A 57,671-nucleotide genomic window follows, 5' to 3' on the forward strand; every position below is an offset into this window, starting at 1 on the left:
AACGGAGGGCCTTTTAGCATTAGTTTTGCTCGTCCTGTTTTTGGCGCTGGTACTCAAATAGCTGTAGATATTAGTAATTTAGAAGTAGAAACTTTTATCACCGCTTTTGATAACACCAATAACCTGTTGGGTAGTTTCTCAGTTTTAAGTACTTCGTCGCTAGCATTAGATAATTCGGCAGTTTTCTTAGGGATTCGCAGTGACACTCCAAACATCTCACGAGTCGTTTTTAGCAGTTCTTATCCACAGTACGGCTTGGCTATTAATCAGGTAAGCATTGTTGCAGTTTCCGAACCAAATTATACCTTAGTGCTGTTAGCTTTTGGTGTTTCAGGTGTTGTTTTGAAACTACGCCAAGGCACGTGATACTCATACGGCGTTGAAATAGCTTTCATTTAACAAGTTAAAGGTTTTGGACATACTCAAACTTATGTTAAGTATGTAAGTTCCACATAATTCTTGTCTTTAGCAAAATTAAACTCAATGTCATACAAAGAATTAGAAGAAATTATAGACGCTAAGATACAAAAAGCTATACGGAAGCACGAAATTATAGTTGCTTTTATTAGTAGTATTATTGGCTTAATTTTTATAGTGGGTTTGTTTCACGCTATTTGGCTTAACCACGTTCAAATTAAAGAACTTTGGTTGAACTGATTACTGGTTGCGTTAATTGGGTCTTTATGGTCAGCGTTCCCTGATGTCCATAAAACTAATCCAAGTTACACATACTTTTTATAAAAGGGAATTTTACCTATGGAGAGTAAAAATAATAGCAGGGCTATATTCGTCTTATTTTTGACTGTATTTATCGACTTGCTCGACTTCGGAATTATCCTGCCGATCCTACCTTTGTATGCTGAACAATTTGGCGCAAAACCCAATGAAGCGACTCTACTTGTAGCTATTTATTCTTTAATGCAGTTCTTATTTGTACCATTATGGGGCAGTTTTAGCGATCGCTACGGTCGCCGTCCGATTTTATTACTCACTTTATTAGGTTCTGTAATTGCATACGCAGGGTTAGGCTTTGCAAACTCATTATGGATTTTGTTTATTGCTCGTAGCCTTGCCGGGATTATGGCAGGAAATATTGCCACTGCTCAGGCGTACATAGCAGATATTACCACGCCAACTAATCGAGCTCGTGGCATGGACATAATCGGGGCAGCTTTTGGTCTTGGCTTTATTCTCGGCCCAGCTATTGGAGGTCTTCTGATCGGGCCTGATCCGGACAACGCTAACTTTCATTTACCGTCGTTGTTCGCAGCCGGATTATCTTTATTGGCGTTGCTTTGTGCTTTGATGTTACTCCCAGAATCCCTAAATTCTGAGACTAAAGCCAAAATTCAAGCTCATCGCTACCGTCAGCAACGGCTGAACTTGCTACAACTGTTACAGCGTCCACAGTTCTGTATGCTTGTTAGCATCTACTTTTTTGTTATTTTTTGAGTGGATCTTTAGTAATGCTAATAGCTTTAACTCTTAGTTTGCGAGTGACTAAAAGCGCATCTGAACCAAAGACAGAACGTGTCACGTAAAAATCCTAGTTTCGTAGTTAATTTTCTTCTGGTTATGGGATTGTAAACCCGCTGTACCAAGCCTTTTTTCTTTACGCCTTAATTAATTACGAATTACGAATTACGAATTACCAATTAATATGACAGGTCGCCGAGTATTGTTTCTAGGCATTGTTGTAAGCATCCTCCTCACCTACGCAATTTGGCTAGGTGGAAGCATTCCTGCAAGCATTATCAAACTTCCTGACCAAGGATTAAACTGGTACTACTGGAAGCTTCCCAACCCGACTTTTTGGAGTCGAGCAACGGCTTGGAGTATGTACCTTGGGCATCAGTTTAGCATCTGGGCGTGTATCTGGTGGGCGCAGCGATCGCAGCTGAAATACAAAACAGCGTTGCACCCCATTAATTACCTCATGCTTGCCATCAATAGTGCATTCATCGCCTTACACTTTATCCAGACTTATATTTGGTACGATGCTCTGGCTCAAGATACTTCAATTTGGGCTTCCCAAGGTGCAGTTGTGCTCTTACTGGTATTCGTACTGATTTTGGAAACGCCTCGGCGCGGTTTGTTTTTTGGTAATTCTGTTCCATTCCATCAACAGTTTTTGCGAATTATCAAGCTGTACCACGGCTACTTTTTCTCCTTCGCCGCTATTTACACCTTCTGGTATCACCCAATGGAAGCGACTTTGGGGCACTTAATTGGTTTTCTCTATATGTTCTTGCTTCTGCTCCAATCGTCGTTAATATTTAACCGCACCCATGTAAACCGTTGGTGGACATTCACTTTGGAAATCACAGTACTTTTACATAGTGTAGTTGTATCCTGGATGCTAGGACAAAGCAAGTGGCCAACATTTCTCTTTGGTTTCCTTGGCATTCTGGTGCTTACCCAGCTCCACGGTTTACCTGTGGGTATCTCAACTAAACGTACTATCTACGGAGCCTTTTTAGTGAGTGTACTGGCCGTTTATGGACTGACTGAACGCGGTTTGGGCAGAATTTACGAAGTAACCTACATCCCTCTGATTGAGTTTGGGCTAGTTGGCGCGATTTACTTAATTTTCCTGCTCATTTTATGGACAATTTCCCGTTTGCCTGTCAAGACGTAATATCATGTTCAGATCAAATTAGACGATCGCATTATGCTAAGTTGCAATCAATGCGAACTGACAAGTCAGCGCTTCGCTATCGCACCTGCATTCACTGCATATCCAAAATGCTAGAATCGCCCTAGTACAGATGCTTTCAGAGGAGGCAGCATGGTAAAAATAGAACTGGAACTAGACGAAAAAACTCTTGAGAAAGCACTTGCTTTGGCAAAGTCTCGCCATTGTGACTTGTCGAAACTGATTGTACACGCAATTGATCAACTGGCAGTGGTAGAACCACCAAAAGACCGATTACTGGGATTATTTGCAGATGATCCTGAGTCAGTAGATGAGATGCTAGAAGAAGTAATGAAGGATCGGGCAGCACACCCATTAAATCAACGCTTTGGACAAAGTACTCATTGACACCGATATTTTTTCTGAGATTCTCAAGGGTATTAATCAACGAGTTGCAGTTAGAGCTTCCAGCTATCGTAGTATTTTTGGTTACTATACCATCTGTACCATTACAGTCTTAGAGATATGTCAAAGGCTGGCATAAGCGTTGACAAGAAGATAAGATTCGGCAGTTTTTTATTGAAATTATTGAGGCAGAAGTGTTAACACTACAACTCAGTGATGCTGAGTTAGCGGGACGCATTTATGCAGATTTAGAACGAACGGGGCAACCGATAGGACTTGCTGATGCTATGATTGCTGCCATTGCAATCCAACAAGACTTAACCTTAGTAAGTGGCAATTTATCACACTATCAGCGAATTAAAGTATTGGGTTACAGCCTGAAGCTGGATAATTGGCGAATATAAAAGTTAACTAGATCCATTAATAAACTACCTTTGGTCTGGGACAGGGCAAAATAAAGACATATAAGAGCGATTGCCTGTATGAGCTACTGCCTTAATCCCCGTTGTCCAAAACCGGAAAATCCTCATGATGTCAAGTTTTGCTTAACTTGTGGTGCTAAGTTACTGCTCAAAGAACGCTACCGTGCCATCAAACCGATAGGACAAGGCGGTTTTGGCAGAACCTTCTTAGCTGTGGATGAGGATAAACCCTCTAAACCCCGCTGTGTGATTAAGCAATTTTATCCCCAAGCCCAAGGCACTAACACAGTGCAAAAAGCTGTGGAGTTATTCACCCAAGAAGCGGTACAGTTAGATGAATTGGGCAAACATCCCCAAATTCCTGAACTGCTGGCATATTTCACTCACGAAGACCGCCAGTATCTTGTACAAGAATTTATAGATGGGCAAAACTTAGCTCAGGAATTGGTGCAAAAAGGGGCTTTCAATGAAACGCAGATTCGGCAACTATTGAATGATTTATTGCCAGTGCTGCAATTTTGTCATGCCAGACAAGTGATTCACCGCGATATTAAGCCAGAAAATATTATTTTACGCCAGAGCGATCGCAAACTAGTTGTAGTAGATTTTGGTGCTTCTAAATCTGCCACCAGCACCGCTTTAAATAGAACTGGTACTAGTATAGGTAGTCCCGAATATGTCGCCCCTGAGCAAATTAGAGGTAGGGCTGTTTTTGCTAGTGATATCTACAGCTTGGGTGCGACTTGTATTAATCTATTAACTGGGCGATCGCCATTCGACTCGTATGATACTAACAACGATAAATGGGTTTGGCAGCAATACTTGCAAACTCCCGTCAACAATCAGTTGAGTCGCATTCTCGACAAAATGCTGGAAAGTATCCCAATTCGGCGTTATCAAACAGCAGATGAAGTCCTCCAAGATTTAAATGGACATTCACCAGTGGCTACTACAGCAACGATACCCGTTAAGCCTATCACTCAATCCCCACCTTCTGCACCACCCTTTGTCACGAAATCTCCGAGTCAAATTGAGCAAGAATTAGAAGAGATGAAAACTCAATTTATGGGTGGTGCAAAACCCCAACAAAATAAAATAAAACCGCCAAATCCAACACCTCAGCCTTCTAGCCCAAGCAAATTAGATGAAGAATTAGAGGAATTAAAAGCTAAATATCTTGGTAATAACAACTCCTAGTACCAATTCGTAATTCTTAATGAGCTACGCTAATAGCAATTCTTTACCCAACACTCTTAAAAAAAAGTGACTCTGAGTTTCAGAGTCACTAGTAAATCTAAATTTTGAAGCTTTCTAAACTTTTACAATCTACGGATGTTGAGACATGAAAGTTTACTTTTCGGATTCAGCAATAGGAACCCATTCAGTGTGGAAGCTTCCGGGCTTATCAAGACGTAGGTAAGTATGTGCGCCAAAGTAGTCACGTTGTGCTTGAGTCAGATTTTGAGGTAAGCGATCGCGGCGATAGCTGTCAAAATAATCCAATGATGCACTAAATGCTGGCACTGGAATTCCCAATTGTGCTGCTGTCATTATCACTTCTCGCCAAGCTGTTTGTCTGTCGAGAATAGTCTGCTTAAATTCAGGAGCTAATAACAGATTAGGTAATGCTGGATTTTCGCTAAAAGCCTTCTTAATCTTATTCAAGAAGCCAGCGCGAATAATACAGCCACCCTTCCAAATCCGCGCCAATTCACCCAGATTCAAATTCCAGTTATATGTCTTTGAAGCTGTAGATAGCAGTGCCATCCCTTGAGCGTAAGAACAGATTTTTGAGCAGTAGAGGGCATCCCGCACTTTGTTGACAAAATCCTTAATTTGTCCATCATACTTGCCATTTGGGCCTGTAAGGACTTTGGATGCTGCCACCCGTTCTTCTTTAATGGAAGATATAATCCGGGCATTCACCGCTGCTGTAATTGTTGGAATAGAAACTCCCAATTCCAGCGCAGTCTGGACAGTCCAGCGTCCAGTTCCCTTTTGACCTGCTGCATCAACAATCAAATCAACCAACGGTAGATTGGTTTCAGGGTCAATGTAAGGGAAGATATTTGAGGTAATCTCAATCAAAAATGAATTGAGTTCATCGGTGGTGTTCCACTCAGTAAACACCTCATGTAGCTGAATATGGTCAAGTCCAGCAGCATTTTTCAGCAAGTCGTAGGCTTCAGCAATCAACTGCATATCGCCATACTCAATGCCGTTGTGTACCATTTTGACGTAGTGACCAGAACCACCAGGGCCAATATACGTTACGCAAGGGCCATCATCGACTTGAGCAGCAATTTTGTTGAAAATTGGCGATAGATACTCGTAGGAGCTTTTTGTACCTCCAGGCATTAGAGAAGGGCCATTTAACGCCCCTTCTTCACCGCCACTGACACCCATACCAAGATACCGAAGCCCAGCGGGTTCTAATTCCTGAGTGCGTCGTTCCGTATCTTCAAACCAAGAGTTGCCACCGTCAATAATGATATCGCCTTCATCTAGTAAGGGTCTGAGTTGAGAAATCACCGCATCTACTGGCTTACCAGCTTGCACCATCACAAGGATTTTGCGGGGACGTTCCAATGAGGCGACAAATTCTTCTAGTGTAAAGGCGGCTTTGACGTTCCGTCCTGGCGCACGCTGCGCCATAAAAGCATCCGTTTTTTCTCGGGAGCGGTTGTAAACTGCAATTGGGAAGCCATTACGCTCGACGTTTAGAGCGATATTCTCGCCCATTACAGCTAAACCAATCACACCAAAGCTTTGTAGTGTCATAAACTATGTTTGGCTAACTCTTGCAGATCCTTTTATCTTTAAGGGTAGTCCGAGATTTTCGCTTCTCTCCTAAAGAAGACCTTAAGAGTTGATATAAACGACAAAAATCCACAACTAACATAGATAATTAATTTTAATTTGTATCTAAATCAACAATTGACTTGCAAAATTGGCAAAATTGTTTAGTTAAGGGATTGGGGGCTGGTAACTAAGTACTAGGGACTAGGAAATTCTCTCTTAATTCCCCATATCTGAATCCCCAATATCTCATCCCTAGTCAAAGGACGCAATAAGGAGTAACCAAATAATGCTGGCATATGTCCTAGCTTTAGTGGTCGGTCTTGGTAGTTTAGCCATTTACATAGCAGCTTTCTTTTTCCCAGAAATCCACCGTAAGAATGACTTTATCTGGAGCGGTGTAGGACTTTTTTACGCTCTAGTATTATGGGTGTTTGCACCACGCATTTCTGGAGGGTTGTTGCTGGGTCATGTGGCTAGTGTGGCTCTTTTGGTTTGGTTTGGCTGGCAAACTCTTTCATTACGTCGGCAACTAACCCCACTGCTACAACAAACCCAAGTACCGAGTCCTGAGACAGTAAAAACTAGCATTCAGGAACAGGTCAATAAGTTGTCTGTTCAGGGACGACTTGCTCAGCTGCAACAGGGAATTAGTAATACCTTCGGTGGCGTGAAAGGCAAGGTGCAACAGACTGTAAGTAAAAAAATACCCACTTCCAAACCTGAAGATATTACCTCTGTACTAACAGAGCACCCTGTTGTTGAGATTGTAGACAAAACTACTCCCATACCAGAACAACCAGCAGAGGACGCGGCTGCTACTACAGACACCGAAGCAAAAATCGAGAGTATACCGGAAGCAATTCCACCCAATCCCCCATCTCCAGAATTGGTGCAAGCAGCTCAAGCAGATGCCGAAACTGAGGACAAACAACCAATTCCTGTAGAGGAAATTGCTCCAGATGCGGTACTTGCGCCGCCAGCGGAAACGTCACCTGAGGTAATACCGCCTGATAATCAGGCTAGTTGAATTTAGTGAAACCCAACGTTAACTAAACATGATGTTGGGTTTCACTCAACTTGTTTTAATGTTCTGCCACAAATCGGCTGACACAAACCTAGATAAGTGACCAACATTAGTTGTTGCAATTACTACATCTAAAACAGCAAGAGTTACAGCTTGAGCTACTAAAATTATGTCACCGTCAATCGTCTTATCACTAGCTAGTGGTGAAAATCTGAGTTTTTCAGGACAGATTAAAAAGTATTCGCAGTAGTAAAATGAAGAAGCAACGTTTTTCAAAAAAATAACAACTTCCTAAAAGAGAGGCAAAAACTCTATACGGTCTTGATACTCGTTATCAAACGAACCTTCAGCTATCAAAAGTAACTGTTCAAGATTTTCACCAAAGCTTAATTTCGGATTCAGGATGAATATTCCCGGCACATGATGCTTTTGAGCTACATGATCTGCCAAGTGAACTGGCATAGATTTACGGTTGTTAGTGACTAGAATACAATCATTTTCTTCATACCAAACCCAAATTTCTGGGTCTAGAGTTCCCTTCTGTGGAGTAGTCAAGTCACCAACTGCTACTACAAATAGATCAGGCTTTAGGCGGCGGAGTTGAATTGTGTAAATTGGATCAACATTCTCATCTATGAGATACTTGAGCGCCATGAGTTTAAATGGCCATTTTTTCAGCTTTTAATTTTCGTAGTCTCTCTACAACTGGGTTTGGGTTGCGACGTTGCTCTTCTCTCATGCGATCGCCCCACTCTAACCAATCGGTCATGTATGCATCCACTGATTGCTTATTGTGTAAGTAATAGAGAATAGTTGCATAGACTTGTTCTAAAGTCAATGAGGTGTAAGTCTTGGCAATCTCTTCTGGAGTTTTGGCATGGAAGAGGTAGTCAAAGAGAATCGTCTCAATTCCTACCCGTGTACTCTTAAGTCGAATATCATCGGGAGCTAGAAAGTTAAAGTAGTCTTCAAGTTGCATAGTTAGCTGAGGTTAATGATATATGTATTCTATGATCCTAGCATTCAGGCAATTTGAGCGATCGCTCAAATTGTCTTAAATGGGCTTAACGTTAATGACGATGAATAATATAGCGAATTTTGGTTTTGATGCCATCTTCTATAATTAATAGAACCTGCACAACTAATCTTAGGCATGAGACTGTGACCGAATCAGGAAGCTATAAAGATACTGTAAACTTACCCAAAACTAACTTTGATATGCGGGCAAACGCCATCAAGCGTGAGCCTGAAATCCAAAAATTTTGGGAAGAAAATAAAATTTACGATCGCCTCTCCAAAGAAAACCCAGGCGAATTATTTATACTGCATGATGGGCCTCCCTACGCTAATGGCTCACTTCATAGTGGTCATGCTTTAGGTCAAATTCTTAAAGATATTGTTAATCGCTACCAACTACTACAAGGACGTAAAATTCGTTATGTGCCTGGTTGGGATTGCCACGGCTTGCCAATTGAACTGAAAGTTTTGCAGAATATGAAGCCAGCAGAGCGGCAAAACTTAACACCTTTACAACTGCGGCAAAAAGCGAAAGCATTTGCTCTAGAAGCAGTGGAAGATCAAAGTAAAACCTGTAAGCGCTTCGGAATGTGGGGTGATTTTGAACACCCTTATCTCACTCTCCAGCCGGAATACGAAGCAGCGCAAATTGGTGTATTAGGTCAGATGTTCTTAAAAGGATACATCTATCGTGGTTTGAAGCCTGTTCACTGGAGTCCCAGTTCTAAAACTGCTTTGGCAGAAGCCGAGTTAGAATATCCAGAAGGCCACACTTCCCGCAGTATCTATGCAGCTTTTCCAATTACAGGTTTGGCGGAGGGTATTAAACCGCTGTTGGGAGAATATCTGTCGGAATTAGGTGTGGCTATTTGGACAACTACGCCTTGGACAATTCCGGGGAATTTGGCTGTGGCGGTGAATGCAGATTTAAACTACGCGGTGGTGGAAGTCTCACGCCAAGACGCAGAGACGCAAGGTAATCTTAGCGCCTTTGCGCCTTTGCGCGAGATAAATTTCAAATATCTAATCGTTGCGGCAGATTTGGTGGAGAGTTTATCTTCGACGTTGGGAGTTGAGTTAACTGTAAAAACCATATTCAAAGGGAAAGATTTAGAACATACTACCTACCGTCATCCGCTATTTGACCGTGAAAGTCCGATTGTTATAGGTGGTGATTATATCACTACTGAGTCGGGTACTGGGTTGGTACACACTGCCCCCGGTCATGGTCAAGAAGATTACATAGTCGGTCAGCGTTATGGTTTGCCTATCCTCGCGCCAGTGGATGATAATGGTAACTTTACCCAAGAAGCGGGAGAGTTTGCTGGGTTGAATGTACTGGGTGATGGTAATCAGGCGGTAATTGATGCACTGACAGCGGCGGGTTGTTTGTTGAAAGAAGAACCTTACCAACACAAATATCCCTATGATTGGCGGACGAAAAAGCCGACGATTTTCCGCGCTACTGAACAATGGTTTGCTTCGGTGGAGGGATTTAGGGAAGAAGCATTAAAGGCGATCGCTTCGGTAAAATGGATTCCAGCCCAAGGTGAAAATCGCATCACGCCAATGGTGGCAGAGCGTTCTGATTGGTGTATCTCCCGTCAGCGTTCTTGGGGTGTACCCATTCCCGTTTTCTACGATGAAGAAACAGGAGAACCACTGCTAAATGCAGAAACCATCGCTCACGTCCAAGCAATCATTGCCGAAAAAGGTTCTGACGCTTGGTGGGAACTGTCGGTAGAGAAATTGTTACCAGAATCTTATCGTCATAATGGTCGGTCTTACCGCAAAGGTATGGACACGATGGATGTATGGTTTGATTCTGGCTCATCTTGGGCAGCTGTTACCAAGCAGCGTCCAGAGTTACACTACCCAGCCGATATGTACTTAGAAGGTTCAGACCAACATCGCGGCTGGTTTCAGTCAAGTTTGCTTACTAGTGTAGCTGTGAATGACTGTGCGCCTTACAAAACTGTGCTAACTCACGGCTTTGTACTCGATGAACAAGGGCGGAAGATGAGTAAGTCAGAAGGGAATGTGGTTGACCCGAATACAATCATTGAAGGCGGGAAAAATCAAAAACAAGAACCGCCTTATGGTGCAGATGTCTTGCGGTTGTGGGTATCATCGGTGGATTACTCTGCTGATGTACGCATTGGTAAAAACATCATCAAGCAACTGAATGATGTGAGAGGCAAGATTCGCAATACAGCGCGGTTTTTGTTGGGTAGCTTGCATGATTTCAACCCCGAAACAGACTCAGTACCCTTTGAGGAATTGCCAGAACTTGACCGCTACATGCTACACCGCATCACCGAGGTGTTTCAGGAAGTGACAGAAGCGTTTGATAGTTTCCAATTCTTCCGCTTTTTCCAAACAGTGCAGAATTTCTGCGTTGTGGATTTATCTAACTTTTATTTAGATGTTGCCAAAGATAGACTGTACATCAGTGCTCCTAATACATTTCGCCGTCGCAGCTGTCAAACAGTGCTGAAGATAGCTTTAGAAAATTTAGCACGAGCGATCGCCCCAGTACTATGCCACACAGCTGAAGATATCTGGCAATATTTCCCCTACAAAACACCCTACAAATCGGTGTTTGAATCAGGCTGGGTGCAGATAGACCAAAAATGGCTTAATCCTGAATTAGCAGAATTTTGGCAACAAGTCCGGCAAATCCGCACTGAGGTCAATAAGGTGCTAGAACAAGCCAGGATAGAAAAGCTAATTGGTTCTTCTTTAGAAGCCAAAGCATTGCTGTATATAGCTGACGAACAATTACGCTCCTCAGTAAAAACATTGAATACAGCCATTGGTAACGGTATCAATGAACTCCGCTATCTGTTCCTTACTTCCCAAGTAGAATTGTTAGATTCTCCTGACAAACTGCGAGACGTGAAATACAACTTGCAGACTGACACCTGGGGAATTGGTGTAGTGAATGCAGATGGGGAAAAGTGCGATCGCTGCTGGAACTACTCCACCCATGTGGGAGAATCAGCAGAACATCCCCTAATTTGCGAACGTTGCGTTGCAGCCTTAGCCGGAGAGTTCTAAAAAAAGAAATTTCTCTGTGTCTTTGTGTCTCTGTGGTTAACAAAATAGTTTTTTACCATAAAGGCACTAAGACACAAAACTAGCTACTATTTACAACTTTAGCAACAACTCCTGAGTTAACTGAAAGAACGCTTTAGAACCAGATGACTGGGGAGCATTTAAAACAACTGGCATAAAACTATCAACAGCTTTAGCAACGTTAACATCAACTGGTATTTGAGTCTTACAAATTTTTTCTACACCAAAATCTTCAACCACACGGTGCATCACTTGTTTGTAATATCTGCCAGTTAGAAGGTTAGCGTTGGACATGCTAAATACAATTCCTAGCATTTTTATATCTATCTTTGTTTCATGTCCATGACTGTCTTTTAATTGGGCAATGCGTCTTTCGAGTAGTTGAATACCTACTACAGATAAAGGTTCTGGCTTAGCAGGAAGTATATAGAAATCACTACCAGCTAAAGCGCTACGAGTCAATAGATTATAGCCAGGAGCACAATCCAAGAGGATAAAATCATAGTCTTGGCGAACTGATTTTAAAATGTTATTAATCAAGACTCTTTCAAAGCGATTCCAAATCGTTTCAAAATCCTGTTCACCCAAAGCAACTGCTTGTTGATGCAGCATTTCTGAAACGACAAATTCATCATATAAGTCGATATCTCCCGGTAATAAATCTAGTCCGGGTAGATTACAAACTTGAGATTGAATGATTTCCTGAATCGTCAGTTTTGCGTTTGGTTCTGGATTGATAACTTCATCTATTAAATATCTAAATGTCAGTCTTTGTTTGCGACGCTTGGCAAAGTCCAAAGGCGACATCAGACTGAGTGTGGCACTAATTTGGCTATCTAAATCAAGGACAAGCACCCGCTTACCATGATTTTTCGCTAAACAAGTAGCTAAGTTGACGGTGAGAGTGGTTTTCCCTACACCACCTTTCATATTTGCAGTAGCAATTACATATCCCATTGGTTAATTCCTCTGATGACGCCTTCCCATCTAGGTAGCGTACACCCCTGCTGAACAATTGAAACTTCCGTTAAATTTAATATTTTCGGGGACTCAAAAGAGTCGTTTCAGTCATGTTTCCTCAATTGAGGCAGTCAGATTATATAGCAACCCGGACTTAATTATGCAACGCTGGCAAAGAAAAAACCTGTTCCTCTGAAGTATACGTCTACACTTATCTAACCTGTGAACTTAAGTTGGGAACTTATACTAAAGCTCACATGTCGTTGGTAGAGACACACAGATGATGTGTGCTCTTACAGCATTTTGCTTTTACTTAGTCTAATAATTTTGAACATGGCTAGCTCTCAGAAATAGCTAAATTTCCAGTGGAAACATTAGTTATATTATGATTTATTATATTTTTCTTAGTATATTTTATTACTCAAGACAATTAACGCTATGCCATAATCGAACAGAAATCCAGTTATTGACAATAATTGTAATTTTTTAGAGGTAGAAAAAGATTGCCTTTTAATCCTGATCTGTGTCGTAACGAAAGCGAAGTTGAAAGCAAACTCATAGTGCAATATTTGCTACCACAGCTAGGGTATACTCCTGATACTTGGCATCAAGAAGTTGCCCTTGGTAGCATCCGCTTAGACTTCTTAGCATTTGCAGCGCAAGTGATTCCTTTTGTCTTAGATGTCAACTCGCCGCTGAGCGTCGTCATGGAGGCAAAGCACCCTAAACAAAACTTAAATAATCACGTCCTCCGACTCAGGCATTATTTAACAAGCTTGAATGTGCGATATGGGTTGTTAACTAATGGCAAAGAGATCAGAATTTATCAAACATTACAGGATGATATTCGGCTAGTCTTTCAGTGTTTTGGCAAAGAAGTTGATACTAAGATAGATAGAATTAAAATTTTAATTGGCCGAGAAAGTCTAGGAGAAAAACCGTTAATAGATAAGTCAGAGATTCAAATTGCTGAGAACAATTCAATTTTGGAAACTAAGAGGCAAAATTCAATGAAAACAATTGCAGTTTACCACAATAAAGGCGGTGTAGGAAAGACAACTACTGTAGTTAATCTAGCTGCTGCTATTAGTAAAAAGGGTAAAAGAGTTTTAGTTATTGATCTAGATAGCCAAGCTAACACGACATTTGCCACTGGTTTGGTCAAATTTGATGATGAAGATTTTGATGATATAAAAGACTCTAATATTTTTCATGTATTGCACTCAGAAGAGTTTTATCCTATTTCGGAGGTAGCTAGAAAGTCTAATTTTAGTAATCCAGAAATTTATGTAGTCCCTGCACACATTGATTTGATAAGATTAGAAACAGAACTGAATGCACTTGATTATAGCAGACTAATACTGATTGAAAAATTAGAGGAAGTGAAAGAACAATACGATGTTGTTTTGATTGATACTCCACCTTCTTTAAATCTGTATGCCAAAATTGCTTTGATAGCTACAGATTATCTTATCGTCCCATCTGATTTAAAACCTTTCGCAAACCAAGGATTAACGAATGTTAAAGAGTTTATAAAAACTATTAATGGATTTAGAAAGCAAATTAGAAAACCACCAATTGAAATAATAGGAGTTTTAGCTAGTAAAATATCAACAAATGCTAAGTTTGTACAATCAACTTTAAAAAATCGTATAGAAAAGGTTTCTAGCCGATATGGTATTAACGTCATGGATGCTGTGATTTATGAAAGAGAAGACTTGGCAAAGTGCGCTGAAAAAATTCAGATCGTTGGAGATATGGAGATAGCTGATCCAATATCAGTATTAGATTTTAAACCAGAATCAACATCAGCACAAGAATTTGAGTTGCTAGCAATAGAAGTTTTACAAAAGATAGGTTTGGCTTAATGAAATTATCTACATCACTTGTGGCCGTAAAGAAAATTACATCCATCAAGCCTCGTTCAACTTTTCCAGATGATGAATTAGAACAAGCTGCTAACTTTATTTTAGAATCTGAAGGGGTTATTAACCCCATAGTAGTTCGCAGAACAAGTCTGCAATCATACGAGGTAGTAGATGGAGACTTTGAGTATCATGCTGCTGCTAGAGCTAGAGAAATAGATCCTCGTAAAGGCGAGATGATTGGAGCATTTATTATTGAGCCTGAAAATGAGGAGTCTATTACAAAGCAAGTTGAATTATTTAGAAAATCAAAACCTGCTATTTACAGCAATGTATCAACTGGTTCAGATAGCAAAGAATCCATCTCAACAAATATCGAATTAAGAGTTACTAATACAGAAAGTCGCATGACAAACTTAGAATCACGTTTTGAAAATCGCACTATTGAATTGCAGACAGAGCTTAGACGTGAAATAAAAAATATTAATGACAGACTGAAAGAAATTGAAGATCTAATTCCAAAGCAAATTGAACCATTAGAGGCACTTAATACCTTGAGCTTATCCGAGCTTGCTCCTAAGTTAAGACGAGTTGGTATTAATGTTAAAATAATTGAACAAATATTCAACGAACGAGAGAATGGTAAATTTAAATCTTTTAGCAATGTAGTTGAGCGTATTAAGGGCTTAGGCGATAAAACAATGCTAAAGGTTATCGATAGCTTTTCTAATGCTATTAGCTGAATTGACCTAGTTAATTATACAAAATTTATAAGCTATGGATAAACTAGAATCCAAAATACTTGAAATATTGAAGCGTGGTACTCCATTAAGAGCAGCAAAAATCGCTGAAATGCTGGGAGTTGAAAGACGAGAAATAAATCACTACCTATATTCTTCATTGAAGAATGTGATTATCCAAGATAGTGAGTATAAATGGTCATTTAAGACAAATAAAATAGGTAATAATCAACGGATCCCAACTCAACCCCGAAAATCTCAAACTCAATCACCAATATCTATACAGCAAGATACCCCGTATAGATTTAATAAAGAAGAGATTCAACGAGATACTCCAATTCAACCGCCAATTTCTCCAACTCCATCCTCACAACCTATAAGGCAAACTAATCCGTATGAAGTTGTTAAGGAAAAACTTGCTCAACTATCTTCAGAGGAAAAGATAAAAATTCTAGAACAAGCTTTTAGGCAAGATAGATTTTCAGAATTAGAAGATGAGCAGATAAATGCTCTCCAATCAATATTGGAAGAAGCTAAACGGGAAGTCAATATAGCTAATACTGCATATACACAAGGGAAACTAAGCTCTTGGAAGGCTAATCGTTTAGCGATCGCAGTCGTATCTATTACCTTAGCTGTTGGTACCTTCTTTGTGATCAGTCAACTTAGATCCAGTACAACTTACCAACCTACTCCAACTATCCCACAAAATAGGTAGATTCTCCAACCCTTAACTGAGTATTTGTATTACATAATTGTGGGGCATTGCTTACCGTTTGCAGTCTTTCTTTGCGCCTCTGCGCCTCTGCGTGAGGAATTCTTATAATCGTCTACGCATTCCCACATAACTTGTAATCATTGGAGACATACTTAAGTGACGACTTCCTCAATTCGCACTTTATTTATCACAAAAGAAGTACCTTATCCACCCGTGGGTGGAGCAAGTTTACGTACCTGGCAAAACATCAATATTATGATGAAGTTTGGCCCTGTTGGTGTTTTTTCAGCCTCAAACTGGACTCCTAAAAGCACATCTCTACCAGGGGTTACACTATGGAAGCATTCCAACTTTTCCACACATCGGTCAAACTGGGAAAACTTAGAAAGTCGGTTGTGGTGGCTACATCCCCGCAGACATCCAGATGCAGATTGGGCTTATACAAAAACTGCTGCTCAAGAATTAGACGAAACTCTCATAAAATTTCAGCCTGATATTGTAGTTCTTGAAGAGGTATGGCTATATCCTTACTTGAGTGTGGTCGAGAAACATAAATGTCGCATTATCTTCGATAACCATAACGTGGAAGCATCTCTATGGCAGCAGAGATACCGTATAGTTAAAGGTATAAAGTCAAAGTTAAAAGCCAAAATTCAGCTAGACCATCTCAAGTCAATTGAGGGCGACTTTACTAAGCAAGTTAGCCAAGTATGGGTATGCAGCGAAGATGATGTGAGCTTGATAAACAAGTTTTATGGAGAAGTATCGCCCACTTACGTTGTACCTAACGGCATTAATGTAGCGCACTACGACTGTGTACGCTCCGGCGAATACAGCCCGAAGACTGGATTAGAGGATACAAGCCGAAATGTCCTTTTTCTTGGTCAACTTTCATACTCACCCAATACAGTGGCGGCTGAGTTATTAATTAACCAAATCTACCCACGACTACAGGAACTTTACCCAGATAGCCGTTTGCTGCTAGTGGGGCGCAGTCCGACTCAATTTATGCTGGATGCTGCTAAGCGATCGCCTGGAATTATCGTTACTGGTAGTGTACCAGATGTTCGACCCTATTTGGCTGCTGCCAGTGTCATGGTTGTACCATTACTTCAGGGTGGAGGTACACGCCTGAAAATCGTAGAAGCCTTTGCTGCTGGTTGTCCTGTTGTTAGTACAGTTAAAGGTGCTGAAGGAATCAACGCTAGAGATGGGGAACATCTGCTGATTAGAGAGGTAGAAGAGTTAGTTGCAGGAGTGTCCCAAATCTGGTCAGACTCTTCTTTGGGGGAGAAACTAGCTAGTTCTGCTTATGAATTAGTACAAGCAGAATACTCCTGGGAAGCGGTTAGTCGCAAGGTGGAAAAGGCTATCCACAAACTGTTTTGAGGAAGTTGTCTAAAATTAGACTGTTTTTTCTAGCACAATGCACTGTGTAAGAACATTATCAATAACTAAAAATTCATCCAAATGCTGACGAATATTCTCTGGTTCAAACTCAGAATAGCCGTACAATTCTTCAGGATTACCTATTTTAAGTTTTAATCCTGAGTGTTTAATTAGAGAACTAACTGAGATATTAGAACCATATTTATTGCAAGGTTTATTGGTAAATGGATAACAATCTAAGAACAAATCTATTGTTGCTATAAAATAGCCACCAGGTTTCATCAGTCGTTCAATTTCTTTTGCCAATGATGGTAATTCTTCTGGTGGAATATGTTCAATTGCAGAGATAGAAAAAATGCGATCATAATAATTATTCTTCAAATTAGCGTTTTGTAAAAAATCCTGAATAAATCTAACTTTACCACCAAAAACATTATTCAATTTATGAAACTGCTCAATAGTAAATATCCAATCAACTTTTTCGCTAGGATTAATAAGAGGGTCAACTGAGGTAACATCCAAACCAGATTGAGCTAATACAAATTGAAAACCAGAAGCTCCAGTTCCAACTTCAACTACACGCATACCTGCTTCTAACGGTGTGGCGAAAAAACACCAGGGATATTCAAAGATGCGTGTAAGGCTATTGATTTGAAAACCAAAGGGCCCAATCTGTTTAATTAACTCACTAGGTAGGTTATAGCGATTACGCCAAGCAAAATTGTTTCCAGTAATTTTGGAATTGGTATATTGATACCACCATGAAGCTCCCACAGGTGCTTTGTACTTTTGGTTCCAGATAAAAAACTTAGAAGGTATAATCTTAGGTGCTAGCATAATTCAGTTATTTACTTTTAAATTGAGAGTAAGTAAACTTGACTTTTTAATCAACTGGATACTTCTCATATTTTGTTTTGTTAGGTAATTTTAACCTCGTGTTTGTCGCAGTATACTAAACGCCTTACTCCGTAACCCAACTGGTAATAGCGATAAACCTAAACCAGTCCATGCTTTGGTAGTTGAAAAAGACTGTCCTGCAAAAATTAGTTCTCTGCCTTTTGGCGTTTCACCTTTTTCAATTAAACGCAAACCTAATAATAATTGTGTTTCAGCAAGACGATTTTTTCGGATTAACTCCAGTTTTTCTGAATCAAAGTGATAACTTTCTAAATATTGAATTTTATCAAATAAATAAGGAATAGCTCGATTAATACCTTGTTGTTCTGCGTGATAGCGATATTCCATCAATAACTCTGGTAAGTAATAGCCGTTTTTCCCAGCTAAAGCCAACCGCACGAACAAATCGTTATCCTCACAATTTTGCAAATTAGGTAACATAAATCCTAATTCTTGCAAGGTTTGACGGCGAAATAATGTTGCTCCAATTTGAAAGCTTTGGTGAATAAATACAACTTCTAGCAAATTATCTACGATACCTGCTGGTAAATTCATCCTACCCCAGCGACGAGAATTTTCCTGAGTTTTCTCTTGATTGCGGACATTATTAATGTCGATTATCCAATGGTCTGTACCAACAAAATCAATGCTAGAGTCTTGTTCAAAAATTGCAGCAGTACGTGCTAGAAAGTCGGTTGTTAGGCTATCATCGTCATCAAACTTCATAAAATACTTGCCGCTTGCAGCATTAAAACCAGAGCGCATATTATTGCTTTTACCAATATTTTGCGGATGACGAATGTATTTAATGCGGTTATCTGTATACTGTGACATTAACTCGGGTGTACCATCGTCAGAACCGTCATCGCACACAATTAATTCAAAGTCTTGTTCAGACTGCTTAAGTACACTGTCAATGGCATGAGGTAGCAGATAGGCACGATTAAAAGTAGGGATACAAACACTAATTTTAGGCATATTATATAAATTATTGTAATAATATCAATTACAAATTAAATGTATGGTGATGCTTGACCACCATACAGCTAAAAATTAGGTGATAGTTCTTTGAATTTTTTTGATAGTCTTTTTGATAAATCGATTAGTTTTTGATGCCATACTTGGTGGTTTTAGTTTTTGTGGTCTTTGTTCTGGTTGTTTAAGAAAACGATAGTATAAAAACTCATCTCTATAAAGAATATTGACATCTTCTCCCTGAGATAAACGGGCAAAATCACTAGAGGAATAGCTCATGTAGTGAATACGATGAATGGGTTTTAATCCATCTTGATTGTAAAGAACATGATTAATATTTACGAAGGGATCTGCATTGGCACAGTTGCCGGTTCTATCTTGACCATCGGGACTAAGTGTGAAGTTAAATAGTGGGCGATCGCACCGTAAAGTCATGTAATTAAACAAAAATGCATCATCCCACCATCCATGTCCATTAATCCATTCAATTTCTCTTTTGTCAATTAGTTGCTGCTTCATTACTTCAATTTCGTCAGCAGTAAATAATCCTCGTTTAGACCCAAAAAAACTAGAACAATGTAGCTTAGGACGAATATCAGCTTCCGTATATAGCCCAGTTTTCTCTATAACTGAAATATCTAAAGCTGCTACAGTTCTATTCTTAAGATGTTCCCAATCATCAAAAACAAAATCGTATTTATTGAGCTTTTCAATTACATCTGTGGGTGGCTTCATCGCCAAGCTATCACCGTCATAAAATACAAATTGCTCAAAAACACCCTCAAAAGCAACAAACTTTCTTTGTAAATGACTTTTGTACCAACTAGGACGCGATGTTTTTGTCTCTCTTTCTCTAGGATGAGCTGCCCAAACTTGGTGAGCAAATTCTTCCCAGCGTTGAATCACATCCCAATCCTCAAACAATATTACGTTCTTTCGAGAATTAATTTCTTGCTTAACTCGGTCTAGTCGTTCATCATAGGGAATAATACAAACTGGGATATCTGCACTTACATTTATTTCAATGCTATTTAGCAAAGCTACCAATTGGTCATAGACTACATCATTTGCAAGGGTGTAAATACCGAAAGATTCCATTTGACAAAATCCTTTTTTCCAGGTGATAAATAGTTTTAGCAATTATATAAACAGCTTGGGGATGACATGATTTAGTCTATATTCCTGTTACAATTCTAGGCTAACTAGCTTGAAGCATGAAATCCTCCCACAAATGAGTCTACAACCAAAAAACATCAAGTTTTTTGGTTGCTCTATTTGCTAGGGTTCCCAGATATTCAATTAAATAAACATTTTAATAGTATCTTTTTCGTTACCCTATCCGTCAAGGCTAAGGAATTCGCAAGATTACCGACTTTTTAAAATAGTTAGTAATCTGAAATTAATTACGCAAATTCTGAAATATTATCGATATTATATAAACTAAACTCTTCATGAGTTGATTGTGCCATCCATCTATAATCTAATAAAGCTTTTATTCTTAAAAGCCTTGATTTTAGCGGTAGTGCTTTATTTTTGTTTGCAACTCCAAAATAAACATTTTCACCATTTTTAATATAAACAGCGCCCGGAAAAGGTAGGGGTTCAAGCGGTGTTCCTTTTTTTGCTAGAGTGCTTGTTATGTCACGATGACGATAGGAATTAAAAATGTATTGTGTATATTCATTATCATATATAGCATTGACAATTTCAGGGACATTATATAAATCATATCTAATTATGTTGCTTGTTCCGCAGTATTGATCAAAGCCTTTCCTCATAATACGTATGAGTTTACTGCCTTCACTATAAATGTAGCCCTTTTTGATAAACCAACCATTAGCTTGAGGGTTGCTATTAACAAACTCTGCTAAATATTTGCTTACGCAGTCATCAGCATCAACACACATAACATGGGATGGGTTGAGTTGCCGCGCATAAATTAATCCCGTTGTAAATTTTGATAGTTTATCTAACTGTTTGCTTTTCCAGTCTTTGCCTTGTAATTCAAAGTTATGCTCAATATATGTGATGTGAGGATGGCTAAATTCTATCTCAGGCTTTTCATTGCAAACAACAATCACTCTAAAGTCGTTTACAGTTTGGTTACAGATTGATTTTACACACCTTCCAAATAATTTAGATACAGTTTCCCATGATGTAGAAACATATTTGCTTTTGACTGGAACTATAAAAACAAGCATATTGATCTTCCTATTTGGTCTGGTGATGGTTACATTTTGCCCTAAGCTCCTACGTAAAAACAACACTTTAGGTGGAACTATACAGTAAATTTACTGTTGTTGTCATTCAATAGCTAACCAGCTTTTTGTTTGCTTTAATTTATAAAAATTTTCCAAATAATATATAAGGGATATTTGTGATGACATCTAGCCTGTAATGAAGTCATGGTGTATGTACCACGTACCAGATATCACTTGTATGAACATCTTAATGCTATCTTCTACTTTTCCTTATCCGCCAACGCGGGGGGGAACCCAAGTGAGGACATTTAATTTACTTAAGTATCTGAGTCAACGCCATGCTATTACCCTTGTGACTCAACGCGATCGCAATGTTACAGACACCGAAATAGCAGGATTGCGCGATTGTGTGGATCATCTAGTAGTTTTTGATCGCCCCCTAAATTCTGGAACCACCGCAGGAATACTCAAGAAAATCCAGCGTTTTGGCGTATTTCTGCAACAGGGGACGCCACCAAGTGTACTCAACCGCTATTCAGTCGAGATGCAAGCCTGGGTTGATAACTTTGTGCAGCTAGGAAAATGTGATGTGATTACCTGCGAACATAGCGTTAACGAAATTTACGTACAATCGCATTTTCAAAAACAGCTAAAAACCATAGTCAATGTTCATAGTTCTGTTTACGGTAGTTGTCTTAATCAGCTAGCAACAGGCATTTCTGAAAATGCACTCAGAGATAAAATTAATCTACCGCTTCTGCGTCGTTATGAACAAAGCTACTGTTCTAAATTCTCGGAAATTGTAGTCACAACTGAAGAAGATAAAATTCAACTACAAGAATTCAACCCAAATAGTCAAATTACAGTCATTCCTAATGGCGTAGATTTGGTTTGTTTCCCTAACCGTACTGCCGATCCAGGAGGACATCGCTTAATTTTTATTGGCGCAATGGATAATTTGGCAAACATAGACGCTGTTAGCTTTTTCAGCAATGAAGTCTTGCCAAAAATCCAACAATATTATCCTGAAACAACCTTCGATATTGTCGGTTCTCATCCAACGCCAGAAGTTTTAGCGCTTCAAGAAAAACCGGGAATCAATGTGACTGGGCGTGTGCATTCGATGGTAGAGTATTTACACAAATCAACTATCTGCGTTGTGCCCATGCGAACTGGGTTTGGCATTAAAAATAAAACTTTAGAGGCAATGGCAGCAGGTATACCCGTAGTAGCAAGCGATCGCGGCTTAGAAGGACTATCTGTAGATGGCGCGAGCAAATCATTACGGGCATTACGAGCAAACAAGCCAGCCGAGTACGTCAACACTATTAGTCAACTATTTGATAATGCATATCTGCGCTCGGAATTATCTCGCAACGGTAGACAACTGGTAGAAACAGAGTTTACTTGGGATATCGCTGGTAAAAGTTATCAACAAGTTTGTCTTGGCGGAGGATGAGAATAATTCTTATATAATCCAATTTTCTGCTTGTTGAAGAGATAGGATTTACTAGAAGAGTAAGATTTAAGGAGCAAACCCCTGTCTTTGCAATTTATTACCGTTCCTCCCGCAACTTCTCAGCCACCCGCAGGCTTAATCGTCACTTTGCATGGTTGGGGTGCAAATGCCCAGGATGTGGCATCTTTATTGCCATTTTTCAACCTGCCAGATTATCAGTTTATGTTTCCTGATGCACCTTTTCCTCATCCCCATTCTCCTATAGGCAGGGCATGGTATGACCTGAGAACGGAAAATATGTATCAGGGCTTAGCAGAAAGTCGGCAACTGTTAGTAGATTGGTTGCAATCCTTAGAGACTAGTACTGGTGTGCCTCTATCGCGCACCATTTTGAGTGGATTTTCACAAGGTGGGGCGATGACTTTAGATATAGGATTAAATTTGCCCTTAGCTGGTTTAGTTGTGATGAGCGGATATTTACATCCTGGTGCAGGAACAGTAACTCAAAGTAGTATTCCGCCGATTTTAATCGCGCATGGAAGATATGATGAAGTTGTACCACTGCAAGCTGCCTTAAAAGCTAGAGAGACTGTGGAATCCCAAGGAGTGGCGGTAGAATACCACGAATTTGACATGGGGCATGAAATCAGTCCACAAATGTTAGAGGTGGTACGGAATTTTATCGGGAATACAATTAACTAGTCAAACGTTACAAATTTTTTATAAATTCTAGTATAAATCCTGAAAAATTTCACGAAATCCATGTCTTCTAATGAGTAATATATATTGGGTGGCTGCGTAATAGCGCAATTTCACCCATGCTGAAGGCGAGTGCTGCATAAGGGAGGGGCAAGCATTATGACAACTCTAAGCATTTCCAAGAAAGAAATTGCTGCCATGACTTCGGCAGAAGTAGAACAGTTGGCTACACGTTTGGAACTCGATAATTACAGTAATGCTTTTGAGGGTTTGAATGATTGGCATCTACTACGAGCGATCGCGTTTCAGCGTCCAGAGTTAGTTGAACCCTACATCTATCTCTTAGACTTGGAACCCTACGATGAAGCTTAAAGATTTGATAATTAGAAGTTAGCAGTTAATATTCCTAACCTCTAACTACTAATCCTAATCTTTTTGCTATGCCTAATCCCGAATCCCAAAGCGAAAACATCAACAAAAGGATTCTAATTGGCGTAGGCGGCGGTATCGCCGCCTACAAAGTTTGTGAACTGGTTTCGACGCTGTTTAAAACAGGTGTGGAAGTTCGAGTCATCCTCACTCGTTCGGCGCAAGAATTTATCAAGCCTCTGACTTTAGCAACCCTATCTCGTCATCCCGCTTACACAGATGATAATTTCTGGCAACCAACTCACTCTCGTCCATTGCATATTGAGTTAGGTGAATGGGCGGATGTGTTGGTAATTGCACCTTTAACAGCTAATACACTAGCAAAGCTAGCCTACGGTATGGCTGACAATTTACTCACAAATACTGTGTTGGCTTCTACTTGTCCCGTGCTGTTGGCTCCAGCGATGAATACGGATATGTGGGAACAAATAGCAGTGCAGCGGAATTGGCGACAGTTATTAACAGATAGTCGATATCATGGCGTCGATACAGCGTCGGGGTTATTGGCGTGCGATCGCGTCGGTGCTGGTAGGATGGCAGAACCCCCAGAAATTTTGGTTTACATCCAATCATTGTTGTACACTCAAGGCAAACGAGATTTAGCAGGTAAAAGAGTGTTGATTAGTGCCGGGGGAACGCGAGAGTATCTTGACCCAGTGAGATTTATTGGCAATCCTGCCACGGGTAAAATGGGATTGGCTTTAGCGCGAGCCGCACTCCACCGAGGCGCAAGTGTCACCCTCGTGCATGGCCCAGCTAGTTGGAATGTACCATTGGGAGTCCAAGCAATTCCCGTCGTTAGTGCCGACCAAATGCAGCACGCCATGCTAGAGTGTTTACCCAACGCTGATGTCATTGTGATGTCGGCAGCTGTAGCGGATGTGAAGCCAAAAGATTATAGTACAAAGAAATTGCCCAAGCGATCGCTTCCCCAAGCCCTACCCTTAGAACCTGTACCAGATATCGTCGCTCAATTAGCACAACTCAAACAACCGCATCAGCTGTTAATTGGGTTTGCTGCACAGACTGGAGATATTATCACACCTGCGTTAGAAAAGTTGCACAGTAAAAAATTGGATGCGATCATTGCTAATCCCATCGATCAACCCGAAACTGGTTTTGGCAGCGATCGTAATCAAGCAATCTTTTTAGACAAGCAAGGGCGTCAGGTAGAAATTGCACCCTGTTCTAAATTAAAAATGGCCCATCAATTGTTTGATTTTGTTAGAAGCTTTTAGTCAATAGATAGTTCCGGGTTCTACCAAAAGTGCGATCGCTTGTCTCTAATTTGGGCAGATTACAGGCGGCGTTATAAATTAATAAGTGTATCTGCAATACCGGACTTGTTCTGGCTTGATCTCAATAGCAAAGGTTTGGAGATGTCTACTTTATCAGAAACTTCTATCCTTGCAGCAATACTGCTGGTAGCTTTCGGCATTTTGGGCTGGGGCTTTTATCGCGCCAGACCTTTTGGGAAGCTGGGAATCTTAGCCTGGTTACAATCGGTGGTGTTGATGGCTCCCTGGCTGCTGTTTTTTGGATTGTTTGCAGCCGGGATTTACATCAATATAGTTGGTATATTGTTTTTGGTGGTCGGTTCCGCTGGGCTATACATATATTTGGGAAGACAGCTACGCGCAGCTGGTCAAGATGCCCTACTCAAGCAGCGAGCCACAGAAAGGCTCAATGCTGATTCCTCGTCTGAGACAAATCCTACAGAGTCAGCAGTAATTGCAGAATTAAAATCTGAAGTACCGCCAATACCGGATGATGACTTAAATGCAATTAGAGGTATTTTCGGTATTGATACGTTTTTTGCCACAGAAACCATCGCCTACCAGGATGGAGCCATTTTTAAAGGCAATTTGCGGGGAGAACCAGAAGAAGTTCACAATCGTTTAACTACAAGTTTACGGCAACGCCTTGGTGAGCAATATCGTCTGTTTTTAGTGGAAAACACAGACGGTAAACCTGTAGTCATTGTCCTGCCAAGCCGCAATGATCCCCGTCCGATGTTGTTATCGCAAAAAGCCTTTGCAGGTATCCTGTTGGTAGCAACCATTGCCACAAGTTTAGAAGCCGCGGGGTTAGTGCTGAATTTTGATTTCTTTGCCAATCCTGAGCGTTTCCAAGAAGCTCTACCTATAGGTGCTGGTATATTTGGAATTTTGGTAGCTCACGAAATCGGTCATTGGTTACTTGCTCAGCGTCACAAAATCCGCCTCAGCTGGCCTTTCTTTTTACCTGCTGTGCAGATAGGCTCTTTTGGTGCAATTACCCGTTTTGAATCTTTGTTGCCCAATCGCAAAGTTCTATTTGATATTGCTTTGGCAGGGCCAGCAGTCGGTGGTATTCTTTCTCTATTAATGTTGATAACTGGCTTGCTACTTTCTCACCCAGGCAGTTTATTTCAATTGCCTAATCAGTTTTTCCAAGGCTCGATTTTAGTGGGAAGCTTAGCGCGGGTTGTACTTGGTTCTGCTTTGCAGTCGCCCCTGGTGAGCGTTCATCCCCTAGTAATTATTGGTTGGTTGGGGTTAGTAATCACTGCTTTGAACTTAATGCCCGCAGGACAACTAGATGGTGGACGCATTGTCCAAGCAATTTATGGACGTAAAACCGCAAGACGGGCAACGATCGCAACTTTAATTTTACTGACCTTAGTATCTCTTGGTAATGTTCTAGCCATGTACTGGGCGATCGTGATTTTCTTTTTGCAACGAGATCCAGAACGTCCCAGTTTGAATGAAGTCACTGAACCCGACGATGCCAGAGCCGCTTTGGGACTTTTGGCTTTATTCTTGATGATTACCACGCTCTTGCCCTTGACTCCCGCCTTGGCTGGGCGTTTAGGAATAGGATAGTGCTTATAGAGCCAACACCCAAACAAGCAATATCTGCAATTCGGGTGTGCGCCCAACTTACCAGGGTTTATAAACGAATAGACCTTGTAAGATTGGACGAGTGCACCAGAAATATTTATATCTTGGCTAATAATTCAATAGAAGCTGAGGTAACACCAACTGGAGAAATTCTTTAGTTATAACTTGTCAAAAGTCAAGGACTACTAAACTTTTTTCGATAAATTTAAGGAGGATATGGAACCAACACCACAGCAGCTAAGAGCGGTGTATATAGTTTGCTACTGGCTAACAAAAATGTATTTACCCATCTATCTTGTAACGCTTGATTCTAGAGACGCGAGAATAGTAATCATCGCGGGTGAAGGTCAGTAATTGTTATTAATAAGCAAGGAGAATTGAGCTATGACCAGCCCGAATTATGAAGCAATGACCACAAAGGAGTTGCGGACTTATGTTTTAGCACACCGAGATGACCAAAATGCCATCAACGCTCTAGCAAGCCGAGTTGAAACAAATGGAGTAAAGTTAGATTCTCCAGAACAACTGCCAGATGTAATACGTAGGCAGCAAGAACAGCAAGAGTAAAACTAAATTAAAATCTTTGATAAAGCGTTGTACTACAAATACAACGCTTTTATTTTGCCTTAACAGCAGTATCTACTCAGACTTGACACGATTTTTACTCAGTAACAAATATCTGAGCAACGTAGTTATTTAAACTTAAGTGGATGGTTTCCAACCCGCTAGCAGATTCGGGTAAGCCGTTGGTGTGGGGAAGATTTTCTGGAAGCCAGTCTGACGCTCTTGAGGTTTTTCTTTGCTCATGTTCCAGAGGCTTTCATAGAAAAAGAATGATACCCCGGCAAAGTTGCGATCGCGTACTTTTTGTACTTGTGTTTGAATCTGTTGCATCGGCACAGACCTATTTTTCAAACCAGCTAAAATACCAATACTCACTGGAATATGGCTCTTTGCTGCCTTCACTTCTGGGTACTCTAATTCGCTGACAAAGACATTCAAGTCATCCCGATATATCTGCAAAACTAGTTCTTCGATAATTCCTAGACGTTCCCATCTCTGCCAGTCTGCTAAAAAGTATTCGTAGGAAAAACGCTGAGGATTAGGCGCAACAGAAACGAGACAATCTTTTTTAGTGGCTTTGATAGCTTTGAATACCCGCTTGGTAAAGTCGGTAATTTTGTTAGCTCTCCAGCGCACCCATTCTGGATCTTTAGAATTTTTGGAGGGTGCTCTACCACGGTGTTCTTTTTTGTAAAGTGCTACTGTATAGGCATCGTATCCCAATTCTGATGGCAAGCCAAAATGATCATCAAATTGAATTCCGTCGATATCGTAGTTTCTGACGATTTCAACAATTAGATCTTGGATGAACTGTTGTACTTCTGGGCGAAAAGGATTTAGCCAAACGCGGTTGTGTGTCCCTTCCTTGATAATCCGCGTACCGTTGCTGCGACTGGTGAGCCATTGAGGACGATTTTTCGCTAATAGGGAATCCGCTGGTGCCATGAAGCCAAATTCAAACCAGGGAATTATTGTTAAGCCTTTTTGATGTCCCACATCGACAATCTCTTTGAGTATATCTCGTCCTTGTAGTCCGGGTGTGGGATCAAGCGATCGCCCAATAACTTTGGCTGCAATTTTGCTGGGATACAGTGTATACCCCCAATTCCAAACCGCTGGATATATGGTATTAAAATTGAGTTCATCAAGGCGTTGTAATGATCCCTTGAGGCGATCGCTCGAAAACAGCACATTGCTATCAATATTTGTTAACCACACACCTCTTAACTCAGATGATGCTGCTCTCTGAGGAATAGTTTGAGCGTTTATCGGAAACGATAGCATCACTGTAGCCACCATACTCAAGGTCACTATGACGGTAAACAACCTTGGCTTTATGCTTTGGCGAATATTCCACCAATTATGAAGCTCAACACACCACTTTACAAACCTTTTCATCATTTGCTACAGAGATCATCAAATTATGAACAATGACTGACATGTGTAGATATAAGTTGCTTTATCGCTTTACATCAACCAATAGCCAGATAAGTTTTCTCTCACTTCCTGAAGTTTATTGTTAAGCCATTGTATAGCATTTATTTTGACATTGTTAAGATAATGGCTACTGTGTCGCCTTCATATGTGACAATCTAAAGAAGGATACGGTAATAAACTTACTGCTAATTTTTTCCTATCTTCTCTGAATCTATACTCAGTTGATATTACCTCCACATTAACCCTTAACTGTAAATGTGGAATAATACACAATATCTTCGCTTATTAGCTGATGCGTAAGATTATGCTAAGTATTGCAGAGAAAATCTCATGCAAATTACATAGATATTATTTGTAAACAAAAGTTAACATGTAGCGGATATTACTCAGCTATTTTTAAAATAAAAGCAGGATTTTTAATGATCAGCCTAAGTAATTCAGAAGATGGCAACGTTAGCACCACACCGGCCACTGAGCGTCTAGCAAGAGCAATGACAGTATCGGCTGGAGAGTTTTCATTGATACTAGTATGTTGTAACTGTGTCAAAATTCAGCAGCAAATACTGAATTCGTTAACAGAATTTTCACCAGCTAACATCCAAGACATTTTGCTTACACCTGAACTTGAGACGCTATATACGACTCTCGTAACTACAATTGGTGATACTCAACCCGAAGCTTTGATGGTGCGAGGTTTAGAATCTGTAGTAGCAATTAATCAACTAATCATTAGTACCAATCTCATCCGAAATGAGTTTCGGAAAAAGTTTCGGTTTCCCTTGGTATTGTGGGTCAATGATGAAATTCTTCGTAAGCTAGTTTGGCTAGCACCTGATTTCAAAGACTGGGCGGCCAGCACTATTAGATTTGATGTACCGAGCAACCAATTAATTGAATCTGAACAGCAAGCTATTAGCGCCTAAGCCTGACTTTATCCAAATCACAAGACAATATTAGTATCATTTAATATATATTACCTACGTAATTTATCATAATTTTTTTTGTAAATACTAAGAAACAAACAATCAGTACATCCACGTCTATCCATACATCAGTCGGTAAAAACAGATGCTAATTTAATCCCAACTAGTTCGGTTTTGGGAGCATATACTTTTTTGGGTATTACCGAATCAAGTAAATGATGCTAATAAAGATTTGTTGCATAGCTGCATAAATCCTAAAGTCACCTCCGATAAGTTAACAACGATTTAAATCGGGGAGGCCAGATTTTATACTCCATCCCAATACTTGTCGCGTTTTGCGGGAAAAGGGGAAAAAAACCTTGTACCTTTTCCTCAAACCAAATTCCGAGTTGAAAATGCAAAACTCCAAGTAGTATTGACTTCCATCCTGCAACGTTTTTTGCCGGTAGTTGCTAGTTATTAGTACTTTGGCTTTTGACTAAATATATGCTTATTACTGGCTAATCCCAAATCTGGATCATATTACTATGAAAAATCTCTTGAAAGGCAACCATACCAGCAATCAAGGACGAATTGTCACTGCTTGGTTTTTGACTGCCATTTTGTCTGTTGGTAGTGGATTAACTCTAATTAAAACTGCCTCAGCTGCTTCTGCAAATCTCTCGTTAGAAACTGGGAGTTCTTTGCGCTTAGCTTCTACAAAGAATCCTACTAGCAACCTGCCAGCAAATTTTCCTCAATCTGTCAAAAATGCCGTTTTACGAGCGGCATCTGTACGTTTGCAATTACCAATTTCTCAACTAACTATTATTGAAGCCCAAGAGCGAACTTGGAACAATGGCTGTTTAGAATTGGCTAATGCTGAGGAATTGTGTACCCAAGCTTTAGTACCAGGTTGGCGGATAGTTGTCGGGACTGCTAACCAAACTTTGGTTTATCATACCAATCAAAATGGTTCCGTAATCAAGCTAAATGAAAAGGCTAGCGAAACTAAACTGGCCCCTGTACCAATTCCCGCAAGTGAGTTACCACCACCATTAGACCAAGGTGTAGTGTTTCGGGAAATTTCTAGTGGAGGTATAGCTGGTAGAACCTACGAAACTGTTTTACTCAATGACGGGCGCTTGATTCGGGTACGGATTGGTGATGCTAATGATTCTGAGCGTAGTGTTCGCCGTGTTTCTGTGCAACAGGTAAAACGGTTTGAGCGACTATTAAAGAGAAGGGAATTTAGTGACTTCAAGAATCTGAGTTATCCAGCACCCAGCGGTTCTGCTGATTTCATCACCTACACCCTCACCAGTCAGGAGGGTACGGTTCAGTACAGCGATATTTCTCAAGAGCATCTACCAAGGAAGTTACGAGCAGTAGTCACAACCTGGAATCAGATTATAAGCAACGCACAATGATCATTTAGAGAGCGATACGCTCTATCTCATTAATTTTAATGGTTAGATGGGTTTTTAGTAAGGATTTTAGTCCTTAATTTTTTAAGCACTAAAGTGCTTACTACGAACCTCTCAAAACTTTTGCGACAGACCAGTAAGAACGTTAATTGTTGGGTTTCTACAAATATTTTTATTTATTCAGAGCAATAAAAAAGCGCTATTCAGTCTTTTTAAAAGCAAGACAAAACTAACTCCGTTTTATCTATCGGAATTTAGTTGTATTTTTTGATGTTTGATGGTAGTATTATACTTGTAGTAAATACTTCCGGCGATAGATGAGCCATCAAAGTGGATACTCACACCACCGTTGGGTACAATCTCATAATCCTGCCAAGTTAGAGCTGAAACTGCTACAAAAGCAACAAAAAGAACCAATGTTCTATTACTTTGCTTATGGCTCTTGTATGTGTCCGGTGGATTTGAAGCGATCGCTTGGCGAAAATACTCACCCTTATGTCATAGGGACTGGAATCCTCAAAGGCTACCGACTTGGGTTTTATCTATATTCTGATATGCGTAAATGTGGTGTTCTGGATGTAGTGAAAGACCCTAAAACCAGCGTCAAAGGTGTACTTTATCAGTTACCATGGCGACTGAGTGAATATTTGGATAAACGTGAAGGTGTTTCCCAAAATGTCTATAGTCACGAATCAGTAGATATTCACTGCCAAGATCGGAAATACAAAAATGTTCGCACTTATATAGTGGTTAACAAGCTTACAGAAGAAGCCGCACCCAACGACTGGTACTTTAATGTTGTTTTACGAGGTGCTATTACCTGCGGACTACCAGAAGAATATTGTTGGCATTTATTTAACCACATGCACCAATTACAACAGCGCTATCAAGACACGCAAATATTACGATTTGCATAAGAGTTTCAAAGGTGACGCTGAACTTATCAAGGGGATCTTTGTTTTTTGGCTCGGCTAAGAGTGAACTTCTGATAAGAGGAACAAGATGATGATATCTACAACTGTTAATTCCACGGTGAGTGACATCTGCATTCGTATTCCTCAGCACTACCATCGCCAACCAATTATCTCGCGATTAATTTCTAGCTACGATTTAACCGTCAATATTGCAGCAGCTCTTTTAAAAGTTGATAGCATAGACGATGGTTGGTTTAATCTAGAAATACAAGGTAGTTTTCAACAGGTAGAAGCAGGTATTGCCTATCTCCAAAAGCTGGATATAGAGATTGAGCAGCTAAATTTCAAAATCCTTGGGAAGGAAGGTATAGATATAAGCGATCGCTGTAGTCGCTTCCAGTCAAGTCCCCAAATCCAAGACAATCAAGCAAAATTTGATTGGAGCCTAATCCAAAAACAAACAAATCGGGCGAAGTTTCATGTCTGCATCTCCAAACACTACCGTTATTCTCCGGTAATTGCTGGGCTGGTTTCATTTGGATTAACTGTAAATATAGTTGGAGCTTCATTAAATACAAATACTAAAGATGATGGTTGGTTTGATTTAGAAATTTGGGGTAATCCGCAGCAGATTGTTTTTGGCTTGAGGTATTTAAAACAGCTAGGCTTGCAAATTTGGTTATAAGTTAATCGCCCAACCTGCCAAAATTCAAAATAATTACAATTCATAGTGTATTAGAGGTATAAAACTATGACTCATGCTTGCTGTGGTCCTGGCTATGCTTCTCCAGAAGCAGCCATGAATGCAGAAAGGGAAAAAGTGCTTTATGCGATCGCTCTCTATACGAATACAGGTATCGAACAGCCAGATTATCTTGCTACCGTAGACGTTGATCCCAATTCCCCAACCTACTCCCAAGTGATTCATCGCCTATCTGTACCTTATATTGGCGATGAGTTACATCACTTTGGCTGGAATGCTTGCAGTTCTTGTCATGGCGACGCTAATAAATCCCGGCGGTTCAGTGTGATTCCTGGACAACGCTCTAGCCGCATCTATGTTGTTGATACAGCAGATACAAAAGTACCCAAACTGCATAAAGTCATTGAACCAGAAGAAATTAAAGAAAAGACTAACTTAACCGCCCCTCATACAGTACACTGCTTAGCAGATGGTCATGTAATGATTTCCATGCTAGGTGATAGCGAGGGGAATGGCCCCGGTGGCTTTTTGTTACTGAATGAGAACTTTGATATTGCTGGACGCTGGGAAAACAAAGCCGACACCATGAGATTTAACTATGACTTTTGGTATCAGCCGCGTCATAACGTTATGGTGAGTAGTGAGTGGGGCGCACCCAAAACCTATTATGCTGGCTTTGACCTCAACGATGTAGCAGCTGACAACTATGGTCATCATATACATTTCTGGGATTGGTCAAAACACGAAATTATCCAAAGTTTTGATTTGGGAGAAGAAGGATTACTTCCTTTAGAAGTGCGCTTTCACCATAACCCTGACAGTACTCATGGATTTGTCGCAGCAGCGCTTAGTAGTAATGTATGGCATTGGCACAAGTTTAACGGTTATTGGGAAATAGATAAAGTGATTGATGTGCCATCGGTGGAAGTGAAAGGCTGGCCTATCCCTGTGCCATCATTGATTACTGATATCTTGATTTCAATGTGCGATCGCTATATTTATTTCTCCAATTGGTTGCATGGAGATATTCGCCAGTACGATATTAGCGATCCCTTTAATCCTAAACTCACTGGTCAAGTTTGGTGCGGTGGTTTGCTGGGTAACGGTGGTGAAGTTCAAAGTCATAAATTAGCTGGTGGGCCGCAAATGCTACAGCTAAGTCTTGATGGTAAACGGCTTTATGTAACGAATTCTTTATTTAGCACTTGGGATAATCAGTTTTACCCTGATATGTCCAAAACTGGCTCATATTTGTTGCAGATTGATTGCGATACTGAAAATGGCGGACTAAAAATCAACGAAAATTTTTATATTGATTTTGGTAAAGAACCCGCAGGCCCCGCTCGCGCTCATGAGATGCGCTATCCTGGCGGTGATTGTACTTCTGATATTTGGGTGTAGCAAAGGGCAAGTAAAAATATATACTAATACGGTTTTTTACTGTTTCTCTAAATGGTGTTATGAACATTTAATAACATTTACTAATAAATAAACAATAACGATTATCGGCTGTCGGCTCATAACTTAAGTTGTCAGCAATCGTAGACATGATTTTCAAACCACGCCCACGCTCTTGATCATTTTCCTCTAATGTAGATGTTTCTCGCAATTGTTGCTCTAAGTTAAAGGGTTCACCTTGCGACCAAATGCGAATTTCTATCTGTTTATCTAACCGTAAAACTTCTATTTCAATAGGAGTTTCAATTGGTAAATTTTTGTGGGCATGTTCAACAATATTAGCAAAACCTTCTATTAGCAACGTTTGACATTGCCACCAAATTTGTTTATCTGGAATAGGTGGTTGATTTATCAGCTCGAACCAAGACAATACCTGAGACGAAGCGGCCAGGTCTGTATTAACTTTTAGATGAATGTGATGATTCACTTTTTAGCAATTAAAATAGTGTGACATTATCATATTCGAGAATTAATTTATTTAATTTGAGTAATTTTACTATACATTCTTAACTAAATTACATGTAATTTGAATGAGAGCAATTATGTAGTTTTTATTCTATTTATTACAATGTAGTTTATGTTAAAAATTTTAGTTATTGATGATGATCCTATCGTGCGAGCGGCACTTAAAAGAACACTCCAAAAACAGGGTTATGATACAACTGTAGCCAGCAATGGCGAGGAAGGAATCATACAAGCACAGCTGCTACGTCCGGCGTTAATCATCTGTGACTGGGTGATGTCACAGCTAGATGGATTGGAAGTATGTCGCCGAATTAAGGCAAATCCAGAGTTAGCAACTACTTTTTTTATTCTGTTGACTGCAAAGGGAGCAGCTCCAGGAGAAGAGGAAGATCGAGTAAGGGGATTGGACGCAGGAGCAGACGAGTTTGTCTCTAAGCCAATCGAGATGAATGAATTGAAAGCACGAGTCAGAGCAGGGCTGAGGTTACACCAACTCAATCAGGATTTACAAAGTCAAAAGCAAGTTTTAGAGACACTCAATCATAGTTTACAAACCCAAAAGCAAATTTTGGAAGCAGAATTGGCTGAGGCGGCTGATTATGTGCGATCGCTTCTACCCTCAGCGCTTATAGGAGCAGTCAGAGCAGAAGCACTGTTTATTCCCTCAACACAACTGGGAGGTGATAGCTTCGACTATTACTGGATCGATGATGATCATTTAGCTATTTATTTGTTGGATGTCTCAGGACATGGGGTAGGTTCAGCCCTATTATCTGTATCTGTACTTAATGTTTTGCGATCGCAATCCTTGCCTAATACTAACTTTTGCCAACCTAGCGAAGTTCTCAAAGCACTTAATCATGCCTTCCAGATGAAAAACCACGGTGATAAATACTTTACAATTTGGTATGGAGTTTATAACCGTCTTAAACGTCAACTCGTTTATGCCAACGCTGGACATCCACCAGGTGTACTGTTATCAGGTACACCTGCAACAAAAATCCAAGTTAGACAATTAGACTCTTTAGATTTGCCTATTGGTTTTTTGCCTGATGTCAACTTTGATGATGCTGTCTTTGATATCGAAGAAAATAGCACTTTATACATCTTTAGTGATGGTGCTTACGAAATTAATCAGCCAGACAGCAAGATGTGGGGTATTGATGCTTTTATTGATTTATTAATCAACTGTAGCCAAGAAAATACTCGTCATCTAAACCAGATATTAGCCCACATTATGAACTTAAATACCAATAACAATTTTGATGATGATTTATCTCTACTAAAAGTTAGTTTTGGTTAGCTTGAATGAAATTTTTATCCAATCATCATTGGAATTAGCTATTGAGAATTCTCAATTGCTGAGTAACTTATTGAGCTGCAAGTACTTGGCGATTGAATTCATCTTGATCGGCAAATGTTTGGAAAATTCGATCTAGCTTTGTTAATTCAAATAGCATCCTTACTTGATCATTAACAGAGCAAACAAAGAGTTTGCCATCTGCTTTTCGCACCATTTGCATTGCCGATACTAGAGCGCCTAAACCAGAACTATCAACAAATTTTACATCTTTAAGATCAATCAACAAAATATCAGATCCGTTCTTAATAATCTCACTAACTTCTTGACGTAGTTGATTGCCTCTAATACCATCTAAAATACCAGATGGTTCTAGTACTGTTACTTTAGGATTCATAGTTTTAAATTCCTACTATTTTGTACATTGCTATTTTGACATTTGACTACTAAAACGGCAAGGTATTATACAATTATTCTTGTATTAATACTTGTTTATTACTATTTGCCATTGCAGCAAAGAAGCTAGCATCAACCCATTGGCGAGCAATTTCAAAAGCTTCAAAATAACCATCCTTTTGACCTAATTCTCGTGCCCAAAATCGAGATAAAACGAGTATGGCGTCAAGTTGCATAAATGCTTTAGACATCTCTGATTCATAACAACCAATAGCTGCAACTTTTTCTTCAATTACAGAGGTTATATCCACAAAAAAGTTTGGTTCAAACCCGCGCAAAAAAACAGGTGGTGCTGAATACCAAAGAGGAATATTTTTGCGAGTAGCGACATTGGAAATTGCGATCGCACATACCTCATGATCTCTATGCCCATATTTTTCAGATTGTGGTGCATGAGTAATAATCAGATTTGGTTGCCAACGCTTAATAGCTTCTTCTGCGACTTTAATCACTGTTTGTGTTGAGAAATTACACTCCTCAAGAGCATAAAACTCGTAAGTTGCGCCGATAATTTTACCAGCTGCCTCTGCTTCTTGATGACGTGTACCCTTCACAGCCGAGCTAGAAAGACTGCCATCAGTCAAAATCAAGCAGCGAACGTTCCATCCGGTCTTAGACATTAGACTGAGAGTACCGGCAGCAGGTAATACTTCATCATCAGCATGAGCATAAATTGTCAAGACAGTTTGCTGAGCAAATTTGTCGGAGTCTAGATAAGTGTTCATAGCTTTTTACTTTGTTAAATTGGATTTACTAACATCATGGAAATTGTCCTTAGTCATTAGTCATTTGTCCTTTGTATATACAAATAACTAATGACATCCACAACTAAAAAGCATGTGATTAGTAAGCACGTCAATTAGACATCTTTTGATGGTTGCCAGAAAGAAGCGCGGATAATAGCGGATAAAAGTAATAAATTATAGATAGCCCAAGCACTATTTAGCAGGTGAACCCAAGGAGAATTTAAATGACCAATTGCAAAGCGGTAAATACTCCACAATATACCTAAAATAGTGAGTAAGAAAACGAGCAATTGAGGCCAAACAAGTTGGAGATAAATTCCAGATTGTCGCTGCTTAGGCGTTACTTGGAATTTAAGATTACCTCCAACAAACACACTCAAGACTGCTTGGATAAATAGAGGAAATAAAGCGATCGCGTATTGCTCGGCTCGCCAAACTTCTCTAGCGGGAATACCCCAAGTAGCTGCCATGAAAGTCAAGCGATTGAGCATAAAAGCTGGAAAAAAGTGGAGAGCAAAATCAGGGCCATAGGTTTTAACTGGAACTATGTCCGTGAAAAAATAAATAATTGGGCAAGAGATAAAAACAACAGTAGCAAAACCCGAAAAGTAGCTATACATTGTCTTAAAATAATGCAGCCGTTGCCAAAATGTTAGCCCTGCTTTCGTGAGTGGATTTTCTCGAAGTAGCACTTGAATAGTACCTTGTGCCCACCGAAGTCGCTGTTTTAAAGTAGATTTTAAGTCATCGGGTGCTAAACCTTCTGCTAAAAGCTCATGATGATAAACAGATTTCCAACCAGCACCATGCAAACGCATAGCTGTATTCATATCTTCTGTAATACTGTTGCTAGATACACCACCAACTAATTGAAATTCATCTAAACGTTTTTCATCTTTAGCAAACTCATCAGAAAAGTATTGCAATCCAACATTAATTAGTGCTTCACGCCTCAATATTGCATCTGTTCCTGTATAGAATGCGGCATTCATGCCATCTTTTCCCTGTTGGAGTGGGCCATAAAATAGATGTGCTTGATGGCCAAAAGGATCGCCTGGAGGAATGTTGTAAAAATCCTGGGGAGTTTGCACAAAAGCAATTCGATTCTGCTCGTATTTTCCTGTGAAAATATTGTAAGTGTAGAAATATGGCAAGACACGCTTGAGAAATTGTGGCTTGGGGATATGATCAGCATCCAAGGTAAGAATAAAATCTCCTGAAGTTTCTCCAGAAAAAATCGCATAATTGAGATTGCCAGCTTTAGCATGATGAGGTACGCCAACTGGTTTAGGACGAGCAATGTAGCGAAAACGAGCGAGTTCAACTAGCTCAAGTTCTTTTTGGCGAATAGCTTCTTCTAATAAGAGCCGTTCAGCAGTGAGGCGATCGCTTAATGTTGTTGCAGGAGAATTGCTAATACTTTGATGAGCAGGATGTAACCATAGAATTAACTGTTGCAGACTTTGTACAAATCCGGCAGCAGTTTGGTCAAGACTTTGAGCTTGTTCTGGTGATAATTCTTGCAACCATTGTTCAGCTGCTTGAGTATTAGGTGTCAAATTTTCGAGTTGCTGAAAGCGCTTTAATAAATAAGCATGTTCTGCATCAATCCGAGTGGCTTCTTGCTGTAACAGTGGTGACTGTAAATCTTCGATACACAGCTTTTCCGTCATAGCTCGTATAGCAGCTGAATTACCATCATCTAACACATAAACGCGCAACTTTGTTGGAGGATAATCAATTGCTAGAGCCGCCTGAGCAGTTTGTTCTACAATTTCTGGTGGTTCGTTGTAACATGTCACAAACACATCTACTGTAGGCCATTCAGGTCTAGGTAGAGGTGGGGTCATCTGGTCGATAGACTTAATCTGTCGGATTAAAGGACGCCACAAGCCAATCACAAACATCACACCGCCAAAAAAGCTATAAATTTCTGCTAGCAGCAACGGAATAGAGAGCCACAGCGCATCAAAATTGATTGAATGAGTGATGCGCCATTGCAAATACCAAATACCAAAAATTAAATTGATTTCTGCCAAGTAGCGAAATAATAGCGTTCTTTTTTTTAAGCTTGAGCGACTATTGCCTGAAAAAGTTAATGAATCGTCAATAATGGGAACTGAAGTCATGTTGATACCAAAAATAATAATTAATGGGCTAGTGGATATCTACCTCTAGCTTTGTAAAGCAGACTTTCTAAAATGAGCGCATTAGTTCTAACATCAACGAAGTATTAATACTGAGTTTGTGATTTTCATATCGTCCTGACAGGTAGCCGCGATTTTTATCAGCCAAATTCTGAGCAAAGTCTCGCAGCATTTGACAGTAAAAGTCATTTGGCATGAGAGCAAACCAGTAAAATGTTGCTTTAGTACTGACAAACCGTAAGTAATGATTAGCAAAGTTGTAAATTTTCATATCCGTTCTCTTGCGGTCAGACACGTAATGAAGCCATTGCCTCATAACCAGTATTCCCAAGTACGCTTTATGATTAACAGACGTAACTTCATAAAGCACAAAAAACTAAATGGGATTACAGCGATTTTCAATTGAATTGCTTGTAGGGTGGGCATTGCAATGCCCATCCTACATAAAATCCTCGTTTTCCCTATTCCCTGTTCCCTTTCATTGATGTGCTATCTCTCCCCGAAATCCAGTAATCTTCAGAACTATCAGAAATTAACTTGGCTTTTTGCGTGGGAGTACTGGGTAGACCTCGACCAGAATTTCCTTTGGCTACAGTCTGCCACCAAGGAGAGTTCATGGTGGTAGATGGACGAATCAAAGGTTGCCGATTCATGACTGTGTAAAGCAAGGATTGCAAAATCATGCTGTTGGTGCTGCTAGTGAAACCAATCGCTGTTTTACCTGTGGTTTCATAAAAGCCCTCATAGAAGCCAGCTAATGGGTTATATAAATCTGTCGTCCCTCGCAGTAACTCTTGAGCATACTTGTTTTCTGGAAGCAGGGCATGATAAGCAAAAGCCACTGCTGTACTGACTACTCGCCCCTTTGGTACAGATTGACCATCATCTCCTAAAGCCACCCAAGGGTCGCCTTGTCCAGTAATCGTGCTATGGACAGTGTAGGGTTTGCGATCAATTAGGGTGGTAGCGGAGGCTGTGAGGGTTCCAGTGCGACGATAACGCTCAGCTTGCGCCTGGAAAATTGGCTGAAATAGCGATCGCATTTGCGGATCTAGTCCAAACTCCAGAGCATACAGCAAGAACGGATTGCTAACTGTGTATTGATTTTTTGAGTTAGTGTCGGTTCGGCGACGCTGGATTGGCACTTTTACGCCTTCTACCAAAGCAGTTTGATATTCACCCCCAACAGCAGAACGCGTCACATCAAATCCCCATAATTGAAAAGCCCGAGCTGCATATTCTTCATAGCCCAAGCGGGTTTCAGGATTAACACGGGTAAGCGATCGCTCATCATTTGTAACAGTGGCACTAGAGAGCATACCCTCGCGCACAACTCGCAAGTATGACCAATCCAGCACAATTTTATCCACAGCAGCCGTGTATTCTGGATGACAGCTTTTTAAGTTGTAAAGCGCTGCCAAAATTCTGCCGACATCTAAAGATGACCAGCCGTTACCTTGTGGAACTGGATTACCGCCGTAATCTACGGGTTGGAGCGATCGCGTATCATAACCCCGACTTGGTAACTCTCCAGCAAATAATGGGAGTTTTGTCAATGCGGCTAAAAGATGACGGGTGCGCTGGTCAAATTCCTTGGCAGTAATGATATCGAGCGATCGCGCTGCATGGAGTGCTGCTAAATAATCACCCAAACCCCAGAGAGTTGCACCTTTGAAATCACTGCGATCGTCAATTAACCCACTCTTGGAGTGATAATTTGCCTGAAAGTATCGCCATGCTGCCTCTGCATAACGTCGTTCAATAATTGTCAGCGGTCGAGTCAACTTGAGTTGAGATTTTGACTCTTGACTCCCAACTGGTGGAATGGGTGCAACGCTCACCTCGATTACCTTAGAAGTATCCGCAGGAGTTGCTGCTGGAGGTTTAGGACTGGAATTTGGTTGATTTGAAGGTGTCGCAGCAGAAGTATTACCACTGGGCTTACCAGTGGACACACTAGCAGACGCAGATCCAATTAAAGGACGGTTTCCCCTAGCTTTGTAGTACAAAATCTCTAAAATTAGCCCGTTAGTATTGCCAGTCAGGGCTTTATTAGGTTGCTTTGATTCTTCATAAATGCCAGCATAATAACCACCGTCATCGGGACTACGGAGATCCTTGACTGCATCAAAAACTTTTTGGGCATAAGCATTATCTGGGAACAGATAACGCCAGCCAAAGGCAGCTTTTGTACTGACACTGCGTAGCTGTGGATAAGGCTGGTTGGTATCGGTGATTGTTGCCCAGGTTTCACCATTAGCATAAACGGTGTTGTAAAGAAAATACGGTGCTTGATCGATGTTATCTTCTGTAACCGCAGTCAACTGATCTGTGGCATCGTAGCGGCGTTTTTGCACATCTAAGACCCTAGCAGCAAAATCAGCTAACTCACCTTGCAAGCCAAATTCAATTCCTTCGAGGATATAAGACTCACTGACAACGTAATTATTAGCATTGGTGCTTTTAAAATCACGGGTATCAACTGGAATTTTTACACCATTGATTTCGACCAACTTAAATGGGTTTAGAGAAATAGCCTTGGGTGCTGGGAAACCCCAAAGTTCATAGCCTCTAGCACTGTATTCCTCATAGCCAAGTCGTCCTTCTTGCACCAGTAATGTTTTGTTGTCTGGTAGAACTGTAGCCCCAAAAAGTTGTCCATCTTTAAGCGATCGCCCCACCTGCCACTTCGCGACAATTCCTTTTAGCCAGTCATTGTAGCCAGGGTGACAGGTACGAATCACATCAAATGCAGCCAGCATCCGACCAATATCTAAAGCAGACCAGCCAATACCCCGCTCAATCGGATTGTTTCCGTAATCAACTATCTGTGCGGTAGCGGCGTTATAGACTTTATTCGGTAAAGCATCCTCAAATAGTTTCAGGCTACTGAGAGTCGTCAAAAACTTATTGAGACGAGCATCAAAGTCTGCTTGGTCAGTTAGATTCAACCAGCGTGCAGCATTTAATGCCATTAGGTAGTTACCCATATCCCAAATTGTGCCGGAAGGATAACCCCCTGTGGAATTGGTAAATCCCGTTGCTGGTTGATAATTTTTTACAAAATACTGCCAAGCAGCACGAGCGTAAGTCTGTTCATCAGGTGTGAGCGGAACTGTAATATTGCTACAGCTATTAGAATTTTGCGATAAGACTGGTGTCGGGATGTAGAACCACAATTGCAGAAATGTCCCAACTAAGAACAATGCAATCCATCTCAACAGCTTTTGTTGACGGGGTTTGTATATCATATGCAAAGAAGGAATTAGGAGTTGAGAGCGTCATAGCGCGTCTGTACAGTTATATTCCTAAATCGAGCTTTGTCAGGTCTATTCTTTTAGTAATCGCTTTATTTATGAAAGTTAGAATTATTGCTGGTGATGGAGGTCGTCAAACCAATTCGCAATTGCAAATTGCGAATTGTTCGATAAACCAAAACTATCTATAAAAGATGTTTTGGCAGGGGAACCTGAACCAAAAAGTGATATAACTTTGTTCCAAGAATATCGCTCGGAGTTTAATCCAGAACAAAGATTTAAGGGAGGTAAGGCATACGTTGGAGAAGATTTAATTACAACTCCAAACATTTTTACCTAATTATCAATAAAAAATATCTCAAAGCCTGACTCTATCGTACATATAAACTAATTTATGACGATTGCATTTAAGTTCTATATCCTAGCCACAAAGACGCTTTGATTGTTTTCAGAGATGTCTTTTAAGGCTCTGATGGAGGTGCAAACTGTGCAAATACCTCTGCTGCTGTCAGGTTCTTGGTTTCATTGGCAAAACAGTAATATTTGGGCTTTTCATCAATAAAGATCTGATGATCGAAAACAAGACTTTCACAGTTATCGAATAGTCCAACAGGCAAGAAGTACTGGTTATTTTGTTTCAATTTGTAAAATAGATGGCTACCACACTTATTGCAGAATCCACGCTCTGCCCATTCTGAAGATTGATAAACCCCGATATTTTCTTCACCAGAGAAGCTAACATCACTTTCACACTCAACTACTAACAAAGGCCCTCCACCCCAGTTGCGACACATACTACAATGACACGCTCCCACCTTATTACTCATACTGGTTGTGGACAAGTTTACCGCTCGACACAGGCAGCTACCTTTTGCAATGCTCACGTTAGACATATTCTTTTCTCCGATCCAAAAATGCTAACAATTACTCACATCTTTCCTGTTTTATACCGAAAGTGTCAGTACTATCAAGTTTACAGGCTAATACGGTCGCCGCTCACTTCAGCAGATGCCTAAACTCAAATTTATACTTCTATACAACGCCAGTTTTTCATTGCCTTAGAATCTTAGTTGTAACTTGCGGTATTCTGATGGCTCTTTTGGTTGAATTCTGAACGCTAGTTTAATCAACGGAGGAAATCTACCTCCGCACGCAACTAGCTCCTCTTAACTCCTGCCCAAACGGTAAGTGGTTTGCCAACTTGCTTATATAGCAAGCTTTCCAATATCACACCATTATTGTTGGCTGTGAGAGCTTTATTCGGCTGACGTAGAGACTCGTAGAAGCCGTTGTACCAGCCATCTGGAGATTTGAGGTTAGTTTGAACAAAATCAAATAACTGGCGCGTGTATGCAGTGTCATAAAGCACATACCAGCCGATCGCAGCTTTGGTACTGAGGAACCGCAAGCTATTGTGCTGCTGTTGGGTATCTGTGATCGTAGCCCAAGGTTCTCCATTGACAAACAAGCTGCTGTAAACGAAGTAGGGAGGACGATCTAGGTTGTCTTCAGTGACGGCAGTTAATTGTTTTGTCGCTCGGTAGCGAGCCTCTTGGGCTGCTAAAATCCGGTCAGCATAAGCTTTAGGCAAAGCTTGAAACCCAGTTTCAATACCGTCTAAAATATAAGGCTCACTGAGAACATAATTATTAGCTCCAGAGTTTTTATAGTCACGGCGATCATAAGGAACGCCCTCTCCGTAAAGATTCACAAAGGCGGTGTGAGATTGATGATCTAAGGCTTGCTTGACATCCAAGCCCCACAACTTCAAGCCATAAGCAGCATAATTCTCGTAGCCTAAGCGACCTTCTTGGTTGTACTGTTCTTTACCTTTGACAACAGCAGTACCGTACATTTGCCCATTTTTGGTAAGACGCTTGACCTGCCAATGCTTCCACACGGCTTCTGTTTGCGATCGCAACTGTGGATACTTTGCCCCAACAATCTTTAGCCAGATTGCCATCCGTCCTAAATCGATCGCAGACCAACCAATTTCTTCTCTTTTTTCTAGTTGACCGTAATTAACAGGTAGAAGAGTTTTGGCGTTGTATACTTTGTTAGGCAGTTCTCCTTTATACAAAGGCATGGATGCGAGAGTCTTCAACATCTTGCTCATCTTGGCTTCAAATTCCGCCACTGGCACGATATTAAGTTCTCTAGCACTAACTAAGGCAGCGATCGCAGCTGCTTGATCCCACATTGTTACAGAAGTAAAGCCATCAACAGAATTGACTAAGCCGGTTTCATCGTTCCAGTTGCGCTGGAAGTATAACCACGCCTGACGGGCAGTTGCAGTTTCCTCTGGGGTGAGTTTTCCAACTCCAGGAGCAATATAAGGAGTTGCTGTTATTTGACTAGGGCTAACGGGTGTCCCTGGCAAAATCGCCGATTTGGCGTCAATGGCAACTGTTTCATCTGCTTGGGTAGGTAAGGCAGTTTGGGATGTTGAGATTTTAGGTGTTGCTACAGAAGCAGTCCGAGAGAGTTGCTTAGACCAAAAATTTAAAATTGCGATCGCAATTACAGCGGTAACTACCCCTCCCACGGAAGCTAATATAGATAAGCTTTTAGGAGGTGGTTGAAAATCAGAACTCATGCTGATTAAAGCCTCATATTGTAAGTCACTGTTGCTTGCAAAATCTAATCAAATACATTCTTCCCAACTTTGAAAGCTAACTAACAGTCTAGGAAAGGAGACAGGAGATGCCCGACTTGTAAAAGAAGTCTAAAATTTGATCCGTAATTGCCCTGTCAACGAGTTTCCATCGTAGGCGCTTGCCCCTGTATCTTGATTGCGGACATTACTAAAGCTATAGCCAAGATCTGCCTCTACATTGGGTGAAAGTTTTACCGTACAGCGAGATTGATAAGTATTGGCATTATCGAATTCTCCTTTAAGTCGTTGTCGTCCTAGGTTGGCAGATAAACGACAGCGCAAGAAATCAAAAATATCTCCCTCCCAAGCCACCTCAGCGTTGTAAACGAGGAAATCTGATGGAGAGAAGTAGCCACTTGTACGTTCTAAATCGCGATCGTAACTCCAAGTGAACAAGTTAGCTGCTAAGGAAAACTGCCCAAACTTGCGCTCTAGTCTACTAAACGACTGTATCTCTGAATTACCATCGTTATAATTGCCCAAGCGTAATGAAGAGAATAAACTGGTGTCCCGGTCAATTTGCCAGTATAAATCAGGACCAAACCGCCAAGCAGTAATTTGATTTTCTAAAGTTCGAGCGTTGGATTTATAAGGCCCTTGATCCAAGTTAGCTGATAGTATCAAACCCGAAAGTAATCGACCTGATGAAGAAACTTTCGGCGGCAAAATTGGAGCCTCTACTTTGGCATTGAGATTGATGGCTGTGGGTAGACGGTTGAATAAATCGACCCCGGCTGCTGTTTGTAATGTCGCTTGCCCAATTTTCCCCTCCCATCCTATTTGGAAGGGAATGTTGGTAATTGAGTCAACATTGCCTTGCTCAAAGAAGTTAAAACCTGTCTTGAACAGTATTTTATTGCCATTACTCAATCGAAACTGAGCCGTTGGTTCAATGAATAAGTTGTTTTGTCCAAAGTTGTCTGTGTCATTGCGAAAGTCTGTTTGGATACTTTCTAAAACTGCAATCGCTTCAATTGGTTCAACATAAGTTGGTAGTGGTTTGGGTAACGCTGGCGGTGTTGGCGGCGGTAATCGCAGACCGGGATTGAAGTTTTCTGGTGCTGCAATCAAAATAGGTTTTGGCTCTAATTGATAGGGAACTGCAACTGGCTCCTGATTTCTGGATTTTTCTTGAGTCAATTCTAAGGATGAGTTCCAGTGTTTATGTGGTTGGGCAGCTTGTAACTTAGCTCCTAATAACATCCAAATACCTACTGCGATCGCTTGGATCTGTATACATCGCAAAACCAACTTGGTGTCCAAACTATGTCGAGAGACAGAGAGATAATCTCTAAAACTACCTGTCATCGGCTAATACTATAGTTTTATATAGAAAAACGAGCTGCCGGAGAATTATTTCTTCGACTTGGCATTATGATGCCCAATTTATTCTCATCAGCACACTCATAAATAAAACCCTCACTAAAATAGTGAGGGCATTCATTTAAAATCTTTTAGTAGCAAGATTGGTACAAGAATGGTTCCCAGGCTAGATATAAACTCCTTCTAAAATTTTTGTAAAAAAAACCGCCACCTGTATGAAAGACAAAAGTCAAAGGGGCGGGTATTTATCTGCAATTAAATCAAACGGCTCAAAATTTACAGGGTATTCGGTAAATCCCCACTTTGTGAAATGCCACGGGAGCTACGTCCTTCAGGGAATCCAGATGCATCCGCTTCTTTGAGGAATCCACTGTAGGCTTCCATGCCATGCTCACCAATATCCAAACCTTCAAGTTCTTCTTCTCTAGATACTCTGATACCTAAAGTCGCCTTAAGCACCAGCCAGAAAATACTGCTGAGGAGAACGGTCATACCGCCTACTGAGAGAACACCAATTAGCTGAGTGAATAACTGTCCAAAGCCACCACCTGCCAATAATCCCTTGGCTGGGCCAAGTCCGTCACCATACCAGGAATAAACACCAGGGCCAACAGACCACAAACCAACTGCCAGAGTTCCCCATGTACCGCAGACTAAGTGGACTGAGGTCGCTCCTACTGGGTCATCAATGTTGATTTTATCAAAGAATGTTACAGAGAAAACTACAATGACTCCAGCAATTAAGCCAATGATAAAAGCACTGCCAATGCTGATATAAGCACAAGATGCTGTAACTCCCACCAAGCCAGCTAAGATACCGTTGATAATCATCGACAAGTCTGGTTTACCTAAGTACAGCCAAGCAGTAATAGTGGCAGCAATACCGCCCGTAGCACCAGCCATATTGGTGGTTAAGGCAATATGAGTGATCGCACCAGGATCAGCAGCCATTACAGAACCGGGGTTGAAACCAAACCAACCCAACCAGAGAATTAAGCAACCTAAAGTTGCAATGCTCATGTTGTGACCAGGTAAGGCAACAACTTGGTTATCTTGATATTTGCCAATACGTGGCCCAAGAAATGCTGCTCCCATCAAAGCCGCCCAACCACCGACTGAGTGAACTACTGTAGAACCAGCAAAATCCCAAAAACCACTTTTTGCTAACCAACCACCACCCCAAATCCAGTGTCCGGTAATGGCGTAGGCGATACCTACGAGTAAGAGGCTAAAAATCAGGAAGTCAACAAACTTAATCCGTTCCGCAACTGCGCCAGAAACAATTGTGGCTGCGGTTCCAGCAAATACTAGCTGGAATAAAAACTTGGCTGCTAGGGGTACACCAGCCCAATTAAGAGCGCTATAGACACCTTGATAAGCATCTCCTGTGGCGGGACTGTTATCTGCTCCTCCCAGGAAAAACCCATTCAATCCGATGAAGCCATTGCCGTCGCCAAACATTAACCCGAACCCGATCGCCCAAAAGGCAACTGTGGCAAGAGCAAACACAATCAAGTTTTTAGCAAGAACGTTGACAGCGTTTTTCTGGCGGCAGAACCCGGTTTCTAACATACAAAAACCAGCGTTCATGAAGAACACTAAAAAGGCAGCGATCGCTACCCACAATGTGTCAAGAGCAACTTTTAGATCCGCTGTTGTCGGCCCTGGAGCTGGAGTTTGGGCAACTGCTACATAACCCCAGCCCAATACAATTAGACAAGCCAGAGGTAAGCAAGCTTGCCAACTGGGAGAAAGTCGCTTAATTGCTAGATTAAATGTATTGACTTTTGAGTTAGATTGTGTTGCTTTAGCGTAATTTCTTGTGAACAGACGCCTACTTTTTATTTTCGACTTCTGTTTGTTCATAAATTTGAACATCATCCTCCAAACCATCCTTAAAAACGCGAAAAAAACAGGTTAAGCAGAAAAAAACTAATGCTAGAAGTTAAATCCAGTGGTTTTTGATATTTTTCATTTCAACCACTTGTTTGCAAACCAGAAAGTCAATAACCTAAGTAGGAGTTTAGGAAATTATAGGAACTTCTGTAAATATTGCAGTTGTTATTAAGAAGTTATTATGTAATCTCTTAATCAGTCAAGTCTCCTTCACTTAATCTTTAATCTTTAGTAGTTAACTTTGAGAGTGCGATCGCTTGGAATTGTCAATATCATCCAACACAGTTTAGTTAAGAAGAATTTTCAGTTGGGTAGAGTGAGAGCGAAAACTAAATGAAGTTTTCCAATCAGGCGTTAACTATACCTCTATCCTCGATCAAACCTTACTAAATAAAATGGCAAAGCCGATTTTTATAAAGAATACTCACAAACCTGGTGAGCAGTAACCAGATAGTATCAATTTAATTTTGTAGTTTGGTTGTAGTTTATGCTTAAGATTAAACGGTTGTAGGGTCTGCTGCCTGTATAACTATTAAAACGTTTGTTAGAGACAGTAGGCAATGCCAGGGTCGAAAATGCTTCTTCATTAATCATCTATTCCTGCTGGAAAAGTAGTAATTAATAAAAGTAGCAATTAATATTGATAATAAACTTACCAATATTAATTTAACGAGAGAGACTCAACAAAGTTTTTGCTAATACTGTTCAAACATAATTATCTCATTTTTTGTGTCAGTTATTTTCTCTATCACTCACTTTTACTAGCATCCAAAACTCTAATTTTAAGAAAAAACATAAACATTTTTGTACAGGAATTTATGAGGCTAGTTTTTGTAGCCTTTAGTGAATTTATGCCTAAAAGGATAAATTTGATTGATTGTCTATTTAGTAGAACTAAAAAACTGTATCATTTAATACGTTTTTTTGGTTTTAGTCGCAGTAAATAGCCACTGATTTATTCAGTTCAAGCAGCTATATCCTTTATATACTCAGTGTTTTACGTTATCAGGATAGAGCAATCCCGAATGTTATTAAATTTATATACAAAGAGTTAATAATTTGTTACTTTTACCTGGCGTTGAAAAACAGCAAATATGCGGTTTGCAGTTGAGTAAAATACAGAGCTAATCTCTACCTCTTTCCAACAAGACTATCTATTAGCGCTACCTTGACAAATCAGACTTTATACTTATCGATAAAAACTTAACTTTATTGATAATGGACAACCTAGGTTTATCGCGCTGGCAAATTTCAAGACTGGGTATTTGGATATCTCCTTCCCAGCCTGTGAGATCTTATTACTACATCCGTCAGTCCCTTCTTTCAACATTGGGAGAAGGGTAGACAATCTGAAAAATTAACTGAAATGAATAGTAGTTATCAAGTTATTAAATGCATATACACCTCTATGATGTGTAATTGCTGTATGTATTTTTCGGAAATGGTGCTGTCGTAATTGTGCAATCGAGTTTTCTAAATTTGGTAATCAAGTTTGCACAAAGTGTAAATGACTAACCTAAGTGCTTCCACGTATTGTATGAATCAAGCGAGGAGTTGAGCAGCCAAAACAAGGTAATCAACTAGGAGCGAGTAAATTAATCTTAACCAAGGACTAAAAAACCATGCAAGCTATCGAAACCAACGCTCTTTTCACCGACATCACAGCTGAAGAATCTGCTACCGTTAGCGGTGGTACAGAAGTTAACTTTGACCTTAACAAATACCTGTTCGTCTTAGGCGTTGGTGTTGTATTTGGTAACCCAACATTGACCCCTGATGAAATCCAATTCGGTTTTGAAGAAGCCATCTCCTTAGGTTAATTTCCTGAAGTTTAGGTAACTGTTAAACTTTTACCGGATACTAATCTAAAAATCTTTGGAATTTTATATTCCAAGTTTTTCAGATTTTTCCAGAAATGCTTTAGGGATAAACAAGTAACAACTATCTATTTTCTAAATACTGGGGCATCTTTGGGTGTTCCAGTATTTAGATTCACTACCTGTTTAATCCAGAGCATATTACGAAATTAATTTAATGGAGAAAGAGAATGCCAACAACAAAGATAAAACCTCTGTTCACGGAACTAACAGCGGAACAATCTGATATAGTGCGTGGCGGTACTCCCGTGGCTGTTGTGAATCCTAACGGTACAGTTACTATCAAAAATGTTGATGGTGGTAGTAAGTTTGTGATTCTTGATCCTTCTGATCTTTCCTCTTCTAACCTTCCTGTTAGCGAACCTGATCCTCTTTTAGGATTAAGCTTACCGACTTTGGTTTAAAACGTTTCCACATTTAAAGATCCAAGAGTGAGTAATTAAAAGTTATCACTATTAATTACTTATGAAGCTCATCGTTTAGTTTATGTTCCTAGGTTGTCAATTTACTCCCCGTTATACCTAATTTTAATACAAGGAAGCAATGGAAGATATAAGCCCGCTTTTTACAGAACTCGACTTAGAAGAATCTGCTGCCGTCAGCGGAGGATTCCTTCAAGTTAGTTTTGATCTTAATACTTACTTGTTCATTTTGGGAGCTGGTGTTGTATTTGGCAACCCTGGACTTACTCCAGATGAAATTCAGTTTGCCTGGGAGTCATCGTTTGTATTTGGGCCTCAACCAAGCTCTGTAATACAAACACCGTTATAAACAGTTTGTGTAAGCCATCAAAATCTTAAATCAGGGTGTTTTTTCATCTTGAATAATAGGTAAATCAAGATAGCCATCTTACCTTATGAAATACCCTCACGTTGAGCAACACAGCGAAGAAGATTGTGGCGCTGCTTGTCTGGCTTCAATTTCTAAATACTATGGGCGCACTTTTACGCTAAGTCACATCCGTGAAGCGGTAGGAACTGGACAGCTTGGAACCACATTATTAGGATTAAAGCGAGGAGCAGAAACACTTGGATTCAATGCTCGTCCAGTAAAAACTTCGCCAGAACTTTTAAATCGGATGAACGAAGCACCCTTACCAGCGATTATTCACTGGAAAGGACACCACTGGGTGGTTTTATATGGCAAGAAAGGTAATAAATGTGTAGTTGCAGATCCAGCTGTAGGTATTCGTTATCTGTCTAAACAAGATTTAGTAGAGGGTTGGACAGATTGGTTAATGCTTTTGCTAGAACCAGACCCAACTTTTGCTGAACAAACTAATGATCAAATTGGTGGCTTTTGGCGCTTCTTTAAACGCGTCTGGACTTTCCGCACCATTCTAGCTCAAGCGTTGCCCCTCAATCTACTTTTGGGATTGCTATCTTTAGCTTCTCCTTTTCTGCTACAAATTCTCACTGATGATGTATTAGTTAGAGGTGATACAAAACTACTAACTACTATGGCGATCGCTGTAGTAGTAATGAATCTTATTTCTAGTAGCCTTTCACTTGTGCAGTCTAACTTAATTGCTCACTTTGCACAACGCCTGCAATTAGGGCTAGTCCTAGAATTTGGACGACAAATTTTGCGATTACCTCTCTCTTATTATGAAGCGCGTCGTAGTGGAGAGATTGTTAGCCGCCTAAGAGATATCGAGCAGATTAATCAGTTAGTTTCTCAAGTGGTTGTTACGCTGCCAAGCAAGTTTTTTATTGCGATAATTTCTATTTTTTTCATGGTTTTTTATAGCTGGAAACTGACTGCATTAGCTATATTTGTAGCTGCATTCATGTCTCTATCTACAATTGTTTTTCAGCCTACTTTACAGCAAAAAACCCGCGATGTTTTAATCACAGAAGCCGAAGCACAAGGCGTTTTAGTAGAAACATTTAAAGGCGCACTCACTCTCAAAACTACTACAGCTTCACCTCAATTTTGGGATGAATTTCAAAATAGATTTAGTCGTGTTGCTAAACTATCGTTGAGTACGATACAAATTGGTATTATTAATAATAGTTTTTCTACTTTAGTTTCTGGTATCGGCAGTGTCGCTTTACTGTGGTTCGGCGGAAATTTAGTTATCAATCCTGCTGAAAATCTCAGTATTGGGCAACTACTGGCATTTAATTCAATGAATGGTAATTTCGTAGGCTTAATTGGTACTGTAATCACTTTTGTAGATGAATTTACTCGTGCCAAAACCGCCACACAACGCCTTACAGAAGTTATCGATGCCACAGCAGAAAATGAAGGCGATGGTAAAAAACCTTTTGCAAAAATTCCTGGAGATGCTGATATTACTTGTACAGATGTCAACTTTCATTATGCTGGCCGGCTTGACTTACTAGAAAACTTTTCTATAACAATTCCTGGTGCTAAAGTTGTCGCCATCATTGGCAAATCTGGTTGTGGTAAAAGTACTCTAGCTAAACTAATTGCTGGCTTATATTCCTTACAATCTGGCAATATTCGCATTGGTTATTATAACCTACAAGATTTATCTCTTGATTGTCTACGTCAACAAGTAGTTCTCGTTCCTCAAGACGCTCACTTTTGGAGTCGTTCTATTGTAGAAAACTTTCGCCTAGGAGCGCCTCACGTTACCTTTGAGCAAATTGTGAAAGCTTGCCAGATTGCGGATGCTGATGGTTTTATCAGCAAACTTCCTGATAAATATCAAACTATTTTGGGAGAATTTGGAGCAAATATTTCTGGAGGACAACGTCAGCGATTGGCAATAGCACGAGCTATTGTTACAGATCCACCAGTGCTAATTTTGGATGAATCTACTGGTGGACTCGATCCAGTTAGCGAAGCGCAAGTTTTAGATCAATTGTTTAAGCATCGTCGCGGTAAAACTACGATTTTAATTACTCACCGTCCCAAGGTAATTAATCGTGCTGATTGGGTTGTGTTGTTAGATCAAGGCAAGTTAAAAATTCAAGGTTCTTTGGAGGATCTGTACTCCAAAATAGGAGATCATTTGGACTTTTTAAATCCTTAATTATTGATATTTATTCAGGTAGTTATGTTACACACCCATAATAAAAAACTTCTCCCATCAGTTCAAAGTGAAGAGTTTCTTCCTCCTGTTAGTCGTTGGACATCTTTAGCGGGGATTTTTCTGATTGCAAGTGTTGGTGCTGGGATTAGCCTCTCCTCATGGTTTAGATATGATGTCACAGTGAAAGCTCCTGCGACTGTGCGTCCTACAGGAGAAATTCGGCTAGTGCAACCGAAAATTGAAGGAACTGTTAAAACAATCTTGGTTAAAGAAAATCAGCTTGTCAAACAAGGAGATGCGATCGCTCGCCTTGATGATGAACAATTACAAATTAAAAAGAGCCAACTGCAAGGTAATATTCAACAGAATAGGTTACAAGTAGTTCAAATTGATGCCCAAATTAAAACTCTAGATGCCCAAATTTTAGCGGAAGAAAGAGTAGCAGAGCGGACGGTTTCTTCGGCTAAAGCAGATTTGGGACGTAATCAACGGGAATATCAAGAACGTCAAGTTACTACTAGTAATGATTTACTTGCAGCAGAAGCAAGCTTGCAAAAGGCAGGAGCAGATTTACAAAAAGCTCAAGCTGATTTAGATTTTGCAAAATTAGATCGCGATCGCTATGAGCAGCTAACAGAAATTGGTGCAATTGGTCGGCGTGAATTTGAGCAGAAAAAACTTCTAGTTGAGCAAACAAAAGCAACACTTGAAGGGCAAAAAAAAGCTGTTGAAATCGCCAAATCTAAAGTAGAATCAGCTAAATCTGCCGTCAATCCTACTACCGCAACAGTGGCAATTGCCCAAGAAAGAATTGCTCAAGAAACTGCCAAAGGTGAAGCAACTATGGCTACTTTAAAAAAAGAAAAGCAAGCCTTAATTCAACGGCGGGTTGAAATGCAAAGCCAACTTGGGCAATCTCAAAAAGAACTTCAACAGGTTGCAAATCAAATACAAGATACTATTTTACGGGCAAGTAGTAATGGTATCATTCTTAAGCTGAATTTGCGAAACTCTGGTCAAGTGTTGCGTGCTAGCGAAGCTATTGCAGAAATTGCTCCTACCAATGCTCCTTTAGTCATTAAAGCAATGATTCCTACTCAGGAAATTAAAAATGTCGCCGCTGATCAAAAAGTGCAACTACGAATTAATGCCTGTCCCTATCCTGATTATGGTACTCTCAAAGGCGTTGTCAAAACTGTTTCTCCAGATGCTATTACACCCCAAAATAACAATACAGGTTCAGCAACCTCAAATTCCACATCTACTGCTACTAGCTACTTTGAAGCGACTATTCAGCCCGAAAATCTGACATTTGGAAATGGTGATCGCCAGTGTCTTATTCAGTCAGGTATGGAGGCGCAAGCTGACATTATTTCCAAAGAAGAAACAGCACTGCAATTTATATTGAGAAAGGCAAGATTAATAACTGATTTATAAGGTGCTTAAATCTATGTATTGTGTAGCGATTCAATACCACAAATCTATCTTTTCTGATCAAACTAGAGAATAACGTTGTTTTTAAATGCACTGACTATGTTAAATATCATATTAACTTATTTATCCATCATGCAATTTTTGAAAGTTACAATGGCATATTTTGACACTTTTCTTGTACACTTTAAACAATTTATTTGGCATCAACATACCATAACCTACTTAGCATTTTTCTCTAGTGCTAGTAAAATAATTAACATAGCGATATCCTGTGAATCTGAAATTGTGTACGCAAATTATACTTTTAATTGTCTACGTTATGACTATTGTGAGGTTTCTGACTTCCTACCATAGAATTCAACAAGCATTGCAATGGTGGTCTTCTAGACAGTCTATGCGACTATTCTTAGAAGCTGAGAAAATTCGAGAAGACTTATTACAAGAATCCTTCACAATTCGTCGCAGCTTAGATTTATTGGCTAGAGATAATGTGAATTTATCAATTAACAGAACTCAAGAATGCCTAAAACAAGTTGATAATTTTCATCACTCTTTAGTGGAATTGAGCGATCGCTTATTTCCGGCATATCTTCAAGATAGCTTACCCTTGGCTATTGAGTGCTTATTAGAACCGTGGCTTGTATCAAATCCTCACCTGTATTTTCATATCAATATGCCAACCTGCTGGCGACATGAATCAGCTGATCGCAGTCTGATAGTTTTAAGAGCTTTAGAGGAGTTACTTATTATAACTTTACCAGAAGTTTTAATGCCAATATCAATTTATATTAATTTAGAAGAACGTAAAAATATTGGTGAATTAATAGTACAAATTATATATCCTGATACATCGACATTTATTTTTTATTCTAGCTTACCAGAATTAAACTATCTTTGTGAAAGCTTTCAATTTTTAACTTCAGGAAAATGCTTTTGTCGTAGTCAAAATCTTACTATTGCGTGTTATTTATGTTGGTAAGCATAATCATTAAATTGTCTTCAGCTTTCTTTAAAGAGAGCGATAAAGAACTATTATGAGTGAAAAGGCTGGGATATCCCATTAATAAGTATATTACTAAATAATACAATTTTATATAAGGAAATTTATTTATGCAGGCAAAAAGAAAAATTCATATCTACGTGAACAGTTGGCAGGGTGTTAATTATGAAACAAGCTTTAACCGAGAAAGCATCGCTGAAAATTCTGGTAATTGATGACCACGAATCAGTTTTAGCTGGAACAGTAGATGTACTGCGAAAACATTACCCTGGTGCTGAATTTATCAGTGCTGTAGATGCTAAAAACGCTCTCAATCAAGTTACTAGCTCACAGCCCGATATCGTGGTTATGGATCTTTCTCTTCCATTTACTGTCGGAATGACCGCGCGACCTGATACAGGTGTTCAACTGCTCAGGACTCTGATGAAAAACTATCCCAATCTGAATCTTGTTGTCCAAAGTGCTAATGTGAGAACACTGGTAAGGATTAGACCTGATATTGATAGTCATAAAGGAGGTTTTACAGTTGCAGATAAAAGTCTTTCCACTCAGGAAATGTTGACTAGAGTTGATTGGGCATTACAGGGATTAACTCATACAAAAGACATCAAAGGCATCCATTCGGGATTAGAGGTGAAACCAGAATGGCTGAGGATATTGACTCTAGCATTTGAGGAAGGATTGCAAGATAAAACTATTGCTGAACGAATGTGCATATCTGAACGCATGGTGCGTCATTACTGGAGTAAATTGCAAGACGCTTTAGATGTTTACCCAGAAGATGGAAAGAATATCCGTATTCAAACTGAAATGCGAGCTAGAGAAGAAGGATTGATTGATTAGTTACGCATTAAGAGTCAAAGATCATTAGTTATTAAAGATTAGTAGAAGTTTGACTTTTTTATTAATTAATAACGAGTGATCAACAGCTGAGGGCTAAACACTAAAGCAGACGCTTATGCAGACTGGAATTTGGGCAAGAATCAAAGAGGAAATTGCCATTTGGCGTGTAGGTGCATTACCAGGTATTGCAGTAATTGGACTGGCAATTATTGTTCGTCTCACTGGTGCAATGCAATCTTTAGAGTGGCTAGCCTTTGATAGTTTTCTGCGTCTGCGTCCTGAAGAATCTATAGATGAACGAATTGTGATTGTGGGGATTAATGAAGATGATATCCGTACTCGCAAAAATTATCCCATAGATTCTCCCATATCAGATCGTGACTTGGCACAGTTACTATTAAAATTGCAGACTTATAAGCCGAGAGTAATTGGTCTTGATATTTATAGAGATTTACCAGTTGACCCAGGTCATGCTGAACTGGTTGCAGCTTTTAAAAGTATTAAAAATTTAATTGCTATTGAAAAAGTCTTACCTGATCAAGTTGCTCCACCAGAAGCATTGCCCTCTCAAAAAGTGGGCTTTGCAGATCAAATTACCGATAGTGATGGTAAGTTAAGACGCAGCCTATTGGGAACACCAACACCTCAAGGATACAAGTTATCTTTGTCTATACGTCTAACAGAAGTTTATTTAGCTGATGAAGGTATTAGTTTAGAAAATGGTATTCGCGATCGCGCTGCTATGAGGTTTGGCAATACCGAACTACCCCGATTTTTACCCAACTCTGGCGGATATGTGCGAACTGATGCAGGTGGAGTTCAGGTACTACTGAATTTTCGGAGTGGTAAAGAAAGATTTAGAACTTTATCTTTAAATGATTTCCAAAGCAATAAATTTAATCCAGATTGGATACGCGATCGCATTGTAATTATTGGGATGACGGCCCCTAGCCGCAAAGACTTCATCACTACTTCAGCCATTGAATCTATAAAACCTGCAACCGGGCGAGTTTATGGTGTAGAAATTCAAGCCCATGCTGTTAGCCAAATTATCAGTGCAGTACTTGACTCTCGACCATTTTTAAACACCTGGGATGACAGATGGGAGTATTTGTGGATTTTTGCTTGGGGTTTTTTCGGAATTGCTAGTGCTAGGCTAACTAAATCTCCTCTGGAAAATTTTGTAGTTGTTGGAATTGCTAGCTTTAGCCTAGTGGTCTTTAGTTATTTACTCCTGACTTGGGGTTGGTGGGTTCCGGTAATAC

The 57,671-nt window shown here is 40.1% G+C and carries 55 protein-coding genes (2 of these 55 cut by a window edge); 35 read left to right on the plus strand and 20 right to left on the minus strand.

All coding sequences use genetic code 11. The annotated features are described in order from the left end of the window. The 6 genes from HCR01_RS23050 to HCR01_RS23075 all read left to right on the plus strand — a co-directional run. Window positions 1-366: the 3' portion of a hypothetical protein gene (locus tag HCR01_RS23050; RefSeq protein ID WP_193198438.1), read on the plus strand. Its footprint begins 429 nt before the window's first position; only the last 366 of its 795 coding nucleotides appear in the window; the start codon falls outside the window, past its left edge; the stop codon is at window positions 364-366. 390 nt (window positions 367-756) lie between these two features. Beyond that, complete coding sequence (locus HCR01_RS23055) at window positions 757-1,452, plus strand: MFS transporter (RefSeq protein ID WP_193198439.1); 696 nt, start codon at window positions 757-759, stop codon at window positions 1,450-1,452. Window positions 1,453-1,660: 208 nt separating this feature from the next. After that, entirely contained in the window at window positions 1,661-2,638 is a 978-nt protein-coding gene (locus HCR01_RS23060; RefSeq protein ID WP_193198440.1) for a hypothetical protein, read from the plus strand. A gap of 150 nt (window positions 2,639-2,788) precedes the next feature. After that, on the plus strand, window positions 2,789-3,043 hold the full coding sequence (locus tag HCR01_RS23065; RefSeq protein WP_193198441.1) for a hypothetical protein: 255 nt from the start codon (window positions 2,789-2,791) through the stop codon (window positions 3,041-3,043). A gap of 191 nt (window positions 3,044-3,234) precedes the next feature. Further along, entirely contained in the window at window positions 3,235-3,444 is a 210-nt protein-coding gene (locus HCR01_RS38980) for a hypothetical protein (protein WP_226889559.1), read from the plus strand. A 78-nt stretch (window positions 3,445-3,522) separates the two neighbouring features. Then, window positions 3,523-4,659, plus strand: coding sequence for a serine/threonine-protein kinase (locus HCR01_RS23075; protein WP_193198442.1), 1,137 nt, complete (start codon window positions 3,523-3,525; stop codon window positions 4,657-4,659). A 153-nt stretch (window positions 4,660-4,812) separates the two neighbouring features. Here the strand turns inward: HCR01_RS23075 and gndA are convergent, their stop codons facing one another. Continuing rightward, a complete protein-coding gene (gene gndA, locus HCR01_RS23080; protein WP_193198443.1) occupies window positions 4,813-6,243 on the minus strand; it encodes an NADP-dependent phosphogluconate dehydrogenase in 1,431 nt (476 codons plus the stop codon). A 307-nt stretch (window positions 6,244-6,550) separates the two neighbouring features. On the opposite strand from gndA, the gene HCR01_RS23085 reads away from it, so the two are divergent. Next, window positions 6,551-7,291 carry a Ycf66 family protein gene (locus HCR01_RS23085; protein ID WP_193198444.1) on the plus strand — a complete coding sequence of 247 codons (741 nt, stop codon included), beginning with the start codon at window positions 6,551-6,553 and terminating at the stop codon, window positions 7,289-7,291. A 45-nt stretch (window positions 7,292-7,336) separates the two neighbouring features. Here the strand turns inward: HCR01_RS23085 and HCR01_RS23090 are convergent, their stop codons facing one another. The 3 genes from HCR01_RS23090 to HCR01_RS23100 are packed head-to-tail and all read right to left on the minus strand — an operon-like array spanning window position 7,337 to window position 8,267. Beyond that, a complete protein-coding gene (locus HCR01_RS23090) occupies window positions 7,337-7,564 on the minus strand; it encodes a hypothetical protein (protein ID WP_226889560.1) in 228 nt (75 codons plus the stop codon). A 15-nt stretch (window positions 7,565-7,579) separates the two neighbouring features. Continuing rightward, window positions 7,580-7,942: a DUF5615 family PIN-like protein gene (locus HCR01_RS23095; RefSeq protein WP_193198445.1), complete on the minus strand. Its 363-nt coding sequence runs from the start codon at window positions 7,940-7,942 to the stop codon at window positions 7,580-7,582. A 4-nt stretch (window positions 7,943-7,946) separates the two neighbouring features. Further along, window positions 7,947-8,267 (minus strand): DUF433 domain-containing protein, encoded by a 321-nt coding sequence (locus tag HCR01_RS23100; protein WP_193198446.1) that lies wholly within the window; start codon window positions 8,265-8,267, stop codon window positions 7,947-7,949. 182 nt (window positions 8,268-8,449) lie between these two features. Here HCR01_RS23100 and ileS point away from each other — a divergent pair, with 182 nt between their 5' ends. Next, window positions 8,450-11,365, plus strand: coding sequence for an isoleucine--tRNA ligase (gene ileS, locus HCR01_RS23105; protein ID WP_320073160.1), 2,916 nt, complete (start codon window positions 8,450-8,452; stop codon window positions 11,363-11,365). A gap of 90 nt (window positions 11,366-11,455) precedes the next feature. Here ileS and HCR01_RS23110 read toward each other — a convergent pair whose 3' ends face one another. After that, window positions 11,456-12,340, minus strand: coding sequence for a ParA family protein (locus HCR01_RS23110; protein WP_193198448.1), 885 nt, complete (start codon window positions 12,338-12,340; stop codon window positions 11,456-11,458). 506 nt (window positions 12,341-12,846) lie between these two features. Between HCR01_RS23110 and HCR01_RS23115 the strand changes: the two genes are divergently transcribed. The 4 genes from HCR01_RS23115 (at window position 12,847) to HCR01_RS23130 (ending at window position 17,055) form a co-directional block, all read left to right on the plus strand. Then, window positions 12,847-14,211, plus strand: coding sequence for an AAA family ATPase (locus HCR01_RS23115; RefSeq protein WP_193198449.1), 1,365 nt, complete (start codon window positions 12,847-12,849; stop codon window positions 14,209-14,211). Next, a complete protein-coding gene (locus tag HCR01_RS23120) occupies window positions 14,211-14,951 on the plus strand; it encodes a ParB N-terminal domain-containing protein (protein WP_193198450.1) in 741 nt (246 codons plus the stop codon). The genes HCR01_RS23115 and HCR01_RS23120 overlap by 1 nt, the downstream gene beginning before the upstream one ends. Window positions 14,952-14,985: 34 nt before the next feature. Next, window positions 14,986-15,666 (plus strand): hypothetical protein, encoded by a 681-nt coding sequence (locus tag HCR01_RS23125; protein WP_193198451.1) that lies wholly within the window; start codon window positions 14,986-14,988, stop codon window positions 15,664-15,666. Between the two features lie 156 nt (window positions 15,667-15,822). Beyond that, a complete protein-coding gene (locus HCR01_RS23130) occupies window positions 15,823-17,055 on the plus strand; it encodes a glycosyltransferase family 4 protein (protein WP_193198452.1) in 1,233 nt (410 codons plus the stop codon). Window positions 17,056-17,070: 15 nt separating this feature from the next. Here the strand turns inward: HCR01_RS23130 and HCR01_RS23135 are convergent, their stop codons facing one another. The 4 genes from HCR01_RS23135 to HCR01_RS23150 form a co-directional block, all read right to left on the minus strand. After that, complete coding sequence (locus HCR01_RS23135) at window positions 17,071-17,892, minus strand: class I SAM-dependent methyltransferase (protein WP_193198453.1); 822 nt, start codon at window positions 17,890-17,892, stop codon at window positions 17,071-17,073. Between the two features lie 90 nt (window positions 17,893-17,982). Next, a complete protein-coding gene (locus tag HCR01_RS23140) occupies window positions 17,983-18,930 on the minus strand; it encodes a glycosyltransferase family 2 protein (protein WP_193198454.1) in 948 nt (315 codons plus the stop codon). A 75-nt stretch (window positions 18,931-19,005) separates the two neighbouring features. Then, window positions 19,006-20,025 (minus strand): Npun_R2821/Npun_R2822 family protein, encoded by a 1,020-nt coding sequence (locus tag HCR01_RS23145; protein ID WP_193198455.1) that lies wholly within the window; start codon window positions 20,023-20,025, stop codon window positions 19,006-19,008. A 305-nt stretch (window positions 20,026-20,330) separates the two neighbouring features. Then, window positions 20,331-21,128: a glycosyltransferase family A protein gene (locus HCR01_RS23150; protein WP_193198456.1), complete on the minus strand. Its 798-nt coding sequence runs from the start codon at window positions 21,126-21,128 to the stop codon at window positions 20,331-20,333. 238 nt (window positions 21,129-21,366) lie between these two features. Between HCR01_RS23150 and HCR01_RS23155 the strand changes: the two genes are divergently transcribed. The 8 genes from HCR01_RS23155 to HCR01_RS23180 all read left to right on the plus strand — a co-directional run bounded on the left by HCR01_RS23155 (window position 21,367) and on the right by HCR01_RS23180 (window position 27,164). After that, window positions 21,367-22,587 (plus strand): glycosyltransferase family 4 protein, encoded by a 1,221-nt coding sequence (locus HCR01_RS23155; protein WP_193198485.1) that lies wholly within the window; start codon window positions 21,367-21,369, stop codon window positions 22,585-22,587. A gap of 87 nt (window positions 22,588-22,674) precedes the next feature. After that, a complete protein-coding gene (locus HCR01_RS23160; RefSeq protein WP_193198457.1) occupies window positions 22,675-23,289 on the plus strand; it encodes an alpha/beta hydrolase in 615 nt (204 codons plus the stop codon). A gap of 156 nt (window positions 23,290-23,445) precedes the next feature. Then, on the plus strand, window positions 23,446-23,658 hold the full coding sequence (locus tag HCR01_RS23165) for a DUF2555 domain-containing protein (RefSeq protein ID WP_162399252.1): 213 nt from the start codon (window positions 23,446-23,448) through the stop codon (window positions 23,656-23,658). A gap of 68 nt (window positions 23,659-23,726) precedes the next feature. Beyond that, window positions 23,727-24,953, plus strand: a complete 1,227-nt coding sequence (coaBC, locus tag HCR01_RS23170; protein WP_193198458.1) for a bifunctional phosphopantothenoylcysteine decarboxylase/phosphopantothenate--cysteine ligase CoaBC — start codon at window positions 23,727-23,729, stop codon at window positions 24,951-24,953. A 141-nt stretch (window positions 24,954-25,094) separates the two neighbouring features. Then, window positions 25,095-26,579, plus strand: coding sequence for a site-2 protease family protein (locus HCR01_RS23175; protein WP_193198459.1), 1,485 nt, complete (start codon window positions 25,095-25,097; stop codon window positions 26,577-26,579). Continuing rightward, the gene (locus HCR01_RS40850; protein ID WP_413773966.1) at window positions 26,579-26,755 is read left to right on the plus strand and encodes a DUF6888 family protein; all 177 of its coding nucleotides are present in this window, start codon (window positions 26,579-26,581) and stop codon (window positions 26,753-26,755) included. Before HCR01_RS23175 ends, HCR01_RS40850 begins: the two co-directional genes overlap by 1 nt. 58 nt (window positions 26,756-26,813) lie before the next feature. Beyond that, window positions 26,814-26,951, plus strand: coding sequence for a DUF6888 family protein (locus tag HCR01_RS40855; RefSeq protein WP_413773967.1), 138 nt, complete (start codon window positions 26,814-26,816; stop codon window positions 26,949-26,951). Window positions 26,952-26,981: 30 nt separating this feature from the next. Next, window positions 26,982-27,164 (plus strand): DUF6887 family protein, encoded by a 183-nt coding sequence (locus HCR01_RS23180; protein WP_193198460.1) that lies wholly within the window; start codon window positions 26,982-26,984, stop codon window positions 27,162-27,164. A gap of 135 nt (window positions 27,165-27,299) precedes the next feature. Here the strand turns inward: HCR01_RS23180 and HCR01_RS23185 are convergent, their stop codons facing one another. Beyond that, window positions 27,300-28,562, minus strand: coding sequence for a glycoside hydrolase family 10 protein (locus HCR01_RS23185; protein WP_413773968.1), 1,263 nt, complete (start codon window positions 28,560-28,562; stop codon window positions 27,300-27,302). 455 nt (window positions 28,563-29,017) lie between these two features. Between HCR01_RS23185 and HCR01_RS23190 the strand changes: the two genes are divergently transcribed. From HCR01_RS23190 to HCR01_RS23210, 5 genes are all read left to right on the plus strand, one after another. Next, a complete protein-coding gene (locus tag HCR01_RS23190) occupies window positions 29,018-29,521 on the plus strand; it encodes a hypothetical protein (protein WP_193198461.1) in 504 nt (167 codons plus the stop codon). Between the two features lie 527 nt (window positions 29,522-30,048). Then, window positions 30,049-30,930 (plus strand): hypothetical protein, encoded by an 882-nt coding sequence (locus HCR01_RS23195; RefSeq protein WP_193198462.1) that lies wholly within the window; start codon window positions 30,049-30,051, stop codon window positions 30,928-30,930. 314 nt (window positions 30,931-31,244) lie between these two features. Continuing rightward, entirely contained in the window at window positions 31,245-31,844 is a 600-nt protein-coding gene (locus HCR01_RS23200; RefSeq protein ID WP_193198463.1) for a gamma-glutamylcyclotransferase, read from the plus strand. An 85-nt stretch (window positions 31,845-31,929) separates the two neighbouring features. Further along, window positions 31,930-32,526: an NIL domain-containing protein gene (locus tag HCR01_RS23205; RefSeq protein ID WP_193198464.1), complete on the plus strand. Its 597-nt coding sequence runs from the start codon at window positions 31,930-31,932 to the stop codon at window positions 32,524-32,526. 66 nt (window positions 32,527-32,592) lie between these two features. Beyond that, window positions 32,593-33,945: a selenium-binding family protein gene (locus HCR01_RS23210; RefSeq protein WP_193198465.1), complete on the plus strand. Its 1,353-nt coding sequence runs from the start codon at window positions 32,593-32,595 to the stop codon at window positions 33,943-33,945. A 67-nt stretch (window positions 33,946-34,012) separates the two neighbouring features. Here the strand turns inward: HCR01_RS23210 and HCR01_RS23215 are convergent, their stop codons facing one another. Next, window positions 34,013-34,429 (minus strand): ATP-binding protein, encoded by a 417-nt coding sequence (locus HCR01_RS23215; RefSeq protein WP_193198466.1) that lies wholly within the window; start codon window positions 34,427-34,429, stop codon window positions 34,013-34,015. A gap of 150 nt (window positions 34,430-34,579) precedes the next feature. On the opposite strand from HCR01_RS23215, the gene HCR01_RS23220 reads away from it, so the two are divergent. After that, window positions 34,580-35,770 carry a PP2C family protein-serine/threonine phosphatase gene (locus HCR01_RS23220; protein WP_193198467.1) on the plus strand — a complete coding sequence of 397 codons (1,191 nt, stop codon included), beginning with the start codon at window positions 34,580-34,582 and terminating at the stop codon, window positions 35,768-35,770. Window positions 35,771-35,837: 67 nt separating this feature from the next. Here the strand turns inward: HCR01_RS23220 and HCR01_RS23225 are convergent, their stop codons facing one another. The 5 genes from HCR01_RS23225 to HCR01_RS23245 all read right to left on the minus strand — a co-directional run bounded on the left by HCR01_RS23225 (window position 35,838) and on the right by HCR01_RS23245 (window position 42,367). Beyond that, a complete protein-coding gene (locus tag HCR01_RS23225) occupies window positions 35,838-36,164 on the minus strand; it encodes an STAS domain-containing protein (RefSeq protein ID WP_193198468.1) in 327 nt (108 codons plus the stop codon). A 73-nt stretch (window positions 36,165-36,237) separates the two neighbouring features. After that, window positions 36,238-36,948: a PIG-L deacetylase family protein gene (locus HCR01_RS23230; protein WP_193198469.1), complete on the minus strand. Its 711-nt coding sequence runs from the start codon at window positions 36,946-36,948 to the stop codon at window positions 36,238-36,240. Between the two features lie 134 nt (window positions 36,949-37,082). Then, window positions 37,083-39,098, minus strand: a complete 2,016-nt coding sequence (locus tag HCR01_RS23235; protein ID WP_193198470.1) for a glycosyltransferase — start codon at window positions 39,096-39,098, stop codon at window positions 37,083-37,085. Window positions 39,099-39,165: 67 nt separating this feature from the next. Beyond that, a complete protein-coding gene (locus tag HCR01_RS23240) occupies window positions 39,166-39,387 on the minus strand; it encodes a DUF3131 domain-containing protein (protein ID WP_193198471.1) in 222 nt (73 codons plus the stop codon). A 190-nt stretch (window positions 39,388-39,577) separates the two neighbouring features. Beyond that, window positions 39,578-42,367: a DUF3131 domain-containing protein gene (locus tag HCR01_RS23245; protein ID WP_193198472.1), complete on the minus strand. Its 2,790-nt coding sequence runs from the start codon at window positions 42,365-42,367 to the stop codon at window positions 39,578-39,580. A 169-nt stretch (window positions 42,368-42,536) separates the two neighbouring features. On the opposite strand from HCR01_RS23245, the gene HCR01_RS23250 reads away from it, so the two are divergent. Next, the gene (locus HCR01_RS23250) at window positions 42,537-42,713 is read left to right on the plus strand and encodes a hypothetical protein (RefSeq protein WP_193198473.1); all 177 of its coding nucleotides are present in this window, start codon (window positions 42,537-42,539) and stop codon (window positions 42,711-42,713) included. 121 nt (window positions 42,714-42,834) lie between these two features. Here the strand turns inward: HCR01_RS23250 and HCR01_RS23255 are convergent, their stop codons facing one another. From HCR01_RS23255 to HCR01_RS23270, 4 genes are all read right to left on the minus strand, one after another. Further along, window positions 42,835-43,266, minus strand: a complete 432-nt coding sequence (locus HCR01_RS23255; RefSeq protein WP_193198474.1) for a GFA family protein — start codon at window positions 43,264-43,266, stop codon at window positions 42,835-42,837. A gap of 263 nt (window positions 43,267-43,529) precedes the next feature. Next, window positions 43,530-44,969 (minus strand): DUF3131 domain-containing protein, encoded by a 1,440-nt coding sequence (locus HCR01_RS23260; protein ID WP_193198475.1) that lies wholly within the window; start codon window positions 44,967-44,969, stop codon window positions 43,530-43,532. A 129-nt stretch (window positions 44,970-45,098) separates the two neighbouring features. Next, the gene (locus HCR01_RS23265) at window positions 45,099-46,337 is read right to left on the minus strand and encodes a hypothetical protein (RefSeq protein ID WP_193198476.1); all 1,239 of its coding nucleotides are present in this window, start codon (window positions 46,335-46,337) and stop codon (window positions 45,099-45,101) included. A gap of 291 nt (window positions 46,338-46,628) precedes the next feature. Then, window positions 46,629-48,218 carry an ammonium transporter gene (locus HCR01_RS23270; protein ID WP_193198477.1) on the minus strand — a complete coding sequence of 530 codons (1,590 nt, stop codon included), beginning with the start codon at window positions 48,216-48,218 and terminating at the stop codon, window positions 46,629-46,631. 1,652 nt (window positions 48,219-49,870) lie between these two features. Between HCR01_RS23270 and HCR01_RS23275 the strand changes: the two genes are divergently transcribed. From HCR01_RS23275 to HCR01_RS23310, 8 genes are all read left to right on the plus strand, one after another. After that, window positions 49,871-50,068: a hypothetical protein gene (locus tag HCR01_RS23275; RefSeq protein ID WP_191759307.1), complete on the plus strand. Its 198-nt coding sequence runs from the start codon at window positions 49,871-49,873 to the stop codon at window positions 50,066-50,068. Between the two features lie 227 nt (window positions 50,069-50,295). Further along, entirely contained in the window at window positions 50,296-50,529 is a 234-nt protein-coding gene (locus tag HCR01_RS23280; RefSeq protein ID WP_193198478.1) for a hypothetical protein, read from the plus strand. A gap of 139 nt (window positions 50,530-50,668) precedes the next feature. Next, window positions 50,669-50,896: a hypothetical protein gene (locus HCR01_RS23285; protein WP_193198479.1), complete on the plus strand. Its 228-nt coding sequence runs from the start codon at window positions 50,669-50,671 to the stop codon at window positions 50,894-50,896. Between the two features lie 85 nt (window positions 50,897-50,981). Beyond that, a complete protein-coding gene (locus tag HCR01_RS23290; protein ID WP_193198480.1) occupies window positions 50,982-53,129 on the plus strand; it encodes a peptidase domain-containing ABC transporter in 2,148 nt (715 codons plus the stop codon). Between the two features lie 24 nt (window positions 53,130-53,153). Beyond that, window positions 53,154-54,566: an HlyD family efflux transporter periplasmic adaptor subunit gene (locus HCR01_RS23295; RefSeq protein WP_193198481.1), complete on the plus strand. Its 1,413-nt coding sequence runs from the start codon at window positions 53,154-53,156 to the stop codon at window positions 54,564-54,566. Window positions 54,567-54,882: 316 nt separating this feature from the next. Then, entirely contained in the window at window positions 54,883-55,542 is a 660-nt protein-coding gene (locus HCR01_RS23300; protein WP_193198482.1) for a hypothetical protein, read from the plus strand. 186 nt (window positions 55,543-55,728) lie between these two features. Next, the gene (locus HCR01_RS23305; RefSeq protein ID WP_162399223.1) at window positions 55,729-56,406 is read left to right on the plus strand and encodes a response regulator; all 678 of its coding nucleotides are present in this window, start codon (window positions 55,729-55,731) and stop codon (window positions 56,404-56,406) included. A 115-nt stretch (window positions 56,407-56,521) separates the two neighbouring features. Then, window positions 56,522-57,671 carry the 5' portion of a CHASE2 domain-containing protein gene (locus HCR01_RS23310; protein ID WP_193198483.1) on the plus strand. The gene runs 749 nt beyond the window's last position, so 1,150 of the gene's 1,899 nt are visible here — the first part of the coding sequence; it begins with the start codon at window positions 56,522-56,524; its stop codon lies off the right edge, out of view.

Origin of the sequence: Nostoc sp. MG11, from assembly GCF_014904695.1 — a bacterium.
GTDB lineage: Bacteria > Cyanobacteriota > Cyanobacteriia > Cyanobacteriales > Nostocaceae > Komarekiella.

What these genes read in the sequence shown, in the direction of transcription:
- HCR01_RS23055 (WP_193198439.1), top strand. Translation starts at nt 757, where the DNA reads ATGGAGAGTAAAAATAATAGCAGGGCTATATTCGTCTTATTTTTGACT.
- HCR01_RS23060 (WP_193198440.1), top strand. Translation starts at nt 1,661, where the DNA reads ATGACAGGTCGCCGAGTATTGTTTCTAGGCATTGTTGTAAGCATCCTC.
- HCR01_RS23065 (WP_193198441.1), top strand. Translation starts at nt 2,789, where the DNA reads ATGGTAAAAATAGAACTGGAACTAGACGAAAAAACTCTTGAGAAAGCA.
- HCR01_RS23075 (WP_193198442.1), top strand. Translation starts at nt 3,523, where the DNA reads ATGAGCTACTGCCTTAATCCCCGTTGTCCAAAACCGGAAAATCCTCAT.
- gndA (WP_193198443.1), bottom strand. Translation starts at nt 6,243, where the DNA reads ATGACACTACAAAGCTTTGGTGTGATTGGTTTAGCTGTAATGGGCGAG.
- HCR01_RS23085 (WP_193198444.1), top strand. Translation starts at nt 6,551, where the DNA reads ATGCTGGCATATGTCCTAGCTTTAGTGGTCGGTCTTGGTAGTTTAGCC.
- HCR01_RS23095 (WP_193198445.1), bottom strand. Translation starts at nt 7,942, where the DNA reads ATGGCGCTCAAGTATCTCATAGATGAGAATGTTGATCCAATTTACACA.
- HCR01_RS23100 (WP_193198446.1), bottom strand. Translation starts at nt 8,267, where the DNA reads ATGCAACTTGAAGACTACTTTAACTTTCTAGCTCCCGATGATATTCGA.
- HCR01_RS23110 (WP_193198448.1), bottom strand. Translation starts at nt 12,340, where the DNA reads ATGGGATATGTAATTGCTACTGCAAATATGAAAGGTGGTGTAGGGAAA.
- HCR01_RS23120 (WP_193198450.1), top strand. Translation starts at nt 14,211, where the DNA reads ATGAAATTATCTACATCACTTGTGGCCGTAAAGAAAATTACATCCATC.
- HCR01_RS23125 (WP_193198451.1), top strand. Translation starts at nt 14,986, where the DNA reads ATGGATAAACTAGAATCCAAAATACTTGAAATATTGAAGCGTGGTACT.
- HCR01_RS23135 (WP_193198453.1), bottom strand. Translation starts at nt 17,892, where the DNA reads ATGCTAGCACCTAAGATTATACCTTCTAAGTTTTTTATCTGGAACCAA.
- HCR01_RS23140 (WP_193198454.1), bottom strand. Translation starts at nt 18,930, where the DNA reads ATGCCTAAAATTAGTGTTTGTATCCCTACTTTTAATCGTGCCTATCTG.
- HCR01_RS23145 (WP_193198455.1), bottom strand. Translation starts at nt 20,025, where the DNA reads ATGGAATCTTTCGGTATTTACACCCTTGCAAATGATGTAGTCTATGAC.
- HCR01_RS23150 (WP_193198456.1), bottom strand. Translation starts at nt 21,128, where the DNA reads ATGCTTGTTTTTATAGTTCCAGTCAAAAGCAAATATGTTTCTACATCA.
- HCR01_RS23155 (WP_193198485.1), top strand. Translation starts at nt 21,367, where the DNA reads ATGAACATCTTAATGCTATCTTCTACTTTTCCTTATCCGCCAACGCGG.
- HCR01_RS23165 (WP_162399252.1), top strand. Translation starts at nt 23,446, where the DNA reads ATGACAACTCTAAGCATTTCCAAGAAAGAAATTGCTGCCATGACTTCG.
- coaBC (WP_193198458.1), top strand. Translation starts at nt 23,727, where the DNA reads ATGCCTAATCCCGAATCCCAAAGCGAAAACATCAACAAAAGGATTCTA.
- HCR01_RS23175 (WP_193198459.1), top strand. Translation starts at nt 25,095, where the DNA reads ATGTCTACTTTATCAGAAACTTCTATCCTTGCAGCAATACTGCTGGTA.
- HCR01_RS40855 (WP_413773967.1), top strand. Translation starts at nt 26,814, where the DNA reads ATGGAACCAACACCACAGCAGCTAAGAGCGGTGTATATAGTTTGCTAC.
- HCR01_RS23180 (WP_193198460.1), top strand. Translation starts at nt 26,982, where the DNA reads ATGACCAGCCCGAATTATGAAGCAATGACCACAAAGGAGTTGCGGACT.
- HCR01_RS23185 (WP_413773968.1), bottom strand. Translation starts at nt 28,562, where the DNA reads ATGATGAAAAGGTTTGTAAAGTGGTGTGTTGAGCTTCATAATTGGTGG.
- HCR01_RS23190 (WP_193198461.1), top strand. Translation starts at nt 29,018, where the DNA reads ATGATCAGCCTAAGTAATTCAGAAGATGGCAACGTTAGCACCACACCG.
- HCR01_RS23195 (WP_193198462.1), top strand. Translation starts at nt 30,049, where the DNA reads ATGAAAAATCTCTTGAAAGGCAACCATACCAGCAATCAAGGACGAATT.
- HCR01_RS23200 (WP_193198463.1), top strand. Translation starts at nt 31,245, where the DNA reads ATGAGCCATCAAAGTGGATACTCACACCACCGTTGGGTACAATCTCAT.
- HCR01_RS23205 (WP_193198464.1), top strand. Translation starts at nt 31,930, where the DNA reads ATGATGATATCTACAACTGTTAATTCCACGGTGAGTGACATCTGCATT.
- HCR01_RS23210 (WP_193198465.1), top strand. Translation starts at nt 32,593, where the DNA reads ATGACTCATGCTTGCTGTGGTCCTGGCTATGCTTCTCCAGAAGCAGCC.
- HCR01_RS23220 (WP_193198467.1), top strand. Translation starts at nt 34,580, where the DNA reads ATGTTAAAAATTTTAGTTATTGATGATGATCCTATCGTGCGAGCGGCA.
- HCR01_RS23225 (WP_193198468.1), bottom strand. Translation starts at nt 36,164, where the DNA reads ATGAATCCTAAAGTAACAGTACTAGAACCATCTGGTATTTTAGATGGT.
- HCR01_RS23230 (WP_193198469.1), bottom strand. Translation starts at nt 36,948, where the DNA reads ATGAACACTTATCTAGACTCCGACAAATTTGCTCAGCAAACTGTCTTG.
- HCR01_RS23235 (WP_193198470.1), bottom strand. Translation starts at nt 39,098, where the DNA reads ATGACTTCAGTTCCCATTATTGACGATTCATTAACTTTTTCAGGCAAT.
- HCR01_RS23240 (WP_193198471.1), bottom strand. Translation starts at nt 39,387, where the DNA reads ATGAAAATTTACAACTTTGCTAATCATTACTTACGGTTTGTCAGTACT.
- HCR01_RS23245 (WP_193198472.1), bottom strand. Translation starts at nt 42,367, where the DNA reads ATGATATACAAACCCCGTCAACAAAAGCTGTTGAGATGGATTGCATTG.
- HCR01_RS23255 (WP_193198474.1), bottom strand. Translation starts at nt 43,266, where the DNA reads ATGTCTAACGTGAGCATTGCAAAAGGTAGCTGCCTGTGTCGAGCGGTA.
- HCR01_RS23260 (WP_193198475.1), bottom strand. Translation starts at nt 44,969, where the DNA reads ATGAGTTCTGATTTTCAACCACCTCCTAAAAGCTTATCTATATTAGCT.
- HCR01_RS23265 (WP_193198476.1), bottom strand. Translation starts at nt 46,337, where the DNA reads ATGACAGGTAGTTTTAGAGATTATCTCTCTGTCTCTCGACATAGTTTG.
- HCR01_RS23270 (WP_193198477.1), bottom strand. Translation starts at nt 48,218, where the DNA reads ATGAACAAACAGAAGTCGAAAATAAAAAGTAGGCGTCTGTTCACAAGA.
- HCR01_RS23275 (WP_191759307.1), top strand. Translation starts at nt 49,871, where the DNA reads ATGCAAGCTATCGAAACCAACGCTCTTTTCACCGACATCACAGCTGAA.
- HCR01_RS23280 (WP_193198478.1), top strand. Translation starts at nt 50,296, where the DNA reads ATGCCAACAACAAAGATAAAACCTCTGTTCACGGAACTAACAGCGGAA.
- HCR01_RS23285 (WP_193198479.1), top strand. Translation starts at nt 50,669, where the DNA reads ATGGAAGATATAAGCCCGCTTTTTACAGAACTCGACTTAGAAGAATCT.
- HCR01_RS23290 (WP_193198480.1), top strand. Translation starts at nt 50,982, where the DNA reads ATGAAATACCCTCACGTTGAGCAACACAGCGAAGAAGATTGTGGCGCT.
- HCR01_RS23295 (WP_193198481.1), top strand. Translation starts at nt 53,154, where the DNA reads ATGTTACACACCCATAATAAAAAACTTCTCCCATCAGTTCAAAGTGAA.
- HCR01_RS23300 (WP_193198482.1), top strand. Translation starts at nt 54,883, where the DNA reads ATGACTATTGTGAGGTTTCTGACTTCCTACCATAGAATTCAACAAGCA.
- HCR01_RS23305 (WP_162399223.1), top strand. Translation starts at nt 55,729, where the DNA reads ATGAAACAAGCTTTAACCGAGAAAGCATCGCTGAAAATTCTGGTAATT.